This is a genomic window from Bradyrhizobium sp. Kon10 (assembly GCF_055807395.1).
The window spans coordinates 1-57,671 of the sequence record NZ_JBVVOZ010000031.1 but is presented as its reverse complement, the minus strand read 5'-3'; the positions used below and the strand labels follow the sequence as shown (position 1 = coordinate 57,671).

50 protein-coding genes and 2 pseudogenes (1 of these 52 running past the window's edge) are annotated in these 57,671 nt (G+C 60.2%); 31 read left to right on the top strand and 21 right to left on the bottom strand.

From position 1 onward, the window contains the following. The 16 genes from AC0L2O_RS29770 to AC0L2O_RS29695 form a co-directional block, all read left to right on the top strand. On the top strand, positions 1-616 hold the 3' portion of the coding sequence (locus AC0L2O_RS29770) for a lytic transglycosylase domain-containing protein (RefSeq protein WP_473372262.1). The gene continues 218 nt to the left of window position 1, outside the view; the window shows 616 of its 834 coding nt (coding positions 219-834); its start codon lies off the left edge, out of view; its stop codon occupies positions 614-616. A gap of 385 nt (positions 617-1,001) precedes the next feature. Beyond that, positions 1,002-2,765 (top strand): relaxase/mobilization nuclease domain-containing protein, encoded by a 1,764-nt coding sequence (locus AC0L2O_RS29765; protein ID WP_473372261.1) that lies wholly within the window; start codon positions 1,002-1,004, stop codon positions 2,763-2,765. Between the two features lie 37 nt (positions 2,766-2,802). Further along, on the top strand, positions 2,803-4,791 hold the full coding sequence (locus tag AC0L2O_RS29760; protein ID WP_473372260.1) for a conjugal transfer protein TraG: 1,989 nt from the start codon (positions 2,803-2,805) through the stop codon (positions 4,789-4,791). 6 nt (positions 4,792-4,797) lie between these two features. Then, entirely contained in the window at positions 4,798-5,223 is a 426-nt protein-coding gene (locus AC0L2O_RS29755; protein ID WP_473372259.1) for a CopG family transcriptional regulator, read from the top strand. A gap of 135 nt (positions 5,224-5,358) precedes the next feature. Then, complete coding sequence (locus AC0L2O_RS29750; RefSeq protein ID WP_473372258.1) at positions 5,359-6,693, top strand: MFS transporter; 1,335 nt, start codon at positions 5,359-5,361, stop codon at positions 6,691-6,693. Positions 6,694-6,953: 260 nt separating this feature from the next. Next, on the top strand, positions 6,954-7,868 hold the full coding sequence (trbB, locus tag AC0L2O_RS29745) for a P-type conjugative transfer ATPase TrbB (RefSeq protein ID WP_473372257.1): 915 nt from the start codon (positions 6,954-6,956) through the stop codon (positions 7,866-7,868). Between the two features lies 1 nt (position 7,869). Then, a complete protein-coding gene (locus AC0L2O_RS29740) occupies positions 7,870-8,196 on the top strand; it encodes a TrbC/VirB2 family type IV secretion system protein (protein ID WP_473372256.1) in 327 nt (108 codons plus the stop codon). After that, positions 8,196-8,459: a VirB3 family type IV secretion system protein gene (locus AC0L2O_RS29735; RefSeq protein WP_473372255.1), complete on the top strand. Its 264-nt coding sequence runs from the start codon at positions 8,196-8,198 to the stop codon at positions 8,457-8,459. The genes AC0L2O_RS29740 and AC0L2O_RS29735 overlap by 1 nt, the downstream gene beginning before the upstream one ends. Positions 8,460-8,468: 9 nt before the next feature. Continuing rightward, positions 8,469-10,910 (top strand): conjugal transfer protein TrbE, encoded by a 2,442-nt coding sequence (gene trbE / locus AC0L2O_RS29730; RefSeq protein WP_473372254.1) that lies wholly within the window; start codon positions 8,469-8,471, stop codon positions 10,908-10,910. Further along, positions 10,907-11,638 carry a P-type conjugative transfer protein TrbJ gene (trbJ, locus tag AC0L2O_RS29725; protein ID WP_473372253.1) on the top strand — a complete coding sequence of 244 codons (732 nt, stop codon included), beginning with the start codon at positions 10,907-10,909 and terminating at the stop codon, positions 11,636-11,638. Before trbE ends, trbJ begins: the two co-directional genes overlap by 4 nt. Then, positions 11,638-11,994 (top strand): putative entry exclusion protein TrbK-alt, encoded by a 357-nt coding sequence (gene trbK-alt, locus AC0L2O_RS29720; RefSeq protein WP_473372252.1) that lies wholly within the window; start codon positions 11,638-11,640, stop codon positions 11,992-11,994. Before trbJ ends, trbK-alt begins: the two co-directional genes overlap by 1 nt. Then, a complete protein-coding gene (gene trbL / locus AC0L2O_RS29715) occupies positions 11,991-13,220 on the top strand; it encodes a P-type conjugative transfer protein TrbL (protein ID WP_473372251.1) in 1,230 nt (409 codons plus the stop codon). The genes trbK-alt and trbL overlap by 4 nt, the downstream gene beginning before the upstream one ends. Positions 13,221-13,317: 97 nt before the next feature. Then, positions 13,318-14,001 carry a conjugal transfer protein TrbF gene (gene trbF, locus AC0L2O_RS29710; protein ID WP_473372250.1) on the top strand — a complete coding sequence of 228 codons (684 nt, stop codon included), beginning with the start codon at positions 13,318-13,320 and terminating at the stop codon, positions 13,999-14,001. Continuing rightward, the gene (gene trbG, locus AC0L2O_RS29705; RefSeq protein WP_473372249.1) at positions 13,998-15,032 is read left to right on the top strand and encodes a P-type conjugative transfer protein TrbG; all 1,035 of its coding nucleotides are present in this window, start codon (positions 13,998-14,000) and stop codon (positions 15,030-15,032) included. The genes trbF and trbG overlap by 4 nt, the downstream gene beginning before the upstream one ends. Next, a complete protein-coding gene (locus AC0L2O_RS29700) occupies positions 15,029-16,240 on the top strand; it encodes a TraB/TrbI/VirB10 family type IV secretion system protein (protein ID WP_473372248.1) in 1,212 nt (403 codons plus the stop codon). The genes trbG and AC0L2O_RS29700 overlap by 4 nt, the downstream gene beginning before the upstream one ends. Positions 16,241-16,244: 4 nt before the next feature. After that, the gene (locus AC0L2O_RS29695; RefSeq protein ID WP_473372247.1) at positions 16,245-16,490 is read left to right on the top strand and encodes a DUF2274 domain-containing protein; all 246 of its coding nucleotides are present in this window, start codon (positions 16,245-16,247) and stop codon (positions 16,488-16,490) included. Here AC0L2O_RS29695 and AC0L2O_RS29690 read toward each other — a convergent pair. From AC0L2O_RS29690 to AC0L2O_RS29630, 13 genes and pseudogenes are all read right to left on the bottom strand, one after another. Beyond that, a complete protein-coding gene (locus tag AC0L2O_RS29690) occupies positions 16,457-17,416 on the bottom strand; it encodes a LysR family transcriptional regulator (RefSeq protein WP_473372246.1) in 960 nt (319 codons plus the stop codon). The genes AC0L2O_RS29695 and AC0L2O_RS29690 overlap by 34 nt on opposite strands. A gap of 77 nt (positions 17,417-17,493) precedes the next feature. Continuing rightward, entirely contained in the window at positions 17,494-18,126 is a 633-nt protein-coding gene (locus AC0L2O_RS29685) for an acyl-homoserine-lactone synthase (protein ID WP_473372245.1), read from the bottom strand. 83 nt (positions 18,127-18,209) lie between these two features. Further along, the gene (locus tag AC0L2O_RS29680; RefSeq protein WP_473372244.1) at positions 18,210-18,458 is read right to left on the bottom strand and encodes a response regulator transcription factor; all 249 of its coding nucleotides are present in this window, start codon (positions 18,456-18,458) and stop codon (positions 18,210-18,212) included. Continuing rightward, positions 18,391-18,938, bottom strand: a pseudogene (locus AC0L2O_RS29675) (autoinducer binding domain-containing protein). The gene AC0L2O_RS29680 and the pseudogene AC0L2O_RS29675 overlap by 68 nt, the downstream one beginning before the upstream one ends. 467 nt (positions 18,939-19,405) lie before the next feature. Continuing rightward, entirely contained in the window at positions 19,406-20,185 is a 780-nt protein-coding gene (locus tag AC0L2O_RS29670; RefSeq protein WP_473372243.1) for an SDR family NAD(P)-dependent oxidoreductase, read from the bottom strand. A 110-nt stretch (positions 20,186-20,295) separates the two neighbouring features. Then, the gene (locus AC0L2O_RS29665) at positions 20,296-21,810 is read right to left on the bottom strand and encodes a malonate--CoA ligase (RefSeq protein ID WP_473372242.1); all 1,515 of its coding nucleotides are present in this window, start codon (positions 21,808-21,810) and stop codon (positions 20,296-20,298) included. Further along, positions 21,803-23,062, bottom strand: a complete 1,260-nt coding sequence (locus tag AC0L2O_RS29660) for a malonyl-CoA decarboxylase domain-containing protein (protein ID WP_473372241.1) — start codon at positions 23,060-23,062, stop codon at positions 21,803-21,805. The genes AC0L2O_RS29665 and AC0L2O_RS29660 overlap by 8 nt, the downstream gene beginning before the upstream one ends. A gap of 132 nt (positions 23,063-23,194) precedes the next feature. After that, entirely contained in the window at positions 23,195-23,821 is a 627-nt protein-coding gene (locus tag AC0L2O_RS29655) for a GDSL-type esterase/lipase family protein (protein ID WP_473372240.1), read from the bottom strand. Then, positions 23,814-24,800, bottom strand: a complete 987-nt coding sequence (locus AC0L2O_RS29650) for an ABC transporter ATP-binding protein (protein ID WP_473372239.1) — start codon at positions 24,798-24,800, stop codon at positions 23,814-23,816. The genes AC0L2O_RS29655 and AC0L2O_RS29650 overlap by 8 nt, the downstream gene beginning before the upstream one ends. Next, positions 24,797-25,816 carry an ABC transporter ATP-binding protein gene (locus AC0L2O_RS29645; RefSeq protein WP_473372238.1) on the bottom strand — a complete coding sequence of 340 codons (1,020 nt, stop codon included), beginning with the start codon at positions 25,814-25,816 and terminating at the stop codon, positions 24,797-24,799. The genes AC0L2O_RS29650 and AC0L2O_RS29645 overlap by 4 nt, the downstream gene beginning before the upstream one ends. Beyond that, entirely contained in the window at positions 25,813-26,670 is an 858-nt protein-coding gene (locus tag AC0L2O_RS29640; protein ID WP_473372237.1) for an ABC transporter permease, read from the bottom strand. The genes AC0L2O_RS29645 and AC0L2O_RS29640 overlap by 4 nt, the downstream gene beginning before the upstream one ends. After that, the gene (locus AC0L2O_RS29635) at positions 26,667-27,608 is read right to left on the bottom strand and encodes an ABC transporter permease (protein WP_473372236.1); all 942 of its coding nucleotides are present in this window, start codon (positions 27,606-27,608) and stop codon (positions 26,667-26,669) included. Before AC0L2O_RS29635 ends, AC0L2O_RS29640 begins: the two co-directional genes overlap by 4 nt. Before the next feature lie 56 nt (positions 27,609-27,664). Further along, the gene (locus AC0L2O_RS29630) at positions 27,665-29,236 is read right to left on the bottom strand and encodes an ABC transporter substrate-binding protein (RefSeq protein WP_473372235.1); all 1,572 of its coding nucleotides are present in this window, start codon (positions 29,234-29,236) and stop codon (positions 27,665-27,667) included. Positions 29,237-29,383: 147 nt separating this feature from the next. Here AC0L2O_RS29630 and AC0L2O_RS29625 point away from each other — a divergent pair, with 147 nt between their 5' ends. Beyond that, entirely contained in the window at positions 29,384-30,040 is a 657-nt protein-coding gene (locus tag AC0L2O_RS29625; protein ID WP_473372234.1) for a GntR family transcriptional regulator, read from the top strand. Positions 30,041-30,465: 425 nt separating this feature from the next. Here AC0L2O_RS29625 and AC0L2O_RS29620 read toward each other — a convergent pair. From AC0L2O_RS29620 to AC0L2O_RS29610, 3 genes and pseudogenes are all read right to left on the bottom strand, one after another. After that, positions 30,466-30,641 (bottom strand): annotated as a pseudogene (locus AC0L2O_RS29620) (IS256 family transposase); the annotation flags it as partial. Between the two features lie 23 nt (positions 30,642-30,664). Continuing rightward, a complete protein-coding gene (locus tag AC0L2O_RS29615) occupies positions 30,665-31,414 on the bottom strand; it encodes a LuxR family transcriptional regulator (RefSeq protein ID WP_473372233.1) in 750 nt (249 codons plus the stop codon). A gap of 485 nt (positions 31,415-31,899) precedes the next feature. Then, entirely contained in the window at positions 31,900-33,549 is a 1,650-nt protein-coding gene (locus tag AC0L2O_RS29610) for an acyl-CoA synthetase (RefSeq protein ID WP_473372232.1), read from the bottom strand. A gap of 290 nt (positions 33,550-33,839) precedes the next feature. Between AC0L2O_RS29610 and AC0L2O_RS29605 the strand changes: the two genes are divergently transcribed. Further along, complete coding sequence (locus AC0L2O_RS29605; protein WP_473372231.1) at positions 33,840-35,801, top strand: primary-amine oxidase; 1,962 nt, start codon at positions 33,840-33,842, stop codon at positions 35,799-35,801. Positions 35,802-35,820: 19 nt separating this feature from the next. Beyond that, positions 35,821-37,047, top strand: coding sequence for an MFS transporter (locus AC0L2O_RS29600; protein ID WP_473372230.1), 1,227 nt, complete (start codon positions 35,821-35,823; stop codon positions 37,045-37,047). Between the two features lie 66 nt (positions 37,048-37,113). On the opposite strand, the gene AC0L2O_RS29595 is transcribed toward AC0L2O_RS29600, so the two are convergent. Beyond that, entirely contained in the window at positions 37,114-38,157 is a 1,044-nt protein-coding gene (locus AC0L2O_RS29595; RefSeq protein WP_473372229.1) for a helix-turn-helix transcriptional regulator, read from the bottom strand. A 450-nt stretch (positions 38,158-38,607) separates the two neighbouring features. Here AC0L2O_RS29595 and AC0L2O_RS29590 point away from each other — a divergent pair, with 450 nt between their 5' ends. The 9 genes from AC0L2O_RS29590 to AC0L2O_RS29550 all read left to right on the top strand — a co-directional run bounded on the left by AC0L2O_RS29590 (position 38,608) and on the right by AC0L2O_RS29550 (position 49,330). Next, a complete protein-coding gene (locus tag AC0L2O_RS29590) occupies positions 38,608-39,894 on the top strand; it encodes an ABC transporter substrate-binding protein (protein ID WP_473372228.1) in 1,287 nt (428 codons plus the stop codon). Then, on the top strand, positions 39,882-40,664 hold the full coding sequence (locus AC0L2O_RS29585) for an ABC transporter ATP-binding protein (protein ID WP_473372227.1): 783 nt from the start codon (positions 39,882-39,884) through the stop codon (positions 40,662-40,664). Before AC0L2O_RS29590 ends, AC0L2O_RS29585 begins: the two co-directional genes overlap by 13 nt. Position 40,665: 1 nt before the next feature. Then, positions 40,666-41,430, top strand: coding sequence for an ABC transporter ATP-binding protein (locus AC0L2O_RS29580; RefSeq protein ID WP_473372226.1), 765 nt, complete (start codon positions 40,666-40,668; stop codon positions 41,428-41,430). A 3-nt stretch (positions 41,431-41,433) separates the two neighbouring features. Next, positions 41,434-42,315: a branched-chain amino acid ABC transporter permease gene (locus AC0L2O_RS29575; RefSeq protein ID WP_473372225.1), complete on the top strand. Its 882-nt coding sequence runs from the start codon at positions 41,434-41,436 to the stop codon at positions 42,313-42,315. Next, positions 42,312-43,973, top strand: coding sequence for a branched-chain amino acid ABC transporter permease (locus AC0L2O_RS29570; protein WP_473372224.1), 1,662 nt, complete (start codon positions 42,312-42,314; stop codon positions 43,971-43,973). The genes AC0L2O_RS29575 and AC0L2O_RS29570 overlap by 4 nt, the downstream gene beginning before the upstream one ends. 28 nt (positions 43,974-44,001) lie before the next feature. Then, a complete protein-coding gene (locus tag AC0L2O_RS29565) occupies positions 44,002-46,329 on the top strand; it encodes a N,N-dimethylformamidase beta subunit family domain-containing protein (RefSeq protein ID WP_473372223.1) in 2,328 nt (775 codons plus the stop codon). Positions 46,330-46,360: 31 nt separating this feature from the next. Further along, on the top strand, positions 46,361-46,720 hold the full coding sequence (locus tag AC0L2O_RS29560; RefSeq protein WP_473372222.1) for a N,N-dimethylformamidase alpha subunit family protein: 360 nt from the start codon (positions 46,361-46,363) through the stop codon (positions 46,718-46,720). 67 nt (positions 46,721-46,787) lie between these two features. Further along, positions 46,788-49,109 (top strand): N,N-dimethylformamidase beta subunit family domain-containing protein, encoded by a 2,322-nt coding sequence (locus AC0L2O_RS29555; protein ID WP_473372221.1) that lies wholly within the window; start codon positions 46,788-46,790, stop codon positions 49,107-49,109. Continuing rightward, positions 49,100-49,330 (top strand): hypothetical protein, encoded by a 231-nt coding sequence (locus AC0L2O_RS29550; RefSeq protein WP_473372220.1) that lies wholly within the window; start codon positions 49,100-49,102, stop codon positions 49,328-49,330. Before AC0L2O_RS29555 ends, AC0L2O_RS29550 begins: the two co-directional genes overlap by 10 nt. Before the next feature lie 923 nt (positions 49,331-50,253). On the opposite strand, the gene AC0L2O_RS29545 is transcribed toward AC0L2O_RS29550, so the two are convergent. Further along, on the bottom strand, positions 50,254-51,222 hold the full coding sequence (locus AC0L2O_RS29545; RefSeq protein WP_473372219.1) for a LysR family transcriptional regulator: 969 nt from the start codon (positions 51,220-51,222) through the stop codon (positions 50,254-50,256). 317 nt (positions 51,223-51,539) lie between these two features. On the opposite strand from AC0L2O_RS29545, the gene AC0L2O_RS29540 reads away from it, so the two are divergent. The 3 genes from AC0L2O_RS29540 (at position 51,540) to AC0L2O_RS29530 (ending at position 55,404) form a co-directional block, all read left to right on the top strand. Then, positions 51,540-53,012 carry a carotenoid oxygenase family protein gene (locus tag AC0L2O_RS29540; protein ID WP_473372218.1) on the top strand — a complete coding sequence of 491 codons (1,473 nt, stop codon included), beginning with the start codon at positions 51,540-51,542 and terminating at the stop codon, positions 53,010-53,012. A 162-nt stretch (positions 53,013-53,174) separates the two neighbouring features. Continuing rightward, a complete protein-coding gene (locus AC0L2O_RS29535) occupies positions 53,175-54,347 on the top strand; it encodes a cytochrome P450 (protein ID WP_473372217.1) in 1,173 nt (390 codons plus the stop codon). A gap of 145 nt (positions 54,348-54,492) precedes the next feature. Beyond that, positions 54,493-55,404 (top strand): ArgE/DapE family deacylase, encoded by a 912-nt coding sequence (locus tag AC0L2O_RS29530; RefSeq protein ID WP_473372216.1) that lies wholly within the window; start codon positions 54,493-54,495, stop codon positions 55,402-55,404. 580 nt (positions 55,405-55,984) lie between these two features. Here AC0L2O_RS29530 and AC0L2O_RS29525 read toward each other — a convergent pair. The 3 genes from AC0L2O_RS29525 to AC0L2O_RS29515 form a co-directional block, all read right to left on the bottom strand. Further along, positions 55,985-56,761 carry an SDR family NAD(P)-dependent oxidoreductase gene (locus AC0L2O_RS29525; protein WP_473372215.1) on the bottom strand — a complete coding sequence of 259 codons (777 nt, stop codon included), beginning with the start codon at positions 56,759-56,761 and terminating at the stop codon, positions 55,985-55,987. 12 nt (positions 56,762-56,773) lie between these two features. Further along, positions 56,774-57,010 carry a serine hydrolase gene (locus AC0L2O_RS29520; protein ID WP_473372214.1) on the bottom strand — a complete coding sequence of 79 codons (237 nt, stop codon included), beginning with the start codon at positions 57,008-57,010 and terminating at the stop codon, positions 56,774-56,776. A gap of 10 nt (positions 57,011-57,020) precedes the next feature. Further along, positions 57,021-57,671, bottom strand: a 651-nt coding sequence (locus AC0L2O_RS29515; protein ID WP_473372213.1) for an IS3 family transposase, incomplete at its 5' end; no start/stop codon positions are given.

Genomic DNA, 57,671 nt, shown 5'->3' with positions numbered 1-57,671 from the left:
GATCAGTCAGACCGCTCATTCATTTGCCGGCTTCATCAATGAAGCCTCGCAACGCTTTGGAATTGCGCCGAACTGGATCCGATCAGTCCAAAGCATCGAGAGTGCTTGTGACGTGCACGCCAGATCGCCAAAAGGCGCGATGGGCCTGATGCAAATCATGCCGGCGACTTGGGCGGAACTTCGCGAGCGCTACAATCTCGGGAACGACCCTTACGACCCGCACGACAACATCCTGGCCGGCACGGCCTATCTGCGCGAACTGCTCGATAGGTATGGCTCGCCTGGGGTGTTTGCCGCGTACAATGCGGGACCATCTCGCTATGAAGAACATCTCGCAGGCGGTTCTCTGCCAGACGAGACGCGAGCATACGTCGCAAAGCTTGCAAATCTGCTTGCCATCGAACTGCCGCCGGGGTGGACGTCCAGCGGACAGTCATCAGCAGCTGCGACGCCATTCGTCACACGATCCGATCTCACGAGAACGCGCGATCGGTTGTCGGTGCTCATGCCATTGAGCGGCGCCACGACTGCAATCTCGGCGCCCGATATTTCGCCCATGGTCCCCCGGCCTATTGGCGTGTTCGTCCCTCGATCGGATTCGGGAGCATCGCAATGACCAAGCGTGCGGGTTCGAAAGCTGATGGCGTGTGGGCGATGCCTTCGGCGCGCGCTCTACTCGTCGCTTCGCTCCTCACCGAGCCACCCTTCGGGTGTCTCGGCCCTTCGGGTTACGATCGCTATCGCAAGCGCTCGGAAGCAGTGGGGGCTTCGCGAGTTGGCTGCCAGGTCGCGGCGGCTCATTCGGGAACCGGCGACCGGGAGACCACGACGGCAGGACGGCGAGATAAAAGCGGCTCGCCGGTCGAACCGCAAGCCATTGGCATGGCTTGGGTTCTACCGTGCCGGTCGGTCGGGTCGCGTGCCGCGCCTTGCATTTTGACGAATGCAATCAATGGTGTTTTCGGCACCGCGTGCGCTTTTGATCATTTGGAGGCCTTGCCGTGAGCGCAGGCGACAGCGATCTGCGTGTTCGGCCCGGGCGCATCCGCAACGCCCGCGCGCCGAAGCCCAAGAGCTTCATCAACCAGGTGCTGCGCGCCGCGAAAAAAGCCGGGCACACCTCGAGTCTCTCTGCGGTTGGTAGGCGCTCTGCGGTCTACGGGCGCTCGACCTTTGGCCGCGGCAGACTCGGTTTCAGCCGCGCCAGATTGTTCAGCCCGACACGGCGCGTTGTGGTGAAGGCGCGCGTGGTTCGGCACAAAGGCCGAGCCTTCCGTTCGGCCCCCCTGACCGCCCACCTTTCATATCTGAAGCGCGACGGCGTGACTCGAAGCGGCGAGAGAGCCGAGATGTTCGATGAGGGCTGCGACCGTGCCGATAGCGCGGCCTTTGCGGAACGATGCAAGGACGACCGGCATCATTTCCGGTTCATCGTCTCACCCGAGGATGCCGGCGACATGACCGACCTGAAGGCCTTCACCCGCGACCTTGCCAAGCAGATGGAGACCGATCTCGGCACGCGGATCGATTGGATGGCTGTAGATCACTGGAATACCGACAACCCTCACGTCCACCTTCTCGTTCGGGGCGTAGACGAGGAAGGGGCCGATCTCGTGATCTCCCGCGACTACATCAGCCACGGCCTGCGCTCACGCGCCGAGGAACTGGTCGCCGTCGAGTTGGGTCCAAAGCCGGAGCACGAGATCCGCAATTCGCTGCAGAGGGAAGTCACGGCGGAACGATGGACGCGGCTCGATCGGGAGATCCGGTTGGCGGCGGATGAGACCGGCACTATCGATCTTCGCCCAGAGAACCCCGGCAAGTCCGATCCCGAGATCCGGCGCCTGATGGTCGGCCGCCTTCAACATCTGGAGAAGATGGGCCTTGCCGCATCCGCCGCACCGGGGGAATGGATGGTCGGGCTCGAGGCCGAGCGTAGCCTGCGTGACCTCGGCATGCGCAGCGACATCATCAAGACCATGCACCGCGCCTTTACCGAGCGTGGAGAAGCGCGCGGCGTTGCCGACTTCGTCATCGAAGGTGGACAGCCTTCGTCCCAGATCATGGGACGGCTGGTCGATCGTGGATTGCACGATGAGCTGACGGGTGAGGCTTACGCCCTGATCGATGGAACTGACGGACGCGCGCACCACGTCCGATTCCGCGGGATCGAGGCCTTTGAACATGCACCGCCGATCGGCGGGATCGTCGAAGTCCGACGCTTCGGTCACGCCGGCGATCCGCGGCCGACCGTCGTGCTCGCAACCCGTTCCGATCTCGAACTTGGAAGCCAGGTCACCGCGAAAGGCGCGACCTGGCTCGACCACCGCCTGGTCGAGCGCGATCCGATGCCGCTCGCGATGGGGGGATTCGGCCGCAAGGCCCGCGACGCCATGGAAGCTCGGACCGAGCATCTGATCCAGGAAGGTCTGGCGCGGCGGCAGGGCCAACGCATCAGCTTGCAGCGCGATCTCCTAAACACATTGCGCCAACGTGAACTGGACGAGGTGGCCGCAAAAGTCTCGGCCAACACCGGCTTGCCTTACGTGAAGGCGGCCTCCGGGGAGCATGTGACAGGTACGTATCGCCAGCGCCTGACGCTCTCCTCGGGGCGCTTCGCCATGATCGACAACGGGCTGGGTTTCCAACTCGTACCTTGGTCGCGCGAGGTCGAGAACAGGCTCGGCCAACACGTCACCGGCGTCGTGAAGGACGGCGGTGGCATCGAATGGGGCTTTGGTCGCAAGCGGGACCTTGGGCTTTAGCAATCTCTCTAATTCAGTTGCGGAAGGGGCGTTCGGGATGTCCGGAACCAAAATCCTCTGGGGACAGGTGATCGTTGTCGGCCTGATCGTTTTGCTCGCCATCTGGGGAGCAACCGAGTGGACGGCTTGGCGGCTCGCCTGGCAGCCCGAACTCGGGCGACCCTGGTTCGAACTGGCGGGCTTCAAGATCTATTACCCGCCGGTCTTCTTTTGGTGGTGGTTCGTCTACGATGCCTATGCGCCTCAGGTCTTTGTCGAGGGCGCTTTCATCACGGCGTCCGGGACCCTGGTTTCGATCGCGGTGGCAATCGGCATGTCGGTCTGGCGGGCGCGCGAGGCGAAGAATGTTGAGACCTATGGCTCGGCGCGCTGGGCCGATGCGGAAGAGGTTCGAGCGGCCGGACTTCTCGGTCCGGATGGTGTGGTGCTCGGCAAGCTCGACCGCGACTACCTTCGGCACGACGGACCGGAGCATGTGCTGTGCTTTGCGCCCACCCGATCCGGCAAGGGTGTCGGCCTTGTCGTTCCCTCGCTGCTTGCCTGGCCGGGCTCGGCCATCGTCCACGACATCAAGGGTGAGAACTGGCAACTGACCGCGGGCTTTCGCTCGCGGCATGGTCGTGTCCTGTTGTTCGACCCCACCAATGCGAATTCCTCAGCTTATAATCCGCTGCTCGAAGTCCGGCGCGGGGAGTGGGAGGTTCGCGACGTCCAGAACGTCGCCGACGTCCTGGTCGACCCCGAAGGCTCGCTCGACAAGCGGAACCACTGGGAGAAGACCAGTCATTCGCTCCTGGTCGGCGCCATCCTCCACGTCCTCTATGCCGAGGCAGACAAGACCTTGGCTGGTGTCGCTGCCTTCCTGTCCGATCCGAAGCGGCCGATCGAGGCGACGCTGAAGGCGATGATGACCACACCGCACCTCGGCGAGCATGGCGCCCATCCCGTGGTCGCCTCGACCGCGCGCGAGCTTCTGAATAAATCCGAGAACGAGCGTTCTGGTGTCCTGTCCACCGCGATGTCGTTCCTCGGGCTGTACCGTGATCCCGTGGTGGCCCAGGTGACCCGCCGCTGCGACTGGCGGATCGCCGATCTGATCGCAGATAGCCGCCCCACGACGCTTTACCTGGTGGTGCCTCCCTCGGATATCTCACGAACCAAACCATTGATCCGCCTGGTGCTGAATCAGATCGGCCGACGCCTGACCGAGGACTTGCACGCCCGCGACCGCCGGCATCGCGTCCTGATGATGCTCGACGAGTTCCCAGCGCTGGGAAGGCTCGATTTCTTCGAGTCCGCGCTGGCCTTCATGGCGGGCTACGGCATCAAAAGCTTCCTGATTGCGCAATCGCTCAACCAGATCGAGAAGGCCTATGGGCCTAACAATGCGATCCTTGATAACTGCCACGTCCGAGTCAGCTTTGCGACCAATGACGAGCGGACCGCGAAGCGCGTGTCCGATGCGCTCGGTACGGCGACCGAGATGAGGGCCATGAAGAACTATGCCGGTCACAGATTGAATCCCTGGCTGGGGCACCTGATGGTCTCCCGTCAGGAGACTGCAAGGCCGCTGCTGACCCCAGGTGAGGTCATGCAGCTTCCGCCAATGGACGAGATCGTCATGGTGGCAGGGACAGCGCCGATCCGGGCGAAGAAGGTGCGTTACTACGAGGATCGGCGGTTCACCGAGCGGGTTCTGCCGACGCCCGATCCGGCGAGCGCCGGCCGATCATCGCGAACGGACGGATGGTCAACGCTCGGATCGACGAAGCCGACGGGAGGTCCAACAGACAAAAAGGGGGAGGCCGAGGAAGACACGGCGAACAGCGGACTCCGTCGTGAGCCCGAACTTCCCGATCACGTTGCGATTGCCAAGGAGACGACCGAGCCGACGCCGGCGGAGGAATTTGCTGCCGTTCTTGACGATGACGAGGACGCGGTCCGCCAGTCCCGGCTCATACGCCAACAGATGCGCGGCGTTGTTCGTCAAATCGCCATGGATCCGAATGACGGCATGGAGCTCTGAGGCAATATGCGCGACCGGATGAACGTGTATTTTCCGCCAGAGCTTCTGAAACAGGTCTCGGACCTCGCCGATCGCAAGAAGCTTTCCCGGTCTGCGATCGTGGAAGCAGCAGTCGCTTCGTTTCTGTCACCAGATGGAGCAGACAGACAAGAGGCGGCATTTACCCGCCGGCTGGACCGGCTGTCGCGCCAGATGCAGAGGCTGGAGCGTGATGTTGGTTTGACGGCTGAAACCTTGGCTCTCTTCATCCGCTTCTGGCTGACAATCACGCCGCCATTGCCCAACGACGCACAGGCGGCGGCCCAACTGAAGGGTCGGGAGCGTTTCGAAGGATTTGTCGAAGCGCTGGGACGACGGCTGCAGAAGGGGCAGAGCTTTCTGCGGGACATTCCAGAGGATATCGTTCGTCAGGAGACCGACAGCCAAACCTGATAGAACCGCGTAGGTCAGGGATTTTGCCGATCTTTCTTTTTCCACGCCAGCCCACGATGGCACCAATTTAGCCAACCCGACAAGAAGCTGGACGCGCTATCGGCTCGAAAGAGCTGAGGAGCAAAAAGGGCCAGCATGCAAAATTCGGAGGCATGGCGTCTCATCGCGCGCGTTTTTCTCCCATTTGCTGCTGGATACTACCTTTCGTATCTCTTCCGAACGATCAACGCTCTGATCTCCAGTCATCTCATCGCGGCGATCGGGCTCGGCACTGCCGATCTCGGGTTGCTGACGTCGGTCTACTTTCTGGTGTTCGCGGCGGCGCAGATCCCAATCGGTATTTTGTTGGATCGCTTTGGCCCTCGCCGGGTTCAAAGTTGCCTGCTTTTGATCGCCGCCGCAGGCAGCTGCCTCTTCTCGATCTCGACGGGACTGCCATCGCTATTAATTTCGCGAGCCCTGATCGGCCTTGGGCTGGCGGCGGCATTGATGGCTGGATTGAAGTCCATCGTTCTCTGGTTTCCGAGCGAGCGAGTGGCCTTGCTGAACGGCTACATGATCATGCTGGGCTCGCTCGGAGCGGTGACGGCCACGATCCCGGCCGAATACCTCCTCGGCTGGATCAACTGGCGACAGCTTTTTGAAATCCTCGCAGTCGCGACTGGTGCCACGGCCGTGCTCATCTACACCGTGGTTCCTGAACGAGCCATTGTCCCGGCAACAGGATCAATGCCCGGCACATTGAGCTCAGTTTTCGGCGATCGGCGTTTCCGGCGAATTGCCCCGTTGTCAGCCACCAGCGTGGGATCGGCCTGGTCTCTGCAAGGATTGTGGGCGGCGCCATGGCTGACCGACGTCGAGGGATTTGATCGAACGAGACTTGTCGGACAGCTATTCACAATGTCGCTCGTCCTTTGCGGCGGTGCCTGGTTGTTCGGCACACTGGTCCATTGCATAAGGCGAAGAGGGGGCGGAGTAGAGATCATCCTGGCCTTGATCGCAGGGCTGTTCATCGCGGCCGAGCTATCCGTGATCCTTCGCTTGCCCGTGCCGTCAATGTTACCTTGGTCGATGGTCGCAATCGTTGGAACGGCGACTGTGGTCAGTTTCGCGGTGATAGCTGATTACTTTCCGCCGGAACTCACCGGTCGTGCCAACGGAGCGTTGAATGTGCTGCACTTCGGTTGGGCATTTGTTTCCCAATTCGGGACCGGCTTCATCTTGCAGCAATGGCCACTCGTGGATGGCCATAGGACCGTCCTGGCCTATCAGGTCGCATTCGCAGTCAATGTGGCGGTGCAGATCACCGCGTTCGCCTGGTTCACTCTACCATGGTTTGGATCCTTCGCGCGGCGGATGGGTTCAATTCCGCTCTTCTTGCCTGCTAGCGTTTCCGACAAGGTCGAAACGTTCATTTCGTACGAACAATTGCTCGTAGTCATGCCGGCGGATGCCGATGCGGAGTGGTGAGCCACGTCGGCAGCAAGCTTGCCGACGAATACCATCAACATTCAGCAGCGCTGCAGTTGCTTCGCTCGCATGCGAAGTATGAGTTCTTGATCTTTCTTTTTCTACGCCAACCTACGCTTACTGTAAGCGCTTGTTGCGCCAAATCCATTGGTGCTTTTTCTAATTAACCCATCTGAGGACGCTCCAGACGTTCTCATTCGGTGGGGACGGCAGTGGCAATCCATTCCATTCAATCGGAAGCGAGTTCGCGCGGTGCGCGAATGCTGCGGAGCGCACTTGGCGCGGCGATCGCAGGTTACCTAGAAGACGACGCGATCGTCGAGGTCATGCTCAATCCCGATGGGCGGCTTTGGATTGACCGACTGTCGAGTGGTCTAGTGGACACTGGCGAAACCTTGTCTGCGGCGGACGGCGAGCGCATCGTTCGTCTGGTGGCTCACCATGTAGGTGCGGAGGTGCACGCAAGCTCCCCACGTCTATCGGCCGAACTCCCTGGGACCGGCGAGCGCTTCGAGGGCCTGTTGCCTCCGGTCGTTGCTGCCCCCGCTTTCGCCATCCGCAAGCCAGCGGTCGCCGTTTTCACGCTCGACGATTACGTTGCCGCCGGCACCATGACCTCCGAGCAAGCCGAGGCCTTGAGGAGTGCGGTCGCCGCGCGCCAGAATATCCTGGTTGCCGGCGGCACGTCGACAGGCAAGACGACACTGACCAATGCTCTTTTGGCGGAGGTAGCGAAGACCGCCGATCGTGTCGTCCTGATCGAAGATACGCGCGAACTTCAATGCAAGGCGCCCAATCTTGTCGCGCTGCGGACCAAGGACGGCGTAGCCAGCTTGTCTGACCTCGTTCGGTCCTCACTCCGACTGCGTCCTGACCGCATCCCGATCGGCGAGGTCCGCGGGGCCGAAGCGCTCGATCTCCTCAAGGCGTGGGGTACCGGCCATCCCGGCGGGATCGGGACGATTCACGCGGGCAGCGCGCTCGGTGCGCTAAGGCGGCTCGAGCAGCTCATCCAGGAAGCCGTCATCACGGTTCCGCGCGCCCTGATCGCCGAGACCATCAACCTCATCGCCGTCCTTGCAGGGCGCGGAGCCGACCGTCGCCTTGCCGAACTCGCCGTCGTCACGGGGCTCGGGTCGGCCGGCGACTACAGCCTTTCGCCAGCAGGAGACTGACATGCGTCCACGATTCCGTATTCTTCGAGAAGCTGCTTGGCTGGCGATTGCCAGCCCGGTCGTTCTGACGACAGCACCCGCATGGGCGGCCGGCTCGAACATGCCCTGGGAGCAGCCGCTCAATCAGATCCTGCAGTCGGTCGAGGGGCCGGTCGCCAAGATCATTGCCGTTATCATCATCGTCGTGACCGGGCTCACGCTCGCGTTCGGCGATTCGTCGGGCGGTTTTCGCAGGCTGATCCAGATCGTGTTCGGCCTGTCGATCGCATTTGCCGCCTCGAGCTTCTTTCTGTCGTTCTTCTCCTTTGGCGGCGGCGTGGTGATCTGATGGACGAGGCGGTCGCAGGTTTTGTCGTGCCCGTTCACCGGGCGCTCACCGAGCCGATCCTGATGGGCGGTGCGCCGCGGTCGGTCGCGATCGTCAACGGAACGTTGGCGGCCGCCCTCGGACTGGGACTGCGGTTGTGGATCGCAGGTCTCGTCCTCTGGTTCATCGGTCACATGGCCGCCGTCTGGGCCGCCAGGCGCGATCCCGCCTTCGTCGATGTGGTGCGCCGACATCTGCGCATTCCCGGTCATCTCAACATCTGAGCGCTCGTGATGATGAACCTTGCCGAATATCGCCACTCGAATGCCCGTCTTGCCGACTTCCTGCCCTGGGCAGCACTGGTCGACGAGGGCATCATCCTGAACAAGGACGGTTCGTTCCAGCGGACAGCGAAGTTCCGCGGACCCGACCTCGACAGTGCGGTGCCGGCGGAGCTTGTTGCCGTCGCCGGTCGTTTGAACAACGCACTTCGCCGCCTGGGATCCGGCTGGGCCGTGTTCGTTGAGGCGCAGCGCCATTTTGCCGGTAGCTATCCTCAGAGCACCTTTCCGGACGTCGCGTCTGCGCTGGTTGATGCCGAGCGCAAGGCCCAATTCGAGGAGGTCGGCGCCCACTACGAGTCCAGCTATTTCCTGACCTTCCTCTATCTGCCTCCGGAGGAGGGCGCAGCCAAGGCAGAGCGACTGCTCTATGAAGGGCGCGATCGCACCGTTGGCGCAGACGCTCGCGAGGTGCTCCGCGGGTTTGTCGACCAAACCAGCCGCGTACTTGGGCTTCTTGAAGGCTTCATGCCCGAATGCGCCTGGCTCGATGATCAGGCCACGCTGACCTATCTGCACTCGACGATTTCGACCAGGCGGCATCGCGTTCGCGTGCCCGAAATCCCCATGTACATCGATGCACTGTTGGCGGACCAGCCGCTAACCGGCGGACTCGAGCCGATGTTGGGTTCAGCCAATCTGCGGGTTCTGACGATCGTCGGCTTTCCGGGAGCGACGACGCCAGGAATTCTGGATGACCTCAATCGCCTGCCATTCTCATATCGCTGGTCGACGCGCGCGATCATGCTCGACAAGACGGATGCAACGAAGCTCTTGACCAAAATCCGGCGGCAGTGGTTTGCCAAGCGAAAGTCGATTGGCGCCATCCTCAAGGAGGTCATGACCAACGAGGCCTCGACGCTGCTCGATACCGACGCCCACAACAAGGCGTTTGATGCCGACGCCGCCCTGCAGGAACTCGGTTCGGACCAGATCGGACAGGCCTTTGTCACGGCGACTATCACCGTCTGGGACGGCGATCCCAGTGCTGCCGATGAAAAGCTCCGCCTGGTCGAGAAGGTCATTCAGGGCCGCGATTTCACCTGCATGATCGAGACAGTGAACGCCGTCGAAGCCTGGCTCGGCAGTCTGCCCGGGCACGTTTACGCCAATGTGCGGCAGCCGCCGGTCTCGACCCTCAACCTCGCCCATATGATTCCGATGTCGGCCGTCTGGGCGGGCGAGGCCAGGGATCTGCATTTTGGCGCTCCGCCGCTCCTGTTCGGCAAAACCGAGGGTTCAACACCGTTCCGGTTTTCGCTTCACGTCGGTGACGTCGGCCATACCCTGGTGGTAGGGCCGACAGGCGCTGGCAAGTCGGTCCTGCTCGGCCTCATGGCAATGCAATTCCGCCGTTACCCGAACTCCCAAGTGTTTGCGTTCGACTTCGGTGGATCGATCCGCGCCGCCGCGCTGGCCATGGCCGGCGATTGGCATGATCTCGGGGGTGCCTTGTCTGACGGAGGCGATCAGCCCGTCGCGTTGCAGCCGCTGGCCTGGATCGACGACGCTTCCGAGCGCGGATGGGCTACCGAATGGGTCGGTGCAATCCTGGCACGCGAAAAGATCGAGATCACGCCAGAGGTCAAGGACCATCTGTGGTCGGCGCTAACATCTCTCGCGTCAGCGCCGAGGGAGGAACGTACGCTGACAGGCCTGTCAGTCCTTTTGCAATCGAACGCCCTGAAACGCGCCTTGCAACCTTACTGCCTTGGTGGTTCGTCCGGACGCTTGCTTGATGCTGAATTCGAGCGCCTTGGCGAGTCCTCTGTCCAGGCGTTCGAGACGGAAGGGTTGATCGGAACGAGCGCGGCGCCAGCCGTGCTGGCCTACCTCTTTCATCGCATTGGGGATCGTCTCGACGGCCGGCCGACACTCCTCATTGTCGATGAAGGCTGGCTTGCTCTCGACGACGATGATTTCGCCGGTCAGCTTCGCGAGTGGCTGAAGACGCTTCGCAAGAAGAATGCGTCTGTCATCTTCGCCACCCAGTCGCTTTCGGACATCGACGGCTCGGCGATTGCCCCCGCGATCATCGAAAGCTGCCCAACGCGCTTGTTGCTGCCGAACGAACGGGCCATCGAACCGCAGATCACTGCCATCTACCGCCGCTTCGGCCTCAATGACCGTCAGATCGAGCTTCTGAGCCGGGCAACGCCCAAGCGTGACTACTACTGCCAGTCGCGTCGAGGCAACCGGATGTTCGAACTTGGACTTGGCGAAGTTGCGCTCGCATTCACAGCGGCCTCATCCAAGACAGATCAGGCGGCCATCGCACAGCTCGTCGCCGAGCATGGAGCGGACGGCTTCGTTCCGGCCTGGCTCCAGCACCGCGGCGTCACCTGGGCCACGGACTTGATTCCCAGTCTCGTCAATCTGGAGAAGTCGCAATGAAGCGCCTTGGTCTATTCGCCGCGGCTGGCACCATCGCCCTCACGCTTTGTCTGATGGCGCCCGCACCAGCGCAGTGGATCGTCTTCGATCCCAACAACTACGTCCAGAACGTGCTGACCGCCGCGCGCGAGCTGCAGCAGATCAGCAATCAGATCACCTCGTTGCAGAACGAAGCGCAGATGCTGATCAACCAGGCCAGGAATCTGGCAAGCCTGCCGTATTCCTCGCTGCAGCAGCTGCAATCCTCGATCCAGCGGACCCAGCAGTTGCTGGCCCAGGCCCAGAGGATCGCTTACGACGTGGAGCAGATCGACCGCGCGTTCTCGACCAGCTATGCGCCGGCGAGCGGCAGCCAGTCTAGCCAGTTGCTGATCACCAATGCTCAATCGCGGTGGCAGAATTCTGTCGCGGCGTTGCAGGACGCGCTCCGGGTCCAGGCCGGTGTCGTGGGCAACCTCGATACCAATCGCGTCCAGACATCCGCGCTCGTAACGTCGAGCCAGGGTGCGAGCGGCGCCCTGCAGGCGACCCAGGCCGGCAACCAGATCCTCGCACTTCAGGCGCAACAACTCGCCGACCTTACCGCCACTGTCGCGGCACAGGGGCGGGCCCAGAGCCTCGAAGCGGCCCAGCGCGCGGCAGCCCAAGACCAGGGGCGAGAACAGCTCCGGCGATTTCTGACGCCGGGGCAGGGCTATCAACCCCAGGACGTGCGGATGTTCCACTGATGACTGATACAGGCCCGTTCAAAGCGCTATCGCTACTCGTGTCGGTCGGGGTGCTGGTCGTCGCAGGCTTCGCGATCCAGCTTCGTGGCGGCGAAAGTACATCTGCGCCGCCAACGGCAGAGCAGACCAAAGACGTCGACCGTTCCGAGCTTGCGCGCTGCCGCACTGTCTCCTCCGAGGATGCAGTTGACTATCAGCATTGCCAGAAAATCTGGGCCGAAAACCGCCATCGTTTTTTCGGCAAGCGGGACGGTGCTGCCGCTGCAGAAGCCGGCGTGACAGCCGTGCCAAAAGATCAGAGCCGGATGCCACAAGGATATCCGGCCGCCGGCGTGCCCGGAGAAGATAAGCCATGAGCGGCACCGGCATCATCGACCAGTTCCTTGAGACATTCACCCGCTATATCGACAACGGTTTTGGTCTCTTGGGTGGCGAGGTCGGATATCTCGCGATAACGCTTGCCGCCATCGACATCACGCTTGCCGCCTTATTCTGGAGTTGGGGCACGGACGAGGACATCATCGCGCGTCTCGTCAAGAAAACGCTATTCGTTGGCGTCTTTGCCTATCTGATCGGTAATTGGAACAACCTCGCACGGATCGTCTTCGAGAGCTTTGCCGGCCTCGGGCTGAAAGCCTCCGGCTCGAGCCTCTCCGCGTCAGACTTTCTGCGCCCGGGAAAAATCGCTCAGGTCGGACTCGACGCCGGTCGGCCGATGCTTGATTCGATCTCGAACCTGATGGGCTACATCAGCTTCTTCGAGAATTTCGTCCAGATTGTCGTTCTCCTGTTCGCATGGGTCGTGGTGTTGCTGGCCTTCTTCATTCTCGCGATCCAGCTCTTCGTCACATTGATCGAGTTCAAGCTCACGACGCTGGCCGGCTTCGTGCTCATACCCTTTGGCTTGTTTGGCAAGACGGCATTCGCGGCGGAGCGGGTCCTGGGCAATGTCATATCGTCTGGGGTCAAGGTTTTGGTCCTGGCCGTCATCGTCGGCATTGGCTCAACCCTGTTCTCACAGTTCACGGCCGGTTTTCGCGGCGCGCAGCCTACAATCGAAGATGCGATGACCCTGGTGCTTGCGGCGCTCTCTTTACTGGGTCTCGGTATTTTCGGCCCGGGAATCGCAAACGGTCTGGTGTCAGGCGGTCCGCAGCTCGGCGCCGGCGCCGCGATTGGGACGGGCCTTGCTGCCGGCGGCGTTGTTGCGGCGGGTGCCGGCCTTGCCGCCGGTGGCGCTGGTCTCGCTGGTGGAGCGCTCGCCGGTGCGGGGCGTGGTGGGGCTGCCATGGTGAGTGGCGCTTCCACCGCGTATCGAAGCGGCGGCCTTGCAGGCGTCGCGGAGGCGGGTGGCTCGGCTGTGATGAGCCCGTTGCGTCGAGCCGTGGCCGCATTCGCCGGCAGCGGTCAGGCGAGTGAGCCGGCCGCGAGTACGTCCACCGAGGGGCAGCCCGATTGGGCGCGCCGCATCAAGCGAGCCCAGACCATTCGGCACGGCGCGTCGGCGGCCGCCCACGCGGTGCGCTCCGGCGATCATGGCGGCAGCGGCTCGGCAGTCGATCTCTCGGAAGGAGAGCGCTGACAGGCAGCGAACCCGCCGGTTCGCCGGGCGCCAGCAGCGCGTCAATCGGATACCGCGATACTCGAAACTGATCACTCGATCTCAGGGGCGACCATTCATGTTCAGACGACCTTCCGTTCACTACGGGCGTATGCCCGAACCGGTCACGCCCTACCAAAAAGCAGCGCAAGTCTGGGACGAACGCATTGGATCGGCGCGCGTGCAGGCCAAGAACTGGCGCTTGATGGCGTTTGGTTGCCTCATGCTCTCGGGCGGCCTGGCCGGTGGACTTGTCTGGCACTCAGCACAAGGATCGATCACACCATGGATCGTCGAGGTCGATCGCCTGGGCCAGGCCCAGCGGGTTGCGCCAGCCAACATCGACTATCAGCCCACAGACGCTCAGATCGCCTACCATTTGGCGCGCTTTATCGAGGACGTCAGAGGCTTGCCGGCCGACGGCATCGTTCTGCGCCAGAACTGGCTTAGGGCGTATGACTTTACGACCGATCGTGGCGCGGCCGCGCTCAACGATTTTGCGCGCAACAACGATCCGTTTGCCAAGCTGGGCAAGGCGCAGATCTCGGTCGATGTGTCGAGCGTCATCCGTGCGTCTTCAGAGAGCTTCCGGGTCGCCTGGACCCAACGCATCTACGAGAATGGCTCGCTGAGTGCGACCGAGCGCTGGACCGCGATTCTCACGGTGGCAATCGAGACGCCGCGCGATGCCGAACGCCTGCGCAAGAATCCCCTTGGCGTCTACGTCCGCGCCATCAACTGGTCAAAGGAGCTGGGGCAGTGATCAAGACGATGCGTGACACTTGTTCAAAAGGTCAGATCCAATGCCGCAGGTTCAGCTCGAGCACGTGCAAGCTCGCGGCTTTGAGGCGAGCCATTTTACCAGCTCTGCTGCTTGGCACATCGGCCCTCGCTGGATGCGCCACCTACATTCCGCCGGAAATCAGCTATGACACCGAAGTCCCGCCGTTGCCAGCTGTTCCAGCGGCACTCGACGACCGACCTCAGCCGCTTCACGTTCCGCCGCTCTGGAGACCGGTTCTCGGCGGTAAAGCAGGGGCGAAGGAAGACGCTGAGCCCGTAAGCAGGGTTGAGACCGCAAACAGCGCCGCGCGAGTCGAGCCGCGCAAAAGGGGATACTTTAACGCGGCGCAGATTTACGCCTTCAGCCCTGGGGCGCTGTATCAGGTCTACGCTGCTCCCGGACAGATCACGGACATCGCACTGGAAGAGGGAGAGCAATTGACGGGATCCGGACCGATCGCGGCCGGAGATACCGTGCGCTGGGTCGTGGGCGATACTGAGAGCGGGACTGGCGACACGCGTCGCGTTCACATCCTGGTGAAGCCGACCCGGGCCGCGATCGAGACCAATCTTGTCGTCAATACCGACCGGCGCACTTACTTGATCGAGCTCCGCTCCCGGGAATGGCCCTACATGCCGTCCATTGCCTGGTACTACCCGGAAACGGTTCGCGAACGATCGCACTTAGTCGCCCTCAGACCGGTCATTCCAGATCCAGCGCAGCGTGTGTTTCGGTATGCGATCGAGGGCGACAGCCCGCCTTGGCGGCCGCTCGCGGCCTACGATGACGGCCGGAAAGTTTATATCGAATTCCCTCAAGGGGTCGTCCAGGGCGAGATGCCACCGCTCTTCGTCATCGGACCCGACGGCAAGACCGAACTGGTCAATTATCGCGCCTACGGCAATGTGCTGATCGTGGACCGGCTGTTTGCAGCCGCAGAACTGCGGCTCGGCGGTGAGCACCAGCAGAAGGTCAGGATTGTGAGGACTGACGGGAGGCCGTCGTCATGAATACTCAGAACGAGACTAATCGGGATGGGGTCATTCCCCCGCAAACACCGGAAGAGCAATCCGGGAGCTTCCGCCTCCGAGCCGAACCTCCGCGGGTCACGCGACTGTCCCGCAAAGTTCTCGCCGGCGGCAGCGCTGTCGCCTTGCTTGTCATCGGCGGAGCCGTGTTGTGGTCGCTCCAGAGCAATCGCTCCCGCAACCAAGCGGCCGACGAGCTCTATAGCACCGATCATCACAATCTCGCTGACGGTATCGAGGCGCTGCCGAAGGACTACACCGGCGCTTCACGCCAAACCGTGCCGCAGCTTGGTCCGCCGCTCCCAGGCGACCTCGGTCGACCGATCCTGGCCGCTCAAGGGCAGTCGCCGACGACCGGCGGAGACCCGGAACAGCAGCGCCGGGATCAAGAGAGCGAGGCGGCCCGTATCAGCCATCTGTTCGCTTCGACCAACGGGAAAGAAGTGCGTCCGCCCGCCGCTGCGGCTGCTGGAGGCGAGCGCTTCGTGCCGCCGAACGCAACGAGCAGCGGCGAGGATGGATATGCGCAAAACGCGCAGGACCGAAAACTTGCTTTTGTGAATGCTTCTGTGGATCGCCGCACGGTGAGCCCTGACCGAGTCACTAGGCCTGCTTCACCGTATATCGTGCAGGCTGGGACGGTGATTCCGGGAGCGCTGATCACCGGGATCAGGTCAGACCTTCCGGGCCAAGTTACAGCACAGGTGACAGAGAATTTATACGACACTCCGACTGGCCGCTTTTTGCTCGTGCCGCAAGGAGCGAGGCTGATCGGCAGTTATGACAGCCAGGTTTCGTTCGGCCAGGCGCGAGTGCTGCTGGTCTGGACCCGGCTTATCATGCCGAACGGCCGCTCGATCGTTCTGGAGCGGCAGCCCGGTGCTGACAGCGCAGGCTACGCGGGGCTCGAAGACCAGGTCGACAATCACTGGAGTGAGCTATTCAAGGCGGCTGCGCTGTCGACGTTCTTGGCTGTAGGGACAGAAGTAGGTGCAGGATCCGACACCAACAGCAACGACAGCGCGATTATCCAGGCACTGCGGCATGGCGCCTCCGACTCTCTAAACCAAATTGGACAGCAGGTGGTTCGGCGCAGCCTCAATATTCAGCCGACTTTGACCGTACGGCCTGGTTTCCCGGTTCGCGTTCTCGTCAACCGCGACCTCATCCTTGCGCCATACGGAGGGTAATGCCATGCCTAAGCTCAAAATAGGAGCGTTGCCCGACGACAAGCCGGTGAAGGTCACCACCGAGCTTTCAGCATCAGTTCATCGGGATCTCGTCGCCTATGCAGAGGCTTTGGCACGCGAAACCGGGCAGCCCATCGATCCGGCGAGGCTAATCGCTCCTATGTTGGCGCGTTTCATGGCCACAGACCGTGGATTTGCAAAGGCGAGACGAGTCCGTCACACCCCGAGAGCCGGCGAAGGTGAGGGATAGCGCTCTCTTAGCAAGCTGAGAAAACGCTTCAGAGCCGGATTCTCATTGTCGCCGCGCCAATGCGCGTAGAAGTCCACCCGCCTTGGCGCCGTTCCATCGTGGAGGTCCCGGTACACTAGGCCAGCGAAACTTGCGCCGGTATCCGATTCCATCACCAGACTGAGCCCCATGCCCATGCTCGTCAGATTTGTGATGATGCCGCGGCTCACATCGTGGCGCTCCACCGCGGGCCGCTCGTCAGGTAACACGAGCTTCGAAATCAGGAGATCCTCGAACTCTCGTCCGGGATCAATCTTACTTAGAAGTATCTTTTCGTTACGCAAATCGGCCCAATAGATGATTTCGCGTGCCGCAAGCCAGTGATCCTGAGGCAACAAAATCAAGATGCGTTCGCTCCACAGCAGCAGTGATTTGACGTCCTTTGAATCCACATGTCCAGGGCTAACGACTACGTCGACGGTCCCGTTACGGAGCGCGGTCATCAGATGAAACCGAGAGCGTTCCATGGTTGCCAGTTCGATCTGCGGGAGCAGCTTCTTAAATTCACCTATCGTCGCTCGCAGGTTTCCCGCGGACACCGACGTGTAGAAGCCAATAACAAGATGGCCGGTATCGCCGCGACTGCCGGATCTCCCGGTGTCGACCAGTATCTCGACCTGTTCCAGGATCAGCGTCGCAATTCGCAAAACGGCTCGACCAGCGACAGTGGGCTTGATTCCCGCGCTGGAGCGCTCGAACAGTGAAGTCCCAACCAGATATTCAAGCTGACCGATAGATCGGCTCAGGGCGGTGTGCTTGATCGAAAGAACTTCAGCGGCTCGTCGAAAGCTCCCGTACTCGCAGGCAACCACAGCGTATCGAAGCTGTTGCAGGTCAACGGCGCTCGCTGCGTTACGTCGATTGTTTCTAATCTCATTTTCCGTCATGTTCATAGCCAGTAGGCAAGCCGCAGGCACGGCGTCCGCCCTTAAGGCGGGGCATATTGCTTTTTGCAGGGATCGTTCTAGGCGGCCGCGGAGATTACTGGCGTCCAAAGGACCGGTGCGGAGAGACCGGCGGCCTTTCGGAGGCTTGCCAAAGTAATACGGGAAATCTCGAGGTAACCCGCCACGGCTAAGGTGTTGCCAATTGTGGAAGGACTGCCGATACGCCGCAGAGGCCAGCCAGCTCGTCGGAGGATTCTCTCCATTCGGACATCCGTGACGGTAACGATATCCGTGAGCTGCCGTGAAAGCCCGAACTCCACCATTCCCGCAAACAGCTCGTAAGCAGCACGAGTGATACCGTGATCCCCTTTTGGGGCATCGGCAGCAACATCGATTGCGAATCTACTACTTTCCCACACGAGAGGAGTTGACGGGGCCGGCGCGCCTTCAAGGAGCGCTGGAAAGGTATCGCGAATCATGGTCGGGCCATGAGTTGGAAGCAGGCGAACGGAACCTTGCACCTGGCCATTTTCATCTACCTGAATTAGATAGTCCGGACGCAGCGCATCGAATTCGTCGATCTCCATATCGCCGCTGGTCTGGACTTCCCATGCCATGCGCAGCTTGAAGACACGATGACGCAACCGATGCATCTCAACGAGGCTGTCAGAAAGCGCTCCATACGAAGATGGTGTGATCAACTGAATCATAATCCCTCCAAAAGTGTTCAACACCCCTTTTGAGCGCGATTATCGACTCAAGTCATCACCTGTAGTTGTAGGGGGAGGACACCCTAATTTTGCTTTTTTCTATTTGCAGCCGCCAAACGCGTCACCGCCTGCGCGATCGTGCGGACGCCCAGCTTTTCCTTCGCATTCTCTAGGTAATACGCAACTGTGTTGCGCGAGATACCGAGAATGCTGCCGATTTCCCAGGAGCTCTTTCCTTGAGCCGCCCACTCCAAACATTCCATTTCACGGCGCGACAGTCGAATTCCGTCGAGACCATTTTCGCTCCCGAGCTTGCGATGAAACGTGAGCATGAAAATACAATGTCATAAGCTGAAGAACGCGCGCGTACGAATCAATGCACTTCCCGAACTGTGGCCGGCTCTCGTCCGCGGCGAAAGTCAATGCAGAGATTTGACCATGCCCGTCGTGTATGGGAACCGTGAAGCCGACCCGGAGTCCGAATTGCGCGGCTTCGTCGAACAGCTGCCGCTGCGCCATCGAACTGATTTGTGATCGAAAATCTATTCCCCATCGCAAGGGCTCCGGGTTCTAAAGCGCTTCTCGAATGACGGGGTCGATGATTTGATATTTCCGTTTAGATAATGGGCCGTCCACCGCGATGGATATGTCGAGATGAGGCGGGGCTTCCTGCTTTCTTCGCTCTTGAGAGCGAGATAAGCGAAACATGATAGGTCCAAAGCGGATGCTGCTTTCGCCAGCGCATTGGAGAAGCCTTCGGCATCTTCGGCGCCGAATAGTGCATCGATAAACTCTTGGAAAACGCGATGCATGTGCCTTTCCTCAGGGTAGCGGTTTCAGATGCGGTTCAACTAAGCGCAGCCTTAGGCCCTCCTTAAGAACCTTTTGGCCAGCCCCTCCATACCGATGACCTTCACAAGCTTGATGACCTTGTCGACGCGCGTGCTGCTGGCTGCGTTGATTGGTCTTGAACCGGGATTGATGTCGCTGGCGCAGGCTACGACCATTCCTGCCGCGGAACGGGGAGTCGAACCAAGCCCTCCAGCCTTGTCTGTCGCACCGACACCTGCTGCCGCGTCCACTTCGCGCGATGCGCCTTCTGCCCCAGCGCGGAAGGCAGCCCGCCGCTGCGCGTGGCGGCGGACTGGGTGACTGCTGCCGTCCCAGCTTCCCTAGTGTCGCTAGGCTCGCGTCCGCTGCTGCGCATCCAAGACGACTGCCAGATTTGGCGGCATTTTTCATTACGGAACTGACGTGCGCGTCGGCTGCCACCTTTCCGCTAGTCGGCAACGTGCCCGCGGCCCATGAGAGGATACTGCTCGACCTCGTAGATCTGGCCGGAGACGATACCGCTCTCCTCCGATAGCCAAAAGGCGGTGTGGGCGGCGATCTCGGCCGGCTGCATGATCTGGCCGAAGGGCGCCAACCGGAGCGGCACCTCCTTCTCCCAGCCTGGCTTTTTGCCCTCGCGCTGCTGCGTCGCGTCCTCATTGGCGGTGAAGGTCCAGCCGACATTGAGCTGGTTGACCCGGATACGCTCGCGGCCCAGCGTGTTGGCGAGGTTGCGCGTCATCGTCATCAGCGCGCCCTTCGACATCGAATAGACGGTGAGGTTGGAATTGCCGCACCAGGCGTTGATCGAGCCGACGGTCAGGATCGAGCCGCCGGATTTCTGCAGGCGGAAGGCGAGGATCGCCGCCTCGGCGCAGAGCAGCGACGCGCGGGTGTTGATCGCGAAGACATGGTCGAAGAAGATGGCAGTGGTCTCGCCGAGCACGCCGCGCGGATAGATGCCGGCGTTGTTGACGAGGCCGTCGATGCGGCCGAAGGCCTTGCGCGTCGCGTCGACGAGCGCCTGGGCCGTCGCCGGCTCGGCGAGATCGCCAGTCGCGCCCTGGGCTGCGGGGCCGAGCTTGCGGCAGGCGGTCTCGACCTCGCCCTGCTCGCGGCCATGGACGAGCACCTTGGCGCCCTCGGCGATCAGCCGCTCGGCCATGCAATAGCCGATGCCGCTAGATGAGCCGGTGACGAGAATGGCCTTGCCTTGCAGTCCGTGCATGTCGTGACTCCGTTGGAATCCGCCACCTAGAGTGATGAGGTTAGTACGAGCGTTCAGAACCGACTGACGTGACGGCTACACGCGATCCAGGAGAACCACTACTTAACTAGCTACGAACGATTGAAGCGGTCTTTGTTGGCCTCACGAAGCACGGCCTTCTGCACCTTGCCCATGGTGTTGCGCGGCAGTTGCTCGAGCAGAATGAGCTCGCGCGGTTGTTTGAAGCGGGCAAGATTTTCTGCAGCCGCTCTATTAATGGCGGCAAGGTCCGGCTTGGCTGCGGGTCTGGCAACGATGAAGCCTAGCACAGCCTCGCCAAAATCGGGATGCGGCACGCCGACCACAGCGCTTTCCAGCACGCCGGGCTGGTCGTCGAGAAGCAGTTCGATTTCACGAGGGTAGATATTCAGTCCGCCCGAGATGATCAGATCCTTGGCGCGGCCAACGACGTGCACATATCCATCTTCGTCCACTCGACCGATATCGCCTGTGATGAAAAAGCCGTTCTCTCGCAATTCCGCCTTGGTCTTCTCCGGCATCCCCCAGTATCCTTGAAAGACGTTTGGTCCGCGCACCTCAATCATCCCAGTCTCGCCAGCTGGCAAGACAACGCCCGTTTCGGGATCGGCAATTAGAAGTTCGACATCCGGCAGGGGGAATCCCACCGTTCCGGCGCGACGTTCGCCCTCGTAAGGGTTGGAAACCGACATGTTGGTTTCGGTCATACCGTAACGCTCGAGAATCCGGTGGCCGGTGCGTTCCTCGAATTGGACGTGTGTTTCGGCCAGCAACGGCGCCGAACCGGAGACGAAGAGGCGCATATGCGCCACCAGATCGCGGTTGAAGCGCTCGTCGGCCAGAAGGCGCGTATAGAAGGTGGGAACCCCCATCAGCACGGTTGCCCGCGGCAGCAGGCGCAGCACGGCTGCAACGTCGAATTTCGGTAGGAAGATCATCGGGGCTTGTGCCATCAGTGTCACGTTGCAAGCGACGAACAGGCCATGCGTGTGAAAGATCGGCAGGGCGTGCAGCAGAACATCGCGGCTGTCAAAACGCCACAGCTGGGCAAGTGTGCGGGCATTGGACAACAGGTTGGAATGGCTGAGCATGGCCCCCTTGGAGCGGCCCGTCGTGCCTGAGGTATAAAGCAGTGCCGCCAGATCCTCGTCTGTCCGCTCGGCGACGGCAAAGCTTGAAGGCTGGCCTTCCGCGCGTTCGGAAAGGCTGCCCGTTCCGTCGGCATCTAATGTCAGAACCAGCGTCTTTGCTTCGGCGCGCGCCTTCAATTCAGTCTCGATCGCCGAGCTGCACACCACGCCACGCGCGCCACTGTCCTTGATACAATAGTCGAGCTCTGTCAGCGTATAGGCGGTGTTGAGCGGCAGAAGCACGATGCCGGACATGGCGCAGGCCGCATAGAGCGCCAGCGCCTGGGGCGTCTTTTCCACCTGCACGGCAAGTCTGTCGCCCGCGGCAAGCCCCGACGCCACCAGCACGTTGGCCTGACGCGTCGCAAGCGCATGGAAATCACGATAGCTGAGGGCGCGTCCGTCGGCATCGAAGAGAAAGGTGCGATCACTATCGCGACTGGGAGCAAAGAGCGTATCGTAAAGGGGATTAGGCATCTTGAAGAACCTCGACGGATTGGAAAGATTCGGCCTGTATGCGTACCTCTGGCGCTGCGGTGACCTGCCTCTGGTTGGCAAAGCTCTCGTGGTTCTGCTCCAGGCTGTTACGATCATAGAGATAGTTGGTCATCACGCCTGCGCTTTCCTTCTGTCCGCGCGCCGCAAGATCCGCATCGAGGTGCACAGCATGCACCAACGCGCCATTGCCGAGATGGAATCGCGCTACAGGATCGTAATGATGGCCATCCGGCCGTCTTGCGGCTGTCAGATAATGGGCGGCGGCGGCCCGAAGCCGCGGCTTCGGCAGGCGTTCCGCATCCAGTCCCTGCTCGCGAAGCCAGCGCGTGAACAGCGGCATCGGCGACAGGGTGGCGAAGGTCGAAAGACCGGAAAGCTCGGCGGCCAGATCGTTCACCACCTGCTTGATGAGCGAATTGCCGAAGGAAATGCCGGCCAGCCCCGCTTGGCAATTGGAAATGGAGTAGAAGATCGCGGTATCGGCCTGATGCGGTGTAAGCGGCGTGCGCTCGTCGGACAGCAGCGCCTGTATGGAGCTGACGATGCCTCTGGTCAGCGCCACTTCCACGAAAATCAGCGGTTCATCTGGCATGGCGGGATGAAAGAAGGCAAAGCAGCGTCGGTCTTCCGGCCCGACACGGCGGCGCAGATCATCCCACGAGGCGATGGCATGCACGGCCTCGTACTGGATGATCTTTTCCAGAATATGGGCCGGGCTTTCCCAGCTGATGCGCCGCAGCACCAGGAAACCCCGGTTGAACCAGCTGGCGAACAGGTGGCAGAAATCGCAATCGATGCGCATCAGCGGATCGTCCGGCGAAACCAGCCGCAAAAGGTCGGCGCGCATGTCCACAAGCTGCCGCGTGGCGCCCGGAACCCGGTTCAGCCGGCGGACGAGTTCCTGCCGGCGTGGCTCCACGGCTTTGAGGAAAGCATCGTAGGTGCCTTGGCCGGGTTTGCCTTTCAGCGCCTGTAGGCTCTCCTCTACGCAGGACGGGTCGATGTCTAGGCTGTCGGCAAGGCGCGTAAAATAGGCAAGTTTCTCGCTGTCGCTCATAGCCGCATAGCGGTCGAGGATGCGGCGCGCCGTTAGAAGGCCGGTGATTTCCCCCTTCGAGGAGAGCAGCTCTTCCATCAGCTCCGGCATCGCAGGGCCGTCGCCCAGGGATGCCGTCGGCCCCTTCATCGTGCGACGAAAAACCAGATCCAGGACATCGGACAATACACTCATCGACATTTGCCTTTAAGCAACGGAGGGACGATGCAGGTCAGCGGGCATGGTTTTCGTGCCGATCGCCTTTCCACCGCGACCTGACGGATTTTTTCTCGTGCCACGCTCCCGAGAGAACGCACGTTTTCCGGCTCAGGGAAGAAGCCCCGGCACCTTGCGCAGCACGTCGGCCCAGAGCGCATAGCCGCCGGCATTCAGGTGAATGAAGTCGGGCTGGTAGTAGCGCCCCATAGGCCTGCCATTTTCGCCGTTCAGTCCTTTCGACACATCGATGAAGCTTGCCTCTTCGGTATCTTCGCACCAAGCTTCGGTCATGGCATTGTAGCGATCCACCTCGTCGGCATAGATCCAGCGGGTCGGACTCTGCTTGGTGCCCAGCACGAAGACCTTTGCGGCGGGACGCGCGCGACGGATCTCGCCCACGAGCGCCTTCAGATTGGCGAAGGCCGATTGTCCGGTCAGCCCGTCGTTGGCGATATCGTTCTCGCCAAAATAGAGTACGACGCGATCCGGGTTGAGCGGCAGCAGAAGCGTGTGCAGATAGTGTCGTCCCGACAGATTCGTGCCCCCGCCAAATCCCAGATTGACGATGTCGAGACAGCGCAGATCCTGCTGCATCGTGCCCCACAAGCGGAAGGACGAAGAGCCGTAAAATGCGATGGGCCGCGCCGGCAATGGGCCGCGCTGCAGGCGCATCAGGATGGCAACGACGTCGTCCTCGAAACGGTTGGTGGCAAGCGGGGCCGGAAAATCAAACATGCAGGGCTTCCTGAACTTTCATCTCGTCAGCGCGGTGGCAGGCACTGAAGCGGCCTTGTCCCGTCGCGCGCAAGTGCGGCACGGTGGTGGCGCAGACGTCGACCGCCATCGGACACCGGGTGCGGAATGCGCAGCCCGACGGCAGGTGGATGGGGCTTGGCGGATCGCCCTCCAGCGGTGCGCGCTGGCGGCGTTCCGAGGGGCGCGGGCGCGGCACCGATTCCAGAAGGCCGACCGTATAGGGGTGCTGCGGGGCGTTGAGCACGGCAGCGGTTTCGCCGGCCTCCACGATGCGCCCGAGATACATCACCGCGATACGGTTGCTGATATGCGAAACCACTCCGATGTCGTGCGAAATGAACAGCAGTGACAGCTCCATCTCGTCGCGCAGATCGCACAATAGGTTGATGACCTGCGCCCGGATGGAAACATCGAGCGCCGACACCGGTTCATCCGCCACCACCAGGCGCGGGCGCGTGGCAAGCGCGCGGCCAATGCCGAGCCTCTGACGTTGACCGCCGGACAATTCGTGCGGATAGCGCTTGGCCTGATCCGGTCGAAGTCCCACCTTCGCCAGCAGTTGAAGCACTTGCTCGCGCCGCTCGGCTGGCGTGCCGATCCGGAAGTTATCGAGCGGTTCCCGCACGATCGCCTCTGCCGTCCAGCGCGGATCGAGCGATGCGGATGGATCCTGGAAGATCATCTGAACAGACCGGCGCGCTGCATGCAACTCGCGCCGAGCCATGCGGGCGAGATCCTGCCCGAGAAGACGTACCGAGCCTTTACTGGGCCGGTCGAGCCCCATGATCATGCGGCCGAGCGTGGACTTGCCGCAGCCGCTTTCGCCGACAAGCGCCAGGGTTTCGCCCGGTGCGATAGAAAGCGACACGTCATTGACCGCATGCACCGTCTGTCCCTTGCCGGTCTGGAAGTGGCGCACGAGATTTTCAGCGACCAAGACCTGGGAATGATCAGTCATACCAGGGCCTTCTCGATTGGGGTTCCGGCCGCGCCGTAAACAACGGGCTGGTCGCAGCGGGTCGCGTGGCCGTGTGCGACGTCACGCCAGTCGGGCATGCGCTGCTGGCAGCCTGCCGTTGCAAAGCGGCAGCGTTCGACAAAGCTGCATCCCCTAGGGAGCATCGAAAAGCTTGGGACATTGCCTGGAATTGCCTCTAGCCTGCCGCGGCTCGGCTCGCCGGGCACGAATTCGGCCGTGGCACGCAAGAGGCCTGCGGTGTAGCCATGCGATGGATTTTCAAAAACGGCATGGACGGACCCCCGCTCAACCAGTGAGCCGGCATACATCACAGCCACATCGTCCGCGATTTCCGCCACCACGCCCAGATCATGGGTGATGAAGATGATAGCGGTGCCGAATTCTCGCTGCAGTTCCGACAGCAGCCACAGAATCTGCGCCTGCACCGTCACGTCGAGCGCGGTCGTCGGCTCATCGGCAATCAGCAGTCGGGGGCGGCAGATGAGCGCCATGGCGATCATGATGCGCTGGCGCATGCCGCCCGATAACTGGTGGGGATAGGCGCTCATGCGACGCTCGGCGTCGGGGATGCGCACCCGCTGGAGAACCGCCATGACCCGCGCGTTGGCCGCACGCGTGCTCATTTTTTCGTGCAGCAGCAGCGCCTCGCGCAGCTGGAAGCCGATGGTCAGTGCCGGATTGAGCGACGACATCGGATCCTGGAAGATCATCGCCATCAGCGAGCCGCGCAAGCGTGCCAGTTCCGGCTCCTCGCATTCCAGAAGGTCGATGCCATCGAGGCGCAGGCGCGCAGCCTCCACCTTGGCACTGCCCGGCTTGTGTAGGCCCATGATCGAGGCTGCGGTGACACTCTTGCCGGAGCCGGACTCCCCCACCAGACAGAGTGTCTTGCCCGCCTCAAGATCGAAGGAGACGTCGCGCACGGCGCGGATCGCTCCGTGCAACCCGAAGCCGACGGACAGATTGCGTACACTCAAGAACGTTTCGCCCGTCATGAAGCCCTCCTTGCGGCAAGGCGCGGATCGAAGTGGTCGCGAAGCTTGTCGCCGAGAATGTTGATGGACAGCACCATGATGGAGAGCAGCAGGCCCGGAAAGGTGATGACCCATGGTGCCAGGCGGAAGTATTCCTTGCCGCTGGCGATGACGTTGCCCCAGCTAGGAACGTCCGGCGGTGTGCCGACCCCGAGGAAGCTCAAGGCCGCTTCGGACAGGATGGCGGCCGCGCAGACATAGGTCGCCTGCACGCTCAGCATGCCGATGGCATTGGGTACGATATGGCGCAGCAGGATTTTCGGCGTGGAAGAGCCGACGGAGATGGCTGCGGTGATGAAGGGCAGCTCGCGAACGCTCAGCACCACGCTGCGCATCAGGCGCGCCGTGCGAGGAATTTCCGGCACGGAAATGGCAATGATGACGGTGACGAGACCGCCGCCGAGCACCGAGACGAGAGCAATCGCAAGCAGGATGCCAGGAATGGCCATCAGCCCGTCCGCGAGCCGCATCACGATGCGATCCACCCAGTCGAAATAACCCGCCACGACACCGAGCGTGCCGCCGATGGCCAGCACGACGATGGCCGTACACAGGCCGACGCTGACGGAATTGCGTGCCCCGGATACTGTGCGCACAAAGACGTCGCGTCCGAGATTGTCGGTGCCGAACCAGGCATTGGCGCCGGGCGGCTTCAGGCGCATCATCGGATTGAGGTCATTCCCGAGGCCCAGGATGATCGGCCCCAAGACCGCCATCAGGATGACGATGGCAAGCGCAAGGAGGCTGAGCGAGACCGCAACGCCCGGCCGCGCAAGTCTCGGTGGCGACAGGGCTGGGGATGTAACCGTCGTCATTGGCGTACCCGCGGATCAAAGAGAGAATAGGAAAGGTCGACCAGAAGGTTGACCGCGATCAGCACGAAGGAGAAGACGATGAGTACCCCCTGCACAACGGGATAATCACGCGTCAGGATCGCATCGACGGTCAGCCTGCCCATGCCGGGAATGTTGAAGACGGATTCGGTGATCACCACGCCGCCCAGCAGGGCTGCGAAGCTCGTGCCGATGACAGTCACGACCGGCACGCCGATGTTCTTCAGCGCATGGACGATGAGAATGCGTGGATTGCCAGCACCTTTGGCGCGGGCCGTGCGAATGTAATCCTCTGCCAGAACCTCCAGCATCGTAGCGCGGGTGATGCGCGCCACGAGTGCCGAGAACAGGAACGACAATGTAATCGACGGCAGGACAATGCTGCGAAGACAGACCCAGAAGCCGGCCGACAACGGCTTGTAGCCCTGGACTGGCAGCCAGCCGGCGCGCAGCGCAAACAGATCCACCAGCACGTAGCCGATCACGAAGACCGGTACTGAGAAGCCGACGACCGATGCAACGATGAGGAAGGTATCGACGGCCGAGCCTGCCCGCCAGGCGCCCCATACGCCCATCGGCACCGCGATCAGCACTGAAAGGATCAGCGTTGCCAAGGCCAGCATGGCCGTCGGCTCCACCCGCTTGAGGATAAGCCCCAGCACCGGAAAACCGGAATAGACCGACTGACCGAGGTCCAGATGCGCAATGTTCGACAGGTACAAATAGAACTGTTCGAGCAACGGCCTGTCGAGGAAAAGTCGTTCGCGGATGGCTTCAATCTGGTCGTGCGTAGCGTTTTCACCGGCAATCAGGGCGGCCGGATCACCGGGCCCGATGTGCAGAAGAAGAAAGACCGTGATCAGTACGATGAATGCAATGGGAATGACCGACAGCAGTCGGCGGACAACGAAATTGGACATGCATGCCTCCCGAAAACGCCTGGCGCAATCCGGTCAGATGGCGCCGTCGTTTCATGTCACTGCTTCTTTTCGATGTTCCAATAGAGATGCAGCGGGCTCTTGATCATGCCGTCGACCGACTTGTTCCAGGCCGAGACGCCGTAGTACTGGCCCATCGGGATGAAGGTGACGATCTCGTTGGCCCGCTCCTGGATCTTGACGGCCGCCTCTCTGCGCGCCGGTTGACTGTCGGCAAGCAGGAAGGACTTCCAGCGGGCCTGAAGTTCCGGATCGCAAGGCCAACCGACAAAGGCCTTTTCGCACGCGCCGGTGACGTAGGGATTTGTCAGCGGGTCCATCATGGCGTCGCCGCCAAAAGCAGTGAGGAACATGTTCCAGCCGCCTTCCGCGGGCGCGCCCTTGTTGTTGCGGCGGGAAAACATCGTGGCCAGATCGATCTGGCGATCGTCGACGGTAAACCCTGCTTTGCGTAGCGCCTGGACGAGCACTGTACCCAAGTCGCGCTGGAACTGCTGGTCCGTCGGATGAAGAAAGGTTATCGGCGTGCCGTCATAGCCCGCTTCCTTGAGCAGCGTCTTGGCCTTCTGCGCGTCCGGTTTCATGTAGCGTTCGCTGTTGATGTCCGTTTCATAAGGGGCATCGCACATGAAGATGGCGCCGCACAGCTTGTACAGATCCTTGCGTTCCCCCAGAAAGGTCGTCATGAAATCCCGCTGGTTTAGAGCCAGCTGGACTGCCTGGCGAACCTTGACATTGTTGAGCGGCGGCTGGGTATGGTTGAGAACGATCTGCACGCTCTTGCCCAGCAGCGGCTTGGGAGAGACCGTAAGATCCGGATCCGCTTCCAGGAGCGGGATCTGGTCGTAAGGAACTTCGGTGATGAAATCGATTTCCTTGGCCAGGAGAGCGTTTACCGCGCTCGTATCATCCGGAATGGTGACGCGCTCGATGCGGTCCACCTTCGCGACCTTGCCACCGGCAAGATTGCTGGGCGGCTCGTTGCGCGGAACGTAACCTGCGAATTTCTCCACGACGAATTTAACGCCGGGCTGCCATTCGACCAGCTTGAACGGACCCGAGCCTATGAGGGCAGGCAGCTTTTCGCCAATCGGTGTCCTGGCAATGCGCTCCGGCATGATGAACAGCGGATAGGCCGTCATGCGGCCAAGACCGTTCAGAAGCTGCCCGAACGGTTCCTTCAGGACGATGCGGAAGGAGGCCGCTCCCGTGGGCTCGATCTTGTCGAGGCGCTTAGCTATCTCCTGGCCAAGGCTGTCCTTACCCATCCAGCGGTTGATGGAGGCGATGACGTCGGCGGAGGTAACAGGGGCACCGTCGTGAAACTTCAGACCACTGCGCAGGGCAAAGTCATAGGTCGTGCCGTCGGAGCTGATAGTGAAGGTTTCCACCATCTGCGGCTTCACCGCGAAATTGGCGTCCATCGCAAATAGAGTGTCCCACAAGAGGTAGGACATATCGCGCATTGGGTAATTGGTGCTGAGCAGCGGGTCCATCTGCTGAATGTCTCCGACATCGCGGATCCGCAGCACGTTTTCAGCGTTGACGGTCACATTCAGCGTCAGTGACAGCACGGTCGCGGCTGCCAATGTTTTCATCGCCTTTAACATTCCGGCTCCCCCCATGAACTTTTTTTAGGCAATGAACTGCCCACCGCAATTGCATACGGCATTTAGTCAGTGCTATACATATATAGCAGCTTGAGCATGCATATGTCAAGCTCGTGTATACACGAAGTCGAATTAGGTATTCACGACATGATCGTCAGCTCCAAAAACGCTCCCTCGCTTCGCGACCGGATCGAGGAGGCCATTGTTTCGGGTAGATTCCGCTCGGGCGACCGCCTCGAAGAACAAAGTCTTGCTGAAGAACACGGCGTGTCACGCACACCAGTGCGCGAGGCCTTGAGGCAGTTGCAGGAAGCTGGACTGATCGACATCCAGCCGCGGCGTGGCGCAACCGTGACAGTGGTAACGGCTTCCCGTCTCATTCACATGTTCGAAGTAATGGGCGGACTCGAAGCAATGGCGGGCCGGCTTGCTGCCAGACGCCTCGACGAGACCTCAAAGCATGAGCTCCTTGCCTGTCATGAAGCCTGCAGGGTAGCCGTACGTGAAGGATCGGATGCCTATTACTATGAGAACGAGCGCTTCCACATGGCCATATACCGGGCGAGCGCCAACCCGTTTCTTGAGGAGCAGGCACGCGCGCTTCACCGCCGCCTGAAGCCCTATAGGCGCATCCAGTTACGCTCCTTCAACCGCATCGAGCAGTCGTTTGCCGAGCACGATCGGATCGTGAGGGCAATTGTTGAGGGAAATAGCCAGGAAGCGGAGCAGGCGCTCTGGGAGCACGTAACAATCCAAGCTGGTCGGTTTCACGATTTTCTGGCTGGACTAGAACGGAACGGGTAGTGCGGTTTTGGAGGGCAAATCTCCGCCGATCCCGGACGATCTGGATCTCAACGGACGGTGTGAACGGGCATCCAATGTTGGCTCTGACGCATAGCGGCGGCTGGCGAGTGCAAGTTGACCGGGAAGTTGACACCGAGGCGGCGATGATCCCGAGCGGCGTCAGGGTCTGGATCGCCGCCGGTCACACGGACACGCGCCGCGGCAAGCATAGCCTAGCTCTTACGGTCCAGGAGATCTTGAAGACGTCCGCGCCGCCATTGGTCACCATGTAGCCGAAGGATATCATCGGGAAATCCTGAAGGTATTGCTGCGAGCGAGTACGCACACGGGCAAGGCCGCGGATTGTTGCACGCGCGCGGATCGTGTCCCGTGGCGTGGCGTAGCTGGCGGTGGATGACCGCGTTTGCCGGCGGGAGCCGGGCAGGTCAGCTGGCGAGAGCCGGAAGGCTGACGGTTGGATCATCGCTCAACGGCGAAATGGTTTTCAACGTCATGTAGCGGGCACGCTGGACAGCCCATTCGTAGTTCTGCTCAAGCAGTACCGCGCCGACACGGCGAACGATGACGTCCTCGTTAGGAAGATGCCGACCACCTCGATGCGATCGATGATCCAACGCACCCCCTTCAGCTACCGGGGGGCTTCGCCTTAGATTTACTGCTTTCTTTGGCAGCGGCCAGTCGCATGGCCGCTTGGACTATCGTGCGGACTCCTAGTTTCTGCTTTGCGTTTTCGAGATATGAAGCGACTGTGTTTCGGGAGATACCTAGAATTCGTCCGATCTCCCAAGCAGACTTGCCCCGCGCGGCCCATTCAAGGCACTCATATTCGCGGGGTGACAATGACACGCCGGAAATTAGACGATCCGCGCATAGCTTTCGTCGAGCGTGAGCGTGAAAGTAAATTGCCATCAGTTGGAGCACACGCGCGTGCTCTTCTATGCAACGTTCAAAAGAAGGTCGGCGCTCATCGACCGCAAAAGTGACGGCTGCTATTGGACCTGAAGCATCATGGATGGGCACCGTGAAACCATGCCGGATACCGAAACGGGCGGCTTCCGCCAGCAAATCCACTTGTTCCCTTGAAGAGCTCGGGCGCTCAATTCCCATCCCCCAACTGAAGGGTTCGGGGTGGCTGAGGGCTCTAAGTATTACCGGATCAAATTGCTGGTAGCGTCTACGCAAGTAAAGCTGAGTCCATTCCACGGGATAGTTCGATATCAACTGTGGTGAACCGGCTTGCGGCCGCGGAAGGGAAATATAGGCAAAGCAGGAGAGGTGCAGGCCCGCCGCTGCCTCCGACAGTGCTTGACCAAGGGAACTTGGGTCATCGGCGCTAGAAAGTCGGTCCACAAATCGTTGGAATAGACGATGCATGAGTAGCTTCGCTGCTTACCGTTTTCTATGTTGCATTTCTGTTCTGTGCGGATCTGCACCGAGGCGAACCAGCTAGCAGCTCTCTGGATGTTGTCTCGCTACCGAAAGTCGGTCGAGTTAACTCAATCGGCCTTCCTGGAGTGCCAGATGAATAGAACAGCGCACGATGACGACTTGAGTCCGCCGTGTACGAGCCGCTCGCCGGAGCCGAACTCCCGATAGACGGGAGGAGGGCAGAGAGCCCAGAAGACCTGTAACCGCAGGAGGAGCATCACTTCTAGCTGAGCCAGGGCGATCTCAATTGGCCACGCCATTCGCGTTCGAAAAAAATGCGCCCGGAGCTTGTTTGAGCCCCGGGCAGTGGAGGCCCCGGGCAGTGGAGGGAAGGGAGTCTCCCAAAAGGGCCATGCCGCCTGCCAAGTGACCTTAGCCCGCCGGCAGCGCGCGGATTGCAATCGAGAGTGGCTCTCGTACGCCAGCCGGGTTCAGACCGAAATCGCCTTCGCCGACTCCATCTGGTTGCGCAATAGGAATTTCTGGATCTTGCCAGTCGATGTCTTTGGGACCGTCCCGAACACCACAGTTTTTGGTGACTTGAAGCCGGATACATGCGAGCGACAAAAGGCAATGATCTCTGCCTCGGTCGCACTCGCGCCTTCCTTCAACTCGACGAAGGCGCAAGGCACCTCTCCCCATTTGTGATCTGGCTTCGCCACCACTGCCGCAAGCAATACGGCCGGGTGCTTATAGAGCACATCCTCGAGCTCAACGGATGAGATGTTCTCGCCACCTGAGATGATGATGTCCTTCGAGCGGTCCTTGATGATGATGTAGCCGTCCTTGTCCAGGACTCCGAGATCGCCCGTGTGAAACCAGCCGCCGGCAAAGGCGTCCTCTGTGGCCTTCTCGTTCTTCAAGTAACCCTTCATGACGACATTGCCACGGAACATCACCTCGCCCATGGTTTGGCCGTCTTGAGGCACCTGGCTCATGGTTTTAGGGTCGAGCACCGTGACCGCTTCCTGCAATGGATATGGCACGCCTTGCCGGCGCCTGAGCACCGCACATTCTTCGATCGATAGTTTGTCCCAGCCTGGCTGTTCAGCGCAGATGGAGGAAGGCCCATAGACCTCGGTGAGCCCATAGATGTGTACCAGCTCGATACCGAGCTCTTGCGCGCCCTTCAGCACAGGAATCGGCGGCGCCGAGCCTCCCATCAGTCCTATGATCGTCCGCTTCGGACGGTGGCGAGGAGTATCCGACGCGTTAATTAGCGTGTTGTAGACGATTGGAGCGCCACACATGTGGGTCACGCCGTGCCGTTCCATCAGTTCGAAGATCTTGGTGGGATCGACCTTGCGCAAGCAGACGTTTGTGCCAGCCGCTGCGGCGATCGACCATGGAAAGCACCATCCGTTGCAGTGAAACATCGGGAGGGTCCAGAGGTAGACCGGATGCTGACCAAGCTCGGCTGCCAGAATATTGCTGACGGCGTTCAAGTAAGCGCCGCGGTGATGTGTGACGACGCCTTTCGGGTTCCCAGTCGTGCCAGAAGTGTAGCTCAGCGCAATCGCGTTCCATTCATCCTCGGGATAGCGAGGGGTAAAAGCCCGATCGCCTTGAGATACAGCTGCTTCATACTCGATTTCGCCAACCTTCCGGCCACCTTCAAAAGCTGAATCCTCAACGTCAACGACGAACGGCTTGGGACCTTTCATCTGCTTGATTGCCGCCGCAACCAAATCGGAGAATTCCGGGTCAACCAAAATAACCTTGGCGCAACCGTGATCGAGTTGGAAGGCTATTGAATGCGCATCAAGTCGAATGTTCAGAGTATTCAGGACCGCGCCCACCATCGGTACTGCGAAGTGGAGTTCGTTCATTGCTGGGACGTTCGGGAGCATGGCTGCCACGGTGTCCCCTTCGCCGACACCCCGGAGCGCGAGGTAGGACGCAAATCGTCGGCATCGGTCAAGAGTCTGCGCCCACGTGAAGACGCGGTCCTCGTAAACGGCGCTGATGAGACCCGGATAGACGGCTGCCGTCCGCGACAAGAAGCTTAGCGGTGTTAACGGCAGGAAGTTGGCCGGGCACTTATCCAGGCCAACATTGTATGGATTTTGCTTCGCACTCACGAAATCCTCTCCCTGAATTACTTAGACGGGTGGTGATGTCTGACCACAAGCTGAACCTGGGACAGTCATAGCAGCGCGCTGCCGCTCCCTGAATCGGTCAACTGACGTATTGTCGAAGGACGATACCCAGCGGAAGCTCGGCCAGCCGCTGAGGGCGATCCGTCCGGCCGTGTTGCCATGAAATGCGTGTCAACTGGGATTCGGACGAGTTCGGCCGATCGCGGCTGGGCCAGGTCGGCCAAGTCCCGGGCTGCGGTCACACCACCGTGGCGACGTCAAGGAGATAGCGAATGGATATGGTCACCACCTCATCGTCCTGCACGTGTCCGACGGACGCTCGACAGCGTGATGATGTGAAGCACCCTCTCGATCCGTTGACCCCCGTCGAAATTCGCGCCGTGGTCGAGGTCGTCCGCAACGATCCGAAGTATGGTGCCGATTTTCTCTTCGAGACCATCGAGCTTCTGGAACCTGAAAAATCAGTCGTTCGCCAGTACAGATCCGGAGAGTCGATCAACAGAGTTGCAAGGGCAAATCTGTTCCAGATTAAGCAGGACGGTATTTGGCGGCTAACTGTCTCTCTGAGCCAACGGAAGGTCCTCACTTCCATCTATCTTCCTTCGGCCAAACCGATGATCCAGCTCGAGCAGTTCACGGCCATCGAAAATGCCGTGCGCGCCGCTCCAGAATTCATCGAGGCTTGCAAGAAGCGCGGCATCGACGACATGTCGCTTGTTTGCATCGATCCGTGGTCAGGGGGCAATTTCGATATCCCGGGGGAGGACGGTCGTTATCTCGCCCACGTCTTCGCATGGGTACGTCTACGAGAGAACGATAACCTCTACGCGCATCCGATCGGCGGGCTCAACGCGGTCGTCGACATCAAGACCTACGAAATCATCCGCGTCGACGATCACGAGATCATTCCGATTCCTCCAGCGGAGGTGAACTACGAAGCGGAGTTCATCAAGAGGCCGCGAACTCCGTACAAGGCTCTCAACGTAGTGCAGCCCGAAGGCGTCTCATTCAGGCTTGACGGACATCGGGTGAGGTGGGACCGCTGGTCGGTGCTGGTCGGCTTCAACTCTCGCGAAGGTTTGACTCTGCACGACATTAGTTACGACGGGCGGCCAATCGCACACCGTGCTTCGTTGGTGGAAATGGTCGTGCCGTATGGTACGACCGACAGGGGACATTTCAGGAAGAACGTCTTTGATATCGGCGAGTATGGGATTGGCAAGCTGGCCAATTCCCTCAAGCTTGGCTGTGATTGTCTCGGCGCCATCGAATATCTGGACGCCCACCTGGCAGGGATGGATGGCGGGGTCACTACAATCGAAAATGCCATCTGTATCCACGAAGAAGACGCTGGATTGCTCTGGAAGCATTGGGATTTCCGATCGAACAACGTGGAGTCGCGCCGCGCGCGCAGGCTGGTCATTTCGTGTATCGCGACGGTCGCCAATTACGAGTATGGCCTATTCTGGTACTTCCACACGGATGGCTCGATCCAGTTTGAGCTGAAGGCCACTGGCATTATCAATACGGCGGCTTGCCATCCGGGCCTCCCCGGCAAGTATGGCAAGGAAGTCGCGCCCGGTGTGGTCGGTCATATCCATCAGCACATCTTCTGCGCGCGGCTGGATATGAACGTCGACGGCGATCACAACAGCGTCGTTGAACTCAATACGCACCCCGATCCGTGGGGCCCGGACAATGCCTACGGCAACGGATTCTACGAAGAGGAAACAGTTCTGAAGACTGAACTGGGCGGTTGCCGCCAGGCCAACCTGGCAACGCATCGGGCCTGGAAAGTAATCAACCCCAACCGCAAGAACTGGGTCGGAACGCCGACGGCATACAAGCTCGAGGCCAGTCATCCAGTCACACCCTTCATCCATCCGGAGTCGCCGTCGGGGAGGCGATCGAATTTCATCAAGAACCAGCTCTGGGTTACGGCCTACAATCCAGAAGAGCGTTATCCGGCCGGCGAGCACATGAATCATTCGGATGGCACTGGCGGCATTTCCGATTTCGTCAAGAAGAACCGTAACATCGAGAATGCCGACATTGTCCTCTGGCACGTTTTCGGACTTCATCATCAAGTCCGGCCCGAAGATTTTCCCGTCCAGCCCTGCATCTTCACGGGCTTCAAGCTGATGCCGAATGGCTTTTTCGATGGTAACCCGGGCATCGATCTCGCGCCCGACAAAAACGACGCGAGCTGCCATGCAAAGGCTGCCGAACAGTAGCGGATTCGTGCAGCCTATAATGACTGCTGCGCCGCAGGACGTCGAGCGCTCTGGATCCGTTGGCTCGGCCCGAGCGCATGACCGCGGTCGCTCGACCTTCAACAGTTCCGCAGCGGTCGCCCTCGCAATCTTCATTGGGGCCGCCGCGCGCGTCCTTCCCCCTTTGTTGGCGGGGCCGATTCAACGGGAGCTCAACTGGTCCGATTCCGAGATCACATGGCCGATTGTGATCAGCATCGCCGTATCTGCACTCGCAGCTCCGCTGGCCGCAATCAGCTTGGAGTGTGTGGGTATCCGAACGCTGCTTTTCGCAAACTTTGTTCTGCTAACGGCGTCACTGGCGCTATCGTCGCTCGCGACGTCACCGTGGCATCTTCTGTTCTTGTGGGGGTTCGGAATCGGCTTGAGTGGGAGCTTGAGCGCCTCCGTCCTCGGTGCAGTGGTCGGCTTGCGCAGTCACGCAGCTCATTGCGGAACGAGCTTTGGTTTGTTCACATCAGTTCAGTGTCTCGGCTCGGCCGCAGGCCTTCTGTTGGCATCAAGGGCTACAGATTTGCTTGGTTGGCGGGTCGTCCTCGACGGAGGCGCGACTGCAACGCTGGCTGCCGCCATCGCCATCGCTCTGGCTGTCGATGGTTCAAACCCCAGAACCGCACCAACAAAGGAGGTGGTGGCGCGCATCGAATCTCCTGGTGCCTCTGTCAGGAAGTCGAAATTCTGGATATTTGCAGCGATCTTCTTCATCTGCGGTGCATCGACGAACGGACTGATCGATGGTCGGTTGAGCATGCTCTGTATCAGCAGTGGACTTGGACTGGCCTCAGGCGCTGACGTTCTTGCGATCATTGCGCTTAGCGGTGTCATTGGAAGCGCCGCCAGTGGACTTCTGGCCGACCGGTATCCAGCACGGATGTTGCTGGCAAGCTATTTTGCGCTGCGGGCGCTCGCGTTGTTCTGGCTCCCCTTTACCAACTTCAGCTTCGTTGGTCTTGCCCAGTTCGGCGCGTTTTATGGGCTCGACGCGGCACTGACGTTTCCTGCGCTGGCGAAGCTGATGTCCGCGAATTGTGATCGGCACAATATCGGAATGGCGATGAGCTGTATGACTGCGGCTCATGTAGCGGGAGCAGCAACCGTGTCTGCACTGGTCGGATTTATCGGACTGGCAAACTATGCAATCTCGCTTGCCGTTGTTGGCCTCATGTGCCTGCTGGCCGTGGGCCTTGTGCGGATTTCCGCCGGATAGTTGAGCTCGAGCTTTCGTCAAGGCCGCTCCGCATTCGTTCCATGGGCTGGCCGGCGTCGTGCCGGCCTACCAGGCATTCGCGGATTTTCGGCCGATGGCCCTGCGCGAAGGTGTCTCGCCGAGCAACAGCCCCTGGGACATCGCCATTCCCGCAAGTTGAGCTCTCGACGAGCAGCCCATCTTCGAAAGTATATGCTCGATGTGGGTCGATACGGTGCGGGGTGATATGAACAGCTGCTCGGCGATCTGCGGATTTGAAGCGCCGCCCGCAACCAAGTGCAGCACCTGGATCTCGCGCAGTGAGAGATCATGGGGCCAGGGGCCCATTTCTTCGGTGACAAGAAATAGATCGCCGCGGCAAGGTACGACCTCGACGCGATGACAGCCGCCAGCCTCGTCCGGCCAAATGAACCGCCGTGGTGCGCTGCGGGCAGGCCGTTCCAGCAGCAGACGGCGCAACAGGCCAGCCTCGCCAAGATGTGGGCCCGGCGAGCGGTTAGGAAGTTGAAGTGCGGCCCCCGTCGAGGTTACGACCAGAGCAAAGGCGGTCGGCGCCAATGCTTCAGCGAGAAGCCGAGGTGTGCGCAGCATGTCGCAAACTTCCGCCAACATCGGACGAAACCGCTCGGTTATTTCTCTGCGCTCGTCAGTTGCCTCCGTCGGCCGGGCCCAACTCATATGGTACGCTCCGACGTAACGACCGTCCGGAAGTCGCAGGCACATGGTCGAGCCCTCGTGGTAACCGGAAGGCATCAGAAACTCCGCCCCTATCGCCGTCTCCGGAATTTCCAGTCTCCAATCGCGCTTGTAGTCGCGCCACCGCAACGAGCTTCCGTCATGTCGGTGTGCAAGCGAGAACGCTGGCCCCCTCATTACGTAATCGTCGTTGACATGGAAGAGTACACGATCGTCGTAGCCATCTGTGGATACGGTCTGGTGACGATGGGAATCGGACATCGGGTCCCATGCGGTCAAGCAAAAGGCAGAACAGTGCACCAGGTCGCGAAGCAACCGAGTGACCTCTGATGCCCTGTCAATCAGATGTGAGCGGGGATCAATCGACGCCGCGCTCCAGGGGACGATCACCGATGATAAAGGTACTTGTTTCACTGCTTGCCCCGTGAGGTGCCATTCCGGGAAAAGAGCCAGCCAGAAAATTCAAGCGCTATTATAGTTCCAATTCAAGCTGCTGTCGCGCCGTTCTTATGCGCCTTGCAGCCCCTTTTTTGGCCAACCGGCAGCAAGTGGTGCCCCCCCCCGGCGCTGGCTCTCGAGGCCCGGGCCGATCATTCGAGGGAGCGGCTCCCGACGACATCCTCGAAATTATCGAGGCGTCCAGAGAGGCCGTGACGTCTTGGCGTCTAATCGGTCAACTGACGTATTGCTGAAAAACCGCACGTGACCGAAGTTTGACACGCACGATCGGACCAATTGGCCGAAGTGCGTGCAGACATGCTCCCGAAGTCTCTTGCAACGCGAGGGCTTGTCAAGCGCGATCAAATGGAGCTCCGCCGCGGCGGAGTCCGAGGCCGTCCGAACGCAAGCGCAGGAGGAGTTCAAATGACTTCGAAATTGACCAGGCGAACAGTCACTGCGGGTCTCGGTGCAACAATCGCGATGCCGTGGATCGCGCGGGTGCACGCCTTCAGCGGCAAGCCTATCGTTCTCGGAATTCCAGCCGCACAGACATCTGCGGCCGGGGTCGCGGACCACCTCGATTTTGTTCAGGGTACCACCCTGGCCGCGGAAGAGATCAATGCAGCAGGTGGAATTCTTGGCCGCGAGTTGAAGCTATTCACGGTTGACATCGATGTTCTCTCACCCGAGAGCAGCAAGCAGGCCATCGCTGCTTGCGTAGATGCCAAAGTGGATGCGATTTCGTTCGCGTTCACCCTGGTCCCTATCCCGGCAATCGATGCGTCCGCAAAGTACAAGTGCCCGCTTCTCTACGGGAATGCACAGCGTGCTGGTACGGAAGCGGTCAAAAACAACCCCGAGAAATACAGCCACGTGTTCCAGACGGCCCCGTCCGAGGTGAACTACGGTTGGACTTACCCGCTCTGGCTGGAACACGAAGAGAAGCGTGGCGTCTGGAAGCCAAAGAACCGGAAGGTGCACATTATCCAGGAGCAGGTCGCTTACTGCCAGACCATTTCGAGGGCTGCACAGGAGGCGATCAAGAAACAGGGCAAGTTCGACGTCGCTCGCGTCACTGATATTCAATACCCGGTGCAGGATTGGGCTCCGGTCATTCGCGAGATGAAGGAGGTCGGCGCCGCAGCGATCATGGTCGATCACTGGGTGGCGGCCGAGTACGCAGCTTTCTGCAAACAGTTTGTTGCAGATCCCGTTTCGGACTCGCTCGTCTATCTTCAGTACGGCCCATCCCAGCCCGAGTTCTTGACGTTGGCGGGCAATGCGGCGAACGGGTTCGCTTGGTCGACGACGATGGGTCTTTATGCGGACGAGAGAGGGCGCGAGTTCGCCCAGAAGTACAAGAAGCGTTTCCCCGGGATCATGGGGCTGGCCTATCCGGGAATATCGTACGATCAAACCTACTATCTGAAGAAGGCCTGGGAATCGGTCGGCGATCCCCGGAAGTTCAAGGAAGTCTCGGATTGGATTCGGGCGAATCCGCAGCGCGGTGTCTGCGGCTATGTGAATATGGGCAATCCGTACCAGGAAGCCGTTCACTTCCCGAACAATCACGGAGACGAGATCCAGACCTCCGAGCTGGTCAAGGGAGTGGCCCAGCTCTACTTCCAAGTTCAGAACGTCGATCACAAGCTCATCTTCCCCAACGGGGTCTCCGAGGGAGGCCTGCAGCGTGCGCCGTGGTGGATCTGATGCTGAGACACTCAACGCCAGACGAGCAGCGGAGCGGAATTCCGCCCCAAGCCCTGTTCTCGGGCCGCGGGATCCATCTGGATCTCGGTGGGCGAGAAATTCTCCGCAACATCAGCCTCGGTGTTGCGGCAGGTGAGGTTCTCGGCATCATCGGCCCGAACGGCGCCGGAAAGACCAGCCTTTTCGAGGTACTGTCCGGACGGCTGGCGCCGAAGACCGGAGCGGTCACATTCCGGGGAAACGACGTAACGTCCCTGCCGCTGAATGCACGCGCCAGGCTCGGCATTGGTCGGACCTACCAGACCCCGGTCATTCCGGACGAGCTGACGGTCGGCGAAACGTTCAAAGCCGCTCGTCAGGCTTATCGGCCGTACCTGACGAAGTTCGATGCGGAATACGGTGCCGAACTCGTCAGTCTGAAGGTGGACGAGGATACGCCGGCGGCACAGCTCGAAACGCTCAATCGCCGCAAGCTGCTCCTGGCTTGCTTGTTGATGCGCCGTCCCTCGCTGCTTCTGATGGACGAGCCGGCGGCCGGCTTGATCAATTCCGAAGTGGACGAGATCGACTTTCTGCTGCGGCTCCTGTCGAAGGAGATGAACATCGCGATCATCATCGTCGAGCACCGTATCGAGTTGCTGGCGACCATAGCCGATCGCGTCATGGTTATGGACGCAGGTGAAGTCATCTCTGCAGGGCTCATGGAGGATGTCCTTTCTGACCCGAAGGTCCATGCCGCCTATTTCGAAAACGTAGACGAAGCAGCGTGACATGAACTTCATGCAATCCAACCTCCCACAACCGGCTCCGGTAGCTTTCAAACGTGAAGTGTTGAACGTTTCGGGGCTCTCGGCCGGATATGGTCCGATGCGGGTCATTCACGACCTGGACTTCATCGTCAGCTCCGGAGAACGTATCGGTATCGTCGGTCTCAACGGTCACGGCAAGTCGACCTTGTTTTACGCCATCGCTGGGCTCACCGGCTGGCAGCGCGGATCGATCAAGCTGAACGGGGTCGAGGTTGGTCGTACACGCAGCCAAGGGCCCGGGCGGTACACCCATGAGATCGTTCGCGCCGGCTTGGCACTTATTCCGCAGGGCGACGAGATCTTTCATGGATTGACTGTGGAGGAGCACCTCGATTCCGGTGCCTTTACCCCGCGCGCCTGGCGCGACCGAGCTGCGCGCAAGGATCGCATCCTCCAGATCTTTCCACCGCTACGGAAGCTGATGAACATCCCGGTCGGTCGTCTCTCCGGCGGCGAGCGGCGCATGGTGTCGATCGGCCGGGGACTGATGGCGGAGGCGTCCCTGTTCCTGGTGGATGAGCCGTCGCTCGGGCTAGCACCGAAGATCGGCAAGAGCGTCATCGATGCGCTAATGGACATTGATCTTGGTGCCTCCGCCATGATCATCGCGGAACAGAACGTCGCACTTCTCGAAGGGCGAGTGGATCGCATCATCGGAATGCATGTCGGCAAGCTCAAGGGCGAAGCGTCGGCCTCCCTGATGCTGCATGACCAAAGAAAGGGCTGAGATATGGATCTCTGGTTCGTGATCAGCAACACGATTGTTCTCGCCGCGATCTACGGCACGCTCGCGATCGGGGTTTCAATCACCTGGTCGAGTTTGGGGCTGCTCAACCTTTCATATGGGCTCATTTTCGCGTTCGCGGGGTACGGAGCTTGGCTCGTCGCTCAACACGTTTCAGTGTGGGGCCCGGTGGTGCTCGCTGCCGGAATTCTTTCCGGTGCGCTGGGCGGCGTCATCGTGTGTGCGCTTGCCTTCATTCCCATTCACGACAAGCCGAACTTCACTTTACGCGGATTGATCGCAACGCTTGCGATCAATCTGATCGGCACCCAGGCGCTCCTATGGTGGTTTGGCCCCCGATCGAAGAGCCTTCCGGACATCTTTGGTACTTGGAAGCTGTCGTTCTCTGGCATCGTGTTGACCGCGGACAAGGTCGGCAATGTTCTGACGTCTGTCTTGATGCTGGTCGCGGTGCTGCGATGGATGCGTTCGAGTCGCCGCGGCCTGGAAATTCGCGCGATGATGATGAATCCGCATGCCGCCTCGATCGTGGCGATCGGCGTCCGTCGGACCTCCTTCTATGTCATGGCGGTGACGGGCGGCTTGGCCGGCCTGGCTGCGGTCCTGCTCTCGCAAACCTACTATATCTCGCCGTTCGGCGGGCTGACGCCGATGATCAAGGCCGTAAGTATCGCGCTGTGCGGCGGGCTTGGCAGTGTCCAGGGTGCTGTTATTGCCGCCCTCGTGCTCGGACTTAACGAAGCGCTCACGACCGTCTCGATCGGTGGACGCTATGTCCTCGTCACCCAGTTTCTTCTCATCATCGCCATTCTGCTGGTCCGGCCGCGAGGCATCGCGGGCATACTCGACAGGGCGAGGGAGGCATGACCATGAGCACGGGCCAGGCAACCAAGGCCAACTGGCGCAATCCGCGGTTCGTATGGGATCGTGCAAGAGAAGTCGAAGAACTGCCGACTGTTGCGTTCCGTAGTCACCAGGAAGTCTGGGAGACGACGCGGGCGTCCAAAACCAATCTGCTTTCAGTTGGCCGGCTACGTTACTACTACAAGTGGCCGGGTCATGGCCGGTCCGCGTGGAGCCGACTGCGCTATTGGCCGACACGGCGGCGGATGCTTCGTATCCGTGGTGAGTACAATGCGAAGAGTCTTCGCCGCGAGAAGACCATCGTCGACAAGCGCCCGATCTGGTGGATGCTCGGTTTGATCGCGCTCGCGATGGTTCCGCTGATCGTCCCCGAGCAACTGCAGAATACCTTGCTTACCGCGGGTGCGACGTTCGGCATCTATGCCGCGATCAATCTCTGCTGGATGCTCGTTATCGGGACGGCGGGGATATTCTCTCTGGCTACCTATGCTGTGGTTGGGACTGCCGCCTTCTTCACCGCGTTCCTGTCGGTCAAGCTCGGCTTGCCATGGTGGTTGCTGCCCCCAACCGGGGCTCTGGTTGGCCTGGTCTTCGGCGGGATTATCGCGCTGCCCGCCACGCGGCTCGATGGCTTTTACTACGCACTGCTGACGCTTGGCCTGAACGAATTGTGCCGGGTGTACTTCGTCACCTCCAAAGAGTTCGGGGCAGCGACCGGCGGGCTGTACGGTGCTCAGACCTACATACCGGAGGATTGGTCTCAAACCGGACAGCTGCAAATCGCCTACTACGGATGCTTCGCGCTGATGCTTCTGGCGTTGCTGCTGTATCGCTTCGTGAACGGTCGGCGCTTGGGCCGCATATTACGAATGGCGCCCGAGAAGCGTGAGGCGTTTGCCGAGGCAACGGGGGTCAATTTTCGTCAGGCCCGCGTACGATCCTTCATGATCTCCTCCGTCGCATTGGGTTTTATTGGCGGATTCTATTCCGCCAACTTTGGCGGCGTCGCGTTCTCAATATTCAATTTCGACACGGTCTTGCTCGGGCTTGCCATGCTTGTCATCGGCGGCATTGGGAGAGCGGAGGGCGCAGTGGTCGGCACTCTGATCGTGGTGTTCTTCGACAAGGTTCTAATTACCCTCGGACCGTTGCGGCTCATCATGATCGGACTGATCATGCTGTTCGTCGTGCTCTATCTCCAGAACGGCTTGTTCGGCATCAAGCAGCAGTTCAGGACCTGGAGGAGCAAGAAGAAGAGCGAGCGTCGCTCGACACGAGCGGAAAAGGGAGGCGAGATGCTGCCGGAAGAGGCGACAGAGGCGCACGACCCGGATGAAGTCTATCGCAGGCGCTACGACAAGATGCAACGCGAGTTTCTCAAGACCCTCGTTACGCCCGACATCATTGAGGAGCATCGACTTGCGCCGCAGGGTCAACACAGCGAAGCCTTGGAGCGGCTGTTGATCTACTTCAGAAGCCAACCCCAGCCGGACAAATACGCGATCACGGCGGTTCAAACTGTCAAAGGCTACCGGATCGTAGCGCTCTCGGGCCATCGCGGCGTCGCCCCTCGCGTGGTCGAGGATAAGGTCTACAGGTCGCCGGCCGAGGCCTATCACGGAGTGTTTCTGCGCCGCACGCAAGATCTGCTCGAATCGTAAGGCCGGCACAGGAGTTTGGAGTCGCGCGATGGCACAGGTTAAAGTCTTTGGCTATTCAGACAAGATTTCGGTTAAACCGGGAGATGTCGTTCAGTTCTACGCGAGCGCCGACGGGACAGATGTGGCGCAAGCCCAACTCGTCCGCCTCATCCACGGTGACGAGCATCCGGCCGGTCCTGGATTTATGGAAGAGGAAATCAATTGCTCGGTGAACGGCAATTGGAGTTTGGAAAAGCAATATACCCAGGTTGGCTCATTCCTCCAGGTGAGTGATTCCGACCGCCGACTGGCTCGGGAGGGCAGCTTAACGCTCGTTGCTTTTGTTCATCCGCTTTGGCCTCAGGTCGGCCTCCGCCAGTGCCTGCTGGGGCGGTGGGACAACGACAAGAATTGCGGCTTTGGTCTCGGCATCAAGCAAAACGGTTTGCTGGAGTTCTGGGTCGGCGACGGCAAGGAGGTCGACTATTTGGAAGCAGAGGTGCCTCTCCAGGCCAACATGTGGTACTTCGTGGCCGCGAGCCTCGACGCCAAGACGGGCCGCGCCACTCTCTATCAGGAGGGTGTCGCCAATCGATACAACAGCGTGCTCGGAAAAGTCGCGCCCCTGGACCTCAGCTCCCATGTATCGGAGGTGTTCAGGTTTCGAGCGAAACATTTGCCGGACACACCCTTCCTGATGGCGGGATCGTGGGATTGGCATCAGAAACGCGGCCACTTCGTCTCGCAACTGTATTGCGGTAAAATAGATCGGCCTGGGCTGTTCGATCGGGCGTTGTCTCGCGATGAGCTCGATGAAATCAGGAGCGGACACAAGCCGCCGTCCCGAGGAATGGTGGCCTATTGGGACACCACGCACGGATACACGGACCAAGGCATTGGCGACGTCGTCACCGACGTCGGTCCGTTTCAGCTTCATGCGAAGGGTTACAATCGGCCCGTGCGTGCGCAGACAGGTTGGAATTGGAGCGGCCGCAACGATTGCTTTCGCCTTGCACCCGAGGAATACGGCGGTGTCGAATTCCACTCTGACGCGCTGATCGACTGTAACTGGAAGCTCACAAAGGCACTAAAGCTGCCGGATGGTTTGCGGAGCGGCGCCTACGCGATGCGCCTGCGCGCCGGCGACGGGACCGGGTTAGGCGAGGAATACATTCCGTTCTTCGTGCGACCGAAGGTCCCGACCGGCCGCATCGCATTTGTCGTCCCCACGGCGACTTACTTGGCATACGCCAACGAACATCTCAGCTTCGATGCGCCGATCGTACAGGGCATGACGGGGATGACGCCCATTCTGGCCGACATCGACGTTGAGATGTACAAGAATCCCGAGTTCGGGCACGGTTGCTACGACTCCTGGGCGGATGGCCAGGGCGTTTGCTACAGCTCGTATCGCCGGCCGGTGATCAATATGCGACCGAAGTATCGCATTTCGAGCATGGACATCACGTGGGCTTATCCGGCCGATCTCTCCGTAATCGCTTGGCTCGAGCATCAAAAGTACGACTACGACGTCGTGACCGATGAGGACTTGGATCGCGAGGGCGTTGCTGCGCTAAAGCCGTACAAATGTGTCATCAGCGGTACCCATCCGGAATACTATTCCGAGCGGATGCTGGACGCCACCGAAGACTACATTGAAGGAGGCGGCCGCTACATCTATCTCGGTGCCAACGGGTACTACTGCAATGTCGCTTTGCGGGAAGACGAGCCCTGGGTGCTTGAATGCCGCAAGCTAGGCGATGGATGGAAGGCATGGGAAGCCCGTCCCGGCGAGCACTACATGGCGACGACGGGACAAAAGGGTGGTCCCTGGAAATGCCTGGGCAGACCGCCGCAGAAAATCATGAGCGTGGGATTTATTTCTGAAGGATTCGGCAGGAGCGAGCCCTTCGAGCGGATGCCCGATAGCTATGATCCTTCGCTCGCGTGGATCACAGAGGGAATCGAGGGTGAAATTATTGGAGATTTCGGGCTCGCCTACAACGGCGCCGCCGGCGTGGAGATCGACCGTTATGACCTGACGCTCGGGACGCCGCCCAACACGAAGGTGATTGCGTCGTCCGGCGGTCACACCGACAACTACATAGCGCACGTTCAAGTGCAATTGCACCAGCACCCCGGCATCACCGGTAGTTACGACCATCGTGTCCGTGCGGATATCACATACTTCGCGGCCCCAAACGACGGAGCCGTCTTCTCTTGCAGCTCGATTGCGTTCGGCCAGGCCCTGCCAGTAAACGGCTTCAAAAACAACGTTTCGCGTCTTCTGGCCAACGTTGTCGACGCCTTCATTAAGTCTGGCGCCTTGCCCGACGTGATGAACGACGAGGATCATAGGCTGAAGGTCGAAGCCTAGTAGCTCGTTGCTTGTTCTGAGGAAAAAAGCCATGGACATCACAGCGCAAACACATGACAGGGACGAGCTCTGCCGGCGCAGATTCGAGAGTAGACAGCGCGATTTTCTGAGGATGTTGGTCACGCCGGCCATTATCGAGGAGCACCGACGTTCTCCACTTGGGCAGCATAGCGAGCCGCTCGAACGGCTGCTCATCTACTTCAATCGGCGGCCGCTGGCCGGTCGCTACGCGATCATGACGGTCGTGCCGTTCAAATCCTATCGGATCGTTGTCCTGTCCGGCGAAAGAGGCGCGACGCCGAAAGCTCTGGACGACATGACATATCGAACGCACGCGGACGCGTTACACGTGGTGTTTCTGCGTTACCTGCAAGACTTGCTTGAGTCTTGATAACGGCGGGATCGAACAACGTGCGCGGCCTTTTTCGAAAGGAGCCGTTCAAATCTGGAGTCGGTCGATGACGAAACCTAAGCTCTTTGGCTATTCGGACAAGATTTCGCTCAAGCCGGGCGACCTGATCCAATTCTATGTCGATGCGGACGGTACCGGGCAGGCAGAGGCGCAACTGGTGCGCTTGATCCACGGCGATGAGCATCCGTCAGGGCCGGGATTCATGGAGGAGGAGATCTCCTGTGCAGCGAATGGTCCATGGCGCATCGAAAAGCAGTACACGCAGCTGGGGTCCTACCTGGAGGTGGCGGATCCCGAGTGCCGTCTGACTCTGCAAGATAGTTTCACGGTGTTTGCGTTCATTTGCCCAACGAGGCCCCAGGCAGGATGGCGTCAGTCTTTGATCGCACGCTGGGACAAGTCGAAGAGATGTGGGGCTTCTCTCGGTATCACACTGAACGGTCACCTCGAGTTGTCGGTTGGAGAAGGCGGTGGTGTGGAGCGCCTCGAAGCCAAGGTTCCGCTGCGAGCGAACATGTGGTATTTCGTTGCCGCAAGCTTCGATCCCAAGAGTGGCCGTGCGACCCTGTACCAGGAAGGCGTCGTCAATCGCTACAACAGCCTGTTGAGCAGGGTGGCGCTGGTTGACCATCGCGCGTATGCGTCCGCAAACTTCAAATCACGGCAGAAGCATCTGGAAGCTATACCGTTCTTGATCGGCGGCGCGAGGGATTGGCAGGAGACCCGCGGTCATTTCGTTTCAGAGCTGTATTGCGGTAAAATAGATCGGCCTGGGCTGTTCGATCGGGCGTTGTCTCGCGATGAGCTCGATGAAATCAGGAGCGGACACAAGCCGCCGTCCCGAGGAATGGTGGCCTATTGGGACACCACGCACGGATACACGGACCAAGGCATTGGCGACGTCGTCACCGACGTCGGTCCGTTTCAGCTTCATGCGAAGGGTTACAATCGGCCCGTGCGTGCGCAGACAGGTTGGAATTGGAGCGGCCGCAACGATTGCTTTCGCCTTGCACCCGAGGAATACGGCGGTGTCGAATTCCACTCTGACGCGCTGATCGACTGTAACTGGAAGCTCACAAAGGCACTAAAGCTGCCGGATGGTTTGCGGAGCGGCGCCTACGCGATGCGCCTGCGCGCCGGCGACGGGACCGGGTTAGGCGAGGAATACATTCCGTTCTTCGTGCGCGCGAAGGCGCCGAGCGCTCGGATTGCTTTCCTTTTTCCGACCGCCAGTTACATGGCCTATGCCAACGAGCGTCAGAGTCTCGATGCGCCGATCACCCAGCCAGTCACCGGCATGCCGCCTGTCTTGTCCGCGATCGACATCGAGCTCGCTCAGCGCGGCGACCTGGGCCTTTCCGCTTGCGATCACTCGGTCGATGGACAGGGCGTGTGCTACAGTTCCTACCATCGTCCCATCATCAACATGCGGCCGAAATATCGATCATCCAGCACGAACCTGGCCTGGCAATTCCCGGCAGATTTGTCCGTCATCGCCTGGCTCGAGCACTGCAGCTATGACTACGAGGTGTTGACCGATGAGGACCTGGAACGTGAGGGCGTAGCCGCCCTCGAGCCCTACACATGCGTGATCAGCGGTACGCACCCCGAATATTATTCTGAACGGATGCTGGATGCGACCGAGGATTATGTCGCCGATGGTGGCCGCTATATCTACCTCGGCGGCAATGGCTTCCATTGGAGCGTCGCGTTTCCGCGAGGCGAGCCATGGGTGATGGAGTCTCGCAAGTTCGGCCCAGCCTGGAAGGCCTGGGACGCCCGCCCGGGTGAATACTACATGGCGACGAATGGCCAAAAGGGTGGCGCGTGGCGAGCGCAAGGCCGCCCCGCCCAAAAGATGGTTGGCGTAGGATTTATTTCAGAGGGGTACGGCAAGAGTCAGTTCTATCGTCGTATGCCAGACAGCTACCATCGAAGGGTATCGTGGCTCACGAAGGGAATCGATGGGGAGGTCATAGGCGACTTCGGCCTGGCCTATGGCGGCGCTGCTGGGGTCGCCATTGATCGTTGCGATCCCGCGCTCGGAACACCACCGCATACGAAGCTGATCGCTTCCTCCGGGGGCCACACCGACAACTACATCGTCAATCCCGAGGTGATCCACTATGCTTTCGAGGGATTGTCAGGATCCTACGATTACCGCGTCCGTGCAGACATGGCCTATTTCACGGCGCCCAAAGATGGCGCGGTCTTTGCGGCGGGATCGGTCGCGTTCGGGCAAGCCCTACCGGTAAATAATTTCGATAACAACGTTTCGCGGCTCTTGGCAAATGTCGTCGATGCGTTCGTCAAGCCGGGAGCGCTTCCTGGATCGTGGTGGATCAGCGAGGAGAAGCAATGGCGATAGGGGCTGTCGCGGGGCACGAGGTGGGTGCATCGCGCGGGAAAAAGGTGATCGACCTGCACTACGCGCCGACGCCGAAACGGCTGGAAATCGCGATCATGCTGGAGGAGCTCGAGCTTCGGCCCTTTCTCGGAGGCGAAACCCTTCTCTGGCCAGTAGCTCAAACGGTGGGTTTTGATCCAGGAAGATTGAAAATGCTTTATCTTTCAATGGAGGTTGACTGACACTCTCTCCGCCATTTCTACGCCACAGCTCTCCCCAGCTTCCGATTGTTCGATTCTATCGCAGGGCGACCGAAGAACTCCGCGATTCTACGTTAATCCCTCGCGCAAGCCGTAGTTTTTCGCCGTGAGTTCGGAGGAGGGTTCTTCCGCCACTCTACTGCTCGCCTCGGTATCCCGTTGTCCGAAGGGATGGCAATAACAACGAGTAGCGCGACAAAGCGGTTGCGGCCGCATCCGCGATTTTACTCGCAGTCATGGCGTAATCGTGGGTTTGATCGTGGGTTCGGAGGACGGATTGACGAGCGAGTACACGCGCCCGGCAGCTCAAGTCGCTTGATGTCGGACCCAATATTTGGCTCGGCATGTTCCGTACTGCCTCGCAGCGCTTATGCCGGCCGTATGAGGAAGTCGCCTGAGGAAACGACGCCTAATGAAAAGGCACCTTCTCTTCGAAGGGTTTGCCTAGAACCAGTATTATACGGGCGCCAATTGGTGTCACCCTTCTCCGTGCGGTTGCATCGCGGTGAGACCATTTATCTCGTTACGCGACCGCAGGACGCGCATGACCGCCGTATCCAGGGCTTCCGGCGCTGGCTGCGAAAAGCGGTTGATGGTGCTCAACGCGCCGCTTCGGTTGTCTCTCGTGGTGCGGGGTAGCCGCCGCAGCGCATCGCTGCCCGCCGGCTTCGTCCCATTGCTTCGCCAGGTTCAGCAGCGGCGTCTGTCGAGATGACAAACCTTGATTGCTCTCATGATCGTTAACGAACTACCTTCCACGTATTACCGGTAGTCTCATTGGGGCGGTGCTTAGTCGCCCAAGGTTCGCTTTGGCCGGACCACACCTACCTCGCTGGCGTATCTTTCGGCATCAACCTCACCAACATGCAGGAGGGGCGGATTGTTGCGTGTCGACAGACCTGAGACTAGGAGTTCACGCGCCGTACACCCGCTTGCGTGGCCGCGCCGGCCGTCTGGTCGCTGTCACGCGACGGGGCAATGAAAAGGTTGCGCAGCCAGGCATGCCCGAGGTCTTCGTCAGATCTGGCATGCCAGACCATTTTCGCCATGACCGGCTCGACGGCAATCGGGATGGGGAAACGTGCAAGGGACTTTCCTTCCGGAAGCACGTCCAGAAGGTCTTCCACGACCACGGCAATATTTCGCGTACCGCAGACCAGCGCTGGTACGCAGCTGAAATAGGGGGTGCTGACGGCGATTCTTCGCCGCAGCCCCAGCGTTTCGAGCGTGGTGTCTATGGGCATTCTTTCATTATCCGCCACTGTGACGGCGACATGCGGCAATGCAAGGAAGGTTTCGAGGTTCAGAACGCCATTCTGCAGCAGGGGATTGGCCGGATCCGCCACGCAGACTTCGCGCAACGCGCGGCGGTTGCTTGAGCGCAGCGTCCTGGGCAGGTGGTCGAAGACGCCCAAAGCCAACTCGGCTTGGCCGGTTTCCAGTTTGTGCAAGGCATCGTGGTTGACCGTGGTGATGATTGCCAGTTCGATGCCAGGCGCCTGCGCGCTGATCTGCTTGACGACCCGCGGGAGGGCAAGGCGCGCAGCCAGATCGGGCAGGGCGAGAACGAAGCGACGGGACGCGCTCGCCGGGTCAAACCTGAGGCGCTGGCCAATAGCGGCGGCGATGTTCTCCAGGTTCGGCCGGATGGCTTGCGCGAGCGTTACGGCGCGGGGGGTCGGCTTCATGCCGTCGGAGGTTCGGCGTAACAGTTCGTCCCCAAACAACTCACGCAACTGCCGCAAGGTTCTGCTCATCGCCGGCTGCGTCACCCCGATCCGGCTCGCGGCGCGGGAGACGCTCTCCTCCTGCACGAGAGCATCCAGGGCCACCAAAAGGTTCAGGTCGAGATTCAGGAGATTGAGTCTCTGCATGATAGGTCCTGGAGCAACTTCTGGTGCTGTAACGAGATCTGCTGGCAGCCCAGCCAACGTGCCCAGGCAGCCGCTTGACCCGCCTATTATAACGAAATGGGCATATCGGGATATTGCAATTCGATTTGCGGTTCGGTGCTCCATCGGTTTGGCTGCGGGCAAGCTTGGAGCGATCCGGCAACACGGGGGGAGGCTGCTGTAGACCAACCGCGACCGCAGAAGGGTCGTGGCAGGGGCGGCATCGATCCTGACAGTGTCGTTGGGCGCGCAAAGCGCTGACCGGAGCGCCGCCCAACATGACAGGCAGAGAATGAGCCATGGCAGTTAGATTTCCCTCCGATCCTTCGGTTGCCGGTTTTTCGGCGCCGGCCCGTTTCGAAGCTGACATTTTCGACTGCGAAGTGATCGGCAATATCCCGTCGGATCTGGACGGCGCCTTCTATCGCGCCGTCCCCGACTGGTTTTACCCGGCCCTGCACGGCGACGATGCAGGTCTGTTCAACGCCGATGGCTATATCAGCATGTTCCGGTTTCACGGCGGCAACGTGGACTATCGGGGGCGCTACGTGAGAACGGAGCGCTATCTGGCGAACCGCAAGGCGCGGCGACAGCTCTTCGGCAATTACCGCAATGCCCGGACGGACGATCCAGCGGCCCATGGGCTCGATCGCACGACCGCCAACACCTCGGTCTATCATCATGGCGGCCTGTTGTGGGCGCTGAAGGAAGACGCCCTGCCGACGGTCATCGATCCGGTCACGCTCGAAACCAAGGGCCAGTGGGACTTCCACGGCAAGTACACCAGCCGCACGTTCACCGCGCATCCGAAGACCGACCCGCATACGGGCGAGATGATCTGCTATGGTTACGAGGCCCGCGGCGAAATCTCGGACGACGTGTTCGTCTATTTCGTGGATCGCACCGGCCAGGTGACGCGCGAGGTGCGGTTCAAGGCACCGGTGATCAGCATGATGCACGACATCGCCATCACCGAGAAGCACATCGTCTTCAACACCTGCGGTTACGTCACCGACCAGCAACGCATCGATGCGGGTAAGGTGCATTGGGGATGGGATTCCTCCGTCCCCACCTATGTGGCGATCCTGCCGCGTGATGGCGACGGCAAGGATGTCCGTTGGTTCAAGGGACCCGAGCGGGGCGCCATCCATCTGCTCAACGCCGTCACCATGGGCGACAAGGTCATCGTCGATGCGCCGGTCTCGAATGGCAATCCGTTCCCCCATTTCCATGCCGTCGACGGGAGCCCATGGGACCCCCATGCGGCACGGACCGTGTTGCGCCGATGGACGTTCGACCTCAACTCAAAGGACGATGGCTGGGCCGAGGAGACGCTCTTCGCCGATTTTCCCGGCCTTCTGCCGAGAATCGACGAGCGTTTCTGGTCGCTCCGGCATCGCTACGGTTTCCAGGGCTATGCCGAACCATCGCGGCCTGTGCACGCGGCGGCCGAGAAAATGCGCGGGAAGATTACAAACTGCTACGCCCGCTTCGACTTCGACACCGGCGAGACCCGGTCATATTTCGCGGGCGACGCCTGCGCGCTCCAGGAGGTGCAGTTCATCCCTCGCCGGGCAGACGGTCCGGAAGGGGAAGGTTATCTGATCGGCGTCGCCTCCAACTATGCCGAGATGCGATCGGAGCTCGTCGTCATCGACGCGCAGCGGCCCGACGAGGGCGATATTGCTCGGGTGATTCTGCCCTTCCGTCTGGCACCGCAGATCCACGGCTGGTGGGTGCCGGGCGATCAGCTTCCTCCCGCCGACGCATGAGGCGAAGGGTGCGGCCCGCGCGGCGACCTGCACCGGCGGAGCCTTTGCGAGCGCGTGCCACGTCGCACGAGCCAAGTCATCCGCCGGCTCTCTGCAGAGAGAGTTCTCAATGAGTGGCGCACCCGACAGGATTCGAACGTTAACCACGGATGAGGTACAGAGATGGGCACAGTGCCGCGATACGATTTGGATATGAATCGCTTCTCAGTCGATCCCTATCCAGATCTCAAAGAATTGCGGTCCTGTGCGCCCATCGCGTTCATTCCGCAACTTAATGCGACGATGATTACGAAGCAGGAGGACATACTCGAGGTCGGGCGTCGGCCGGATATCTTCAGTTCCCAGCTGCCCAATAGCTTGATGAACAGGTTAATGGGCGAGAATTTGATGCGTCGAGATGGTGCCGAGCATGCGTACGAACGCAACATCGTTGCGCCTGCCATCTCACCAAAGAAGGTCTCGGAGGTATGGAGGTCGCAGTTTCAGAGCAATGCCGACCGAATTATTCACGACCTGCAGCCCCGTGGAGAGGCCGATTTTGTCACTGATTTCGCGCTGCCTTTCTGCGCCGAGTCGTTGAAGCTAATAACGGGACTCATCAACGTGCGTTATCAGGACATGGATGCCTGGTCGCAGGCAATGATGGATGGAATTTCCAATTATCAGGGCGACCCTGTTATCGAGAAGCGTTGTCAAGGCGCAACGTCGGCGATTGACGCGGCGCTCGATGAAATGATCCCCCGTGCTCTGAATGAGGCACCAAACAGCTTGCTCGGGGCGATGATCGCGGCTGCCTTGCCCATTGATCGCATCCGAGTGAATATCAAATTGGCCATCAGTGGCGGTCAGAACGAGCCGCGTAAGGCAATCGCTGGTACCTTATGGGCTCTCCTCGAACGCAGCGAACAGCTTGAGGCGGTACGCAGCGGCGCTGCATCCTGGTCAGACGCTTTCGACGAATACGTCCGATGGATGTCACCAATCAGTATGATACCGCGCCAGGTTGCGGGCCCAGTTACCTTAAGGGGAGTGGACTTGGCCGCCGGCGATCGCGTCCTCCTCATGCTTGCCAGTGGAAATCGCGACGAGGAGAAGATACCCTTCGCGGATCAATACGACGTCAAGCGAGACAAGGTCAGGTCTCTGTCATTCGGGACTGGCCCCCATTTCTGCGCTGGAGCGTGGGCTGCTCGATGCATGGCGTCAGATGTCGCGCTGCCTTCAGTCCTTCATCGCTTGGCCAATATCTCGGTGGCGCGAGACAAGAAAATCCAAATTAGCGGTTGGGTGTTTCGAGGCCTCGTTAACCTTCCATTGCGGTGGACCCCGAATTGAGGCCACACCAAAGAGTCCGGAGTTGGGCAAGACGTCGCGATCCGCTAGTTCCGCGCTACGGCGGACGTAGTCCCTCCCAAGCCCGGTCCAGTAGTTCTTGGCCGCATGAGGTAATCCAAAGCGGCCTCCAAGTGTGGCAAACCTTATGATGAAGTCTCATGCCCACGGGCCCCAGAACCGTGTCGCACAACCAAGCCTCGTAAAGGGCGCCACAGCGTCGTGCATCGAGGTTGCTCGGGTCGCTTTTAATCCGTGGGAGGAGACCAGGCCGAGCCCACGCGACTTCCAGACCGGCAACGGCGCCCTCATGACGCATCTGCGTGGATACAAGGCGGATGCCGTTCTGATTCCCGAACCGGAGGACGAGAAGCTGGTCCGTGCCAATGTCGGCGTGGTCTGGTTTCAGGTCGAAGTCCGCGGCCTTCCCGTCCACGTTCGCGAGATGGGAACTGGAGCCAACGCAATCGACGCCGCGTACCGCGTCATCGGCGAGCTGCGCAAGCTCGAAGCGGAATGGAACGAGAAGAAAAAGGGGCGTGCTCACTTCGAGAACGAGGATCATCCGATCAATCTGAACATCGGCAAGATCGAAGGCGGTGATTGGGCGTCGTCCGTTCCTGCTTGGTGTCGAATCGACTGTCGCATTTCGATCTATCCCGGCTGGAAGGCCGAGGATGCTTCGCGCGAGATTCAGGAGAGGATCATGAAGTTCGCGCGGTCCGACAAGTTTCTGTCGAACATCCCGCCGACGGTCACGTTCAACGGCTTTCATGCCGAAGGCTACGTGCTCGAGCCGGGGTCGGAAGCCGAGAGCGTTCTCGCCGATGCTCGCCTTTCTGCGACCGGCAAGTCGCTTGAGAGCTTCATGACTGCCGGCTACCTCGATACTCGGGTGTATGCTCTGTATGACAAGATTCCCGCGCTCTGCTACGGGCCGTATTCGGAAAACATACACGGCTTCGACGAACGGGTCAGCCTCTCCTCTCTCAAGCGCATCACTTCGACGATGGCGCTCTTCATCGCAGATTGGTGCGGGCTGGAGCCGATCGCGAAGTAGCCTGCTCGGATCGAAACGAAAAAGGCGTTTCGAAGACCAGGAGTTAACGATGGCCAGAAGTGAGGGACTGCTCGCACGTCCCAAGCGGCTACACACCATCAGCGGTCTCGGGGTCTGGCAATGTCGCCGGATATTCACGGTCCGAGCCGCATTGCTAATCGCTTGGATCGAGATCTTGGCGAAGTAGTGTGTCGAGTCGAGCCGTGGCCTCGCCGCCGCGCTCGTTCATACGCCGCACCACGCTGCGTCGCGAAAACTGCGCATATTGTTGTCGATGAAAAGATCTATTGGCGGACAGAGATTTGTCCGAGACAAAATGCTATTTTCCAGCGTAGCTTAGAGCGTGGGTTTTGGTCCAGGAAGATCGGAAACGCTTTATCTTTCAACGGGGATTGACTGACACTCTCTCCGCGTTGCTCGATTCTGTACGCCAGACTACGATTTCGCGCTCTTGGGACGCTGGTCGAGCCGAATGCACGCCAATAGCCGCCAACAACCGAAGATCTCACGAGACTTTTTGCCGCGAACATGAAGTTGGTCGCAACAAAACCACTGAAACTTCGCGCAGAAGCGCACGCCTTCATGCCGGTATGCCACCATAAAGGGACCAGAGCTGGCTCACGAGCGTTCCTGCGTCGACGGGAAGGACAGCACCGGTAATGGAGCGCGCTTTCTCCGAGAGCAAGAATGCAACGGCATGTCCGACATCCCGGGGGTCGACGAGATGGCCTAGCGCCGTCTGCGCGGTCATGACGTTGGGATCGCGCTCGCCCTTGGCGTAGCTGGCCTCGACGGCTGGAGTCCGCGTGGGGCCCGGACAGACGCAATTGACACGGATGCCTTTTCGGCCCCAAGCGCCGGCAAAATCGCGAGTCATCGCGAGAATTGCAGATTTCGAAGGTCCATAGGCAACGAGAGGCGATGAATTGAAAGCCGTGATCGACCCGATGGTCACGATAGAGCCATGGCCCCGTCGCAACATGCCTGCGCCAAAGGCTGTCACGGTCAGAAATGTTCCGCGGATGTTGGTTGCGATGATCCGGTCAAACTCCGCCAGATCCTGATCTTCCGGCCGGTGCGGATTTTCGAGGTGCGCAGCGCACGCAACGAGAGCTTCGCAAGGACCGACCTCGCGTTCTACCCATGCGGCAGCATCGTCAACGGACTGTTTGCTGGCGATGTCGATGTGGCAGGCAATTGCACCGATACGACTTGCTTCCGCTTCGGCACGAGCAAGGTCAAGGTCCGCTATGACCACGCGCCAACCATCCTCGCGCAGGATCGCTGCGGTCGCGGCGCCGATGCCGCCCCCGCCGCCAGTGATCATGACTACTTCCGAGGTTGCCGACTGATTCACGCCAAAGCTCCATTAAAGTGAGGCATAGACGGCTTCGATCAAACGTCGCGCGCGTGGTCCATTGTCCCCTCGTGCGTGCATTCGATTGACGCTGTAGGAGATGCCGAGCTTCGCTTCGGGATCGGCCATCCCAATTGAGCCGCCGATCCCGTGATGACCAAAGGCTTTCGGATTGGGCCCCATCCAGACCGCCTCCGCCGTGTTGAGCAGCACACCGAGATGAACCGCCCCGGGTTTGCCGGAGGCCATTTGGTTTAAGTTATGCCGCCATGGCAGATTGTTCCAGCATGGCGTAGTAGCGTTGCTCGGCTTCGGCCGGCGGGATGTTGCCGATAGGCTCCAGGAGCCTTCGGTTGTTGAACCAGTCCACCCATTCCAGGGTCGCGAACTCTACGGCCTCGAAGCTGCGCCATGGTCCACGCCGATGGATCACCTCTGCTTTGTAAAGGCCGTTGATCGTTTCGGCGAGGGCATTGTCGTAGGAATCTCCGACGCTGCCGACAGAAGGCTCGACGCCTGCTTCAGCCAGGCGCTCGGTGTATTTGATAGAGACGTATTGGCTGCCCCTATCGCTGTGGTGCACGAGCCCGCCGCGATGGACCGGCCGACGATCATGCAATGCCTGCTCCAGCGCATCGAGCACGAAGCCTGCATGCGCCGTGCGCGAGGCTCGCCAGCCCACGATCCTGCGGGCATAGGCGTCGATCACAAAGGCGACGTAGACAAAGCCCGTCCAGGTCGCGACATAGGTGAAGTCGGAGAGCCAGAGAACATTCGGCCGTGGCGCTTTGAACTGGCGGTTGACGTGATCCAGCGGGCATGGCGCGGCCTTGTCGCTGATCGTGGTCTTGACCGGTTTGCCGCGGATAATCCCTTGCAAACCCATGTCCCGCATCAATCGCGACACTGT

Bases quoted from the DNA above. Each gene is read 5' to 3' on its own strand.
- AC0L2O_RS29555 (WP_473372221.1), top strand. From the start codon at position 46,788: ATGACGAAACCTAAGCTCTTTGGCTATTCGGACAAGATTTCGCTCAAG.
- AC0L2O_RS29655 (WP_473372240.1), bottom strand. From the start codon at position 23,821: ATGTTTGATTTTCCGGCCCCGCTTGCCACCAACCGTTTCGAGGACGAC.
- trbE (WP_473372254.1), top strand. From the start codon at position 8,469: ATGATGAACCTTGCCGAATATCGCCACTCGAATGCCCGTCTTGCCGAC.
- AC0L2O_RS29605 (WP_473372231.1), top strand. From the start codon at position 33,840: ATGGATATGGTCACCACCTCATCGTCCTGCACGTGTCCGACGGACGCT.
- AC0L2O_RS29560 (WP_473372222.1), top strand. From the start codon at position 46,361: ATGGACATCACAGCGCAAACACATGACAGGGACGAGCTCTGCCGGCGC.
- AC0L2O_RS29630 (WP_473372235.1), bottom strand. From the start codon at position 29,236: ATGTTAAAGGCGATGAAAACATTGGCAGCCGCGACCGTGCTGTCACTG.
- AC0L2O_RS29680 (WP_473372244.1), bottom strand. From the start codon at position 18,458: ATGCTCACGTTTCATCGCAAGCTCGGGAGCGAAAATGGTCTCGACGGA.
- AC0L2O_RS29660 (WP_473372241.1), bottom strand. From the start codon at position 23,062: ATGAGTGTATTGTCCGATGTCCTGGATCTGGTTTTTCGTCGCACGATG.
- AC0L2O_RS29640 (WP_473372237.1), bottom strand. From the start codon at position 26,670: ATGACGACGGTTACATCCCCAGCCCTGTCGCCACCGAGACTTGCGCGG.
- AC0L2O_RS29685 (WP_473372245.1), bottom strand. From the start codon at position 18,126: ATGATTCAGTTGATCACACCATCTTCGTATGGAGCGCTTTCTGACAGC.
- AC0L2O_RS29665 (WP_473372242.1), bottom strand. From the start codon at position 21,810: ATGCCTAATCCCCTTTACGATACGCTCTTTGCTCCCAGTCGCGATAGT.
- trbB (WP_473372257.1), top strand. From the start codon at position 6,954: ATGCTGCGGAGCGCACTTGGCGCGGCGATCGCAGGTTACCTAGAAGAC.
- trbF (WP_473372250.1), top strand. From the start codon at position 13,318: ATGTTCAGACGACCTTCCGTTCACTACGGGCGTATGCCCGAACCGGTC.
- AC0L2O_RS29570 (WP_473372224.1), top strand. From the start codon at position 42,312: ATGACCATGAGCACGGGCCAGGCAACCAAGGCCAACTGGCGCAATCCG.
- AC0L2O_RS29540 (WP_473372218.1), top strand. From the start codon at position 51,540: ATGGCAGTTAGATTTCCCTCCGATCCTTCGGTTGCCGGTTTTTCGGCG.
- trbK-alt (WP_473372252.1), top strand. From the start codon at position 11,638: ATGACTGATACAGGCCCGTTCAAAGCGCTATCGCTACTCGTGTCGGTC.
- AC0L2O_RS29700 (WP_473372248.1), top strand. From the start codon at position 15,029: ATGAATACTCAGAACGAGACTAATCGGGATGGGGTCATTCCCCCGCAA.
- AC0L2O_RS29600 (WP_473372230.1), top strand. From the start codon at position 35,821: ATGACTGCTGCGCCGCAGGACGTCGAGCGCTCTGGATCCGTTGGCTCG.
- AC0L2O_RS29690 (WP_473372246.1), bottom strand. From the start codon at position 17,416: ATGACGGAAAATGAGATTAGAAACAATCGACGTAACGCAGCGAGCGCC.
- AC0L2O_RS29625 (WP_473372234.1), top strand. From the start codon at position 29,384: ATGATCGTCAGCTCCAAAAACGCTCCCTCGCTTCGCGACCGGATCGAG.
- AC0L2O_RS29545 (WP_473372219.1), bottom strand. From the start codon at position 51,222: ATGCAGAGACTCAATCTCCTGAATCTCGACCTGAACCTTTTGGTGGCC.
- AC0L2O_RS29695 (WP_473372247.1), top strand. From the start codon at position 16,245: ATGCCTAAGCTCAAAATAGGAGCGTTGCCCGACGACAAGCCGGTGAAG.
- AC0L2O_RS29535 (WP_473372217.1), top strand. From the start codon at position 53,175: ATGGGCACAGTGCCGCGATACGATTTGGATATGAATCGCTTCTCAGTC.
- AC0L2O_RS29650 (WP_473372239.1), bottom strand. From the start codon at position 24,800: ATGACTGATCATTCCCAGGTCTTGGTCGCTGAAAATCTCGTGCGCCAC.
- AC0L2O_RS29590 (WP_473372228.1), top strand. From the start codon at position 38,608: ATGACTTCGAAATTGACCAGGCGAACAGTCACTGCGGGTCTCGGTGCA.
- AC0L2O_RS29615 (WP_473372233.1), bottom strand. From the start codon at position 31,414: ATGCATCGTCTATTCCAACGATTTGTGGACCGACTTTCTAGCGCCGAT.
- AC0L2O_RS29635 (WP_473372236.1), bottom strand. From the start codon at position 27,608: ATGTCCAATTTCGTTGTCCGCCGACTGCTGTCGGTCATTCCCATTGCA.
- AC0L2O_RS29565 (WP_473372223.1), top strand. From the start codon at position 44,002: ATGGCACAGGTTAAAGTCTTTGGCTATTCAGACAAGATTTCGGTTAAA.
- AC0L2O_RS29670 (WP_473372243.1), bottom strand. From the start codon at position 20,185: ATGCACGGACTGCAAGGCAAGGCCATTCTCGTCACCGGCTCATCTAGC.
- AC0L2O_RS29530 (WP_473372216.1), top strand. From the start codon at position 54,493: ATGATGAAGTCTCATGCCCACGGGCCCCAGAACCGTGTCGCACAACCA.
- AC0L2O_RS29575 (WP_473372225.1), top strand. From the start codon at position 41,434: ATGGATCTCTGGTTCGTGATCAGCAACACGATTGTTCTCGCCGCGATC.
- AC0L2O_RS29750 (WP_473372258.1), top strand. From the start codon at position 5,359: ATGCAAAATTCGGAGGCATGGCGTCTCATCGCGCGCGTTTTTCTCCCA.
- AC0L2O_RS29760 (WP_473372260.1), top strand. From the start codon at position 2,803: ATGTCCGGAACCAAAATCCTCTGGGGACAGGTGATCGTTGTCGGCCTG.
- AC0L2O_RS29645 (WP_473372238.1), bottom strand. From the start codon at position 25,816: ATGACGGGCGAAACGTTCTTGAGTGTACGCAATCTGTCCGTCGGCTTC.
- AC0L2O_RS29550 (WP_473372220.1), top strand. From the start codon at position 49,100: ATGGCGATAGGGGCTGTCGCGGGGCACGAGGTGGGTGCATCGCGCGGG.
- AC0L2O_RS29740 (WP_473372256.1), top strand. From the start codon at position 7,870: ATGCGTCCACGATTCCGTATTCTTCGAGAAGCTGCTTGGCTGGCGATT.
- trbJ (WP_473372253.1), top strand. From the start codon at position 10,907: ATGAAGCGCCTTGGTCTATTCGCCGCGGCTGGCACCATCGCCCTCACG.
- AC0L2O_RS29580 (WP_473372226.1), top strand. From the start codon at position 40,666: ATGAACTTCATGCAATCCAACCTCCCACAACCGGCTCCGGTAGCTTTC.
- AC0L2O_RS29520 (WP_473372214.1), bottom strand. From the start codon at position 57,010: ATGGCCTCCGGCAAACCCGGGGCGGTTCATCTCGGTGTGCTGCTCAAC.
- AC0L2O_RS29755 (WP_473372259.1), top strand. From the start codon at position 4,798: ATGCGCGACCGGATGAACGTGTATTTTCCGCCAGAGCTTCTGAAACAG.
- AC0L2O_RS29735 (WP_473372255.1), top strand. From the start codon at position 8,196: ATGGACGAGGCGGTCGCAGGTTTTGTCGTGCCCGTTCACCGGGCGCTC.
- trbL (WP_473372251.1), top strand. From the start codon at position 11,991: ATGAGCGGCACCGGCATCATCGACCAGTTCCTTGAGACATTCACCCGC.